Origin of the sequence: Cohnella endophytica (assembly GCF_003628305.1) — a bacterium.
Lineage (GTDB): Bacteria > Bacillota > Bacilli > Paenibacillales > Paenibacillaceae > Cohnella > Cohnella endophytica.
This window is the reverse complement of sequence record NZ_RBZM01000001.1, coordinates 401757-452895: the sequence shown is the minus strand read 5'-3', so window position 1 is coordinate 452895 and position 51139 is coordinate 401757. Positions and strand designations below refer to the sequence as shown.

Genomic DNA, 51139 nt, shown 5'->3' with positions numbered 1-51139 from the left:
CGCGATCGCTCGCCGACGCTTGTCCTACGCCTAAACCTTCGGGATGGCCCGCTAGCGTCTGGGTCGCATCCACCAACAAATGTTCCAGATCCGTCGCGTCCCCGGCCTGGATAATCACGGCTTCGAATGTCGCCGTCGCCGCTTCCAGATCAGCGACGGCATCATCCAACTGAGCCTGAGTTTGGTTCAGCGCATCGTCGGCGATTGCCTGCGCGGCGCTGATCGCTGCCTGCAAAGCGCCGCGATCGCCCGCCGACGCTTGTCCTACGCCTAAACCTTCGGGATGGCCCGCTAGCGTCTGGGTCGCATCCACCAACAAATGTTCCAGATCCGTCGCGTCCCCGGCCTGGATAATCACGGCTTCGAATGTCGCCGTCGCCGCTTCCAGATCGGCGACGGCATCATCTAACTGAGCCTGAGTTTGGTTCAGCGCATCGTCGGCGATTGCCTGCGCGGCGTTGATCGCTGCCTGCAAAGCGCTGCGATCGCTCGCCGACGCTTGTCCTACGCCTGAACCTTCGGGATGGGCCGTCAATGCCATCCCAGCGTTCGTTAACCGCGTATTGAGCATCGATGAATCGCCAGCCGGCACGATGGCTTGCTGGAATGCCGTTATCGCAGCATTCAATGCGCTTATTGCCGCATCCAACTGACTTTGCGTGTAATCGCCCGCATTATCCCGAATAAGCTGAGCCGTATCGATGGCCGTTCTCAGCGTAACGCGATCGCCGGCTGACGTCTGCCCGACTCCCGAGCCTTGCGGATGGTCCGCCATCGCCTGCTGCGCAACCGTGATCGTCGCGCCGAGCGCCATCGGATTGCCGGGTCCGATGACCGCGGCATTGAAGGCTTGAATCGCTGAACTTAACGAGCTGACGGCAGCATCCAACTGACTTTGCGTGTAATCGCCCGCATTATCCCAAATAGGCTGTGCCGTATCGATGGCCGTTCTCAGCGTAACGCGATCGCCGGCTGACGTCTGCCCGACTCCCGAGCCTTGCGGATGGTCCGCCATCGCCTGCTGCGCAACCGTGATCGTCGCGCCGAGCGCCATCGGATTGCCGGGTCCGATGACCGCGGCATTGAAGGCTTGAATCGCTGAACTTAACGAGCTGACGGCAGCATCCAACTGACTTTGCGAGTATTGCCCAGCGTTCTGTAGAATCTGCAACGCCGCGTTGATCGCCGTCTGCAACGCGATGCGCGTTTCCGAAGACGTTTGCCCCACGTTCGCGCCTTCCGGATAAGCCGCCATCGCCTGCTGCGCATTCGCTAGGGCATTGCCGAGCGCCGTCGGATCTCCGGCCGGTATAATCGCAGCCGTGAACGTATCCATCGCCGCATTTAACTGGGCGACGGCGACGTCCAATTCATCCTGCCGGTAATTGGCGGCCTGATTGAAGATCTGCCGCGCCGCGTCGATCGCAGTCTGTAGCGCGCTTCGAGCGCCCTCCGATGCTTGTCCCGCGTTCGTTCCTACGGAATGACCTGTAAGTGCCTGCACCGCTTCGGTCAGCGCCGTCCCCAACGCCGCAGGATTGCCCGCCCGGATAATCTGTCCCTCGAATACCGAGATCGCCGCGGTCACCGGGATTGCGGCGGCCGCCAAGTCGGAGGCGACGGTCGCGTTCCCGATACCGTCGATATAGGCCATGGCGGCGTCATACGCCGCGGTCAAATCGCTATAAGCATTAGCCGGCAATTGTCCTATGCCGGTACCAGGAAAATGATTGTTCAAATATGCCTTAGCGGTCGCGACCGCTTGAAACAACGTCGTTCCGTCAACGAACGTGTGACCGTTATTCGCTGCATAAGTGGCTGCGGGAGAATTCGAGATTCCGAATAGTTTGAGATTCCCCGGATTGCCCGCAAAGACGCCTGTCCCAAAAGATGTCGCAGCGCCTAACACCGTTACGCTGGTCAAGCTGTTATTATAGAATGAGCTGCTGTCGACTTTCGTTACACCGGCCGGTATGACCAATTTCGTAATGTGATTGGTGTCGAAAGCCCCTCCATTAATCGTCTTCAAATTTTCCGATAATTTAATCGATGTTAAACTATTCATGTAAAAAGAATAGTTTCCGATCGACGTCACGCTATCCGGGAATACGACGTTCGTGAGCGGATTGTTCTCGAAGGCGCTGGAGCCGATCGTTAACAAGCTGTCCGGAAGGTCTATGGAAGTGAGGCTATTATAACGGAAGGCATACGTTTGGATCTGATTCACGGTATTCGGAATTGCGACGCCCGTGAGTTTGGATTTGCCCGTCACATAAGTATCGAACGCCGATCTGCCGAGCGAAGTTACTGCCTCCCCCCCTAACGTGGCTGGAATGACCACGTTCACATCCGTGCCGGAGTAACCTGTAACGGTGGCGCCATTGCCGCTAACGGTAAAAACAAATTCATTTTCTGCCGCGTGCGCACTATGAATCTGCGATAATGAAGTCCCGAACGCTAATAGGGCAATCAATAGGCATATAACTGATTTTTTCATGTTTTTCTCCTTTATGATGAAACTTGTCGAATGGACGGGTACCACATTTCATTATAGAGACGGCCAATAAATAAATAATGAAAGAATCAGCCGAATTCACGCAGTATCAAGCTTTGCGAGGTTTTAAATTTTTTTTTTTGTGAAGCCGGTATTCGGATTATGTCGGTTTATCTCTAAGGGGATAGTGGAGAGTCTCGCATGTTCTCCGTTAGGATTTCTGTAGAGCAATCACTTCCCCCTCTTTTTTGCTTAATAGCGAACTTACGAACTTCACCTCCGGAAAGCGGCTATGCTCCGTATTGTCGATATAGAGGAATTGACCCTCTCTGTCACGCAGTCGATAAAGCCCTCAATCCAAGACTATTCCAACCGCAATTCGTGGATCGAAAGAAGCGTCATAGGCCGTCGCTCCGCCGATGGAATGTCCGAAAACCCCGACGTGACCTAGATCAATCCTCCCTTTTAGATGACTTGGGATCTGCCCTGATTGGATGAGCTCGAATTGGTCCAGCGTAAACGCCACATCGTCGGTTAAAACTTTTCCCAACTTGTCGCGGTTTCCTCTTTCTGTCCGGTAATCATGGAAGGGGGAGAACAAATCGTTGGTTGAGCTGGTCTTGATTTGCCCGTCCGGAAACTCGGTTGCAAATGTATTGTAGGTGTGATCGATCACTGCCACGATATATCCACGACTCGCGAGATTTTGGGCTTGCGACGTGTGGAGGAACCTGGAGGAGCCGAAGCCGGGATTCGTAAGAATCAGCGGTTATGAAGTCTGTGCCGAAGAGACTTCGGCTCCCGAATAAACATGACTGGATACGTACTTCAGGTGTTGAAGAGTAAACCCTGGAAGGCCATAGTTCTCGGCCATATAACTTAAAATCCGGGTGTCGGGGATAAAGGGAGCGTACTTGCCGCTACCAGCTTGAGCCGGATACCATACCTGAACCATCAATTTCCTCTTACCATCTCTGGATTTGTCGGTTTTTTTAAAAAAGTTATCGTGAACAGTTTATAAAGGCAAATCCTTCGCTTTAAATACGCGAATAGCAAGGAAGTAAAGGACGATCCCTATTACCGCAAGCGCAACGTACTGGGGAACGCTCGTAACGGCTGTTAACCCTGCGGAAAATAAGGGTACGTATCTGATGTTCGGTGTCCGGATATTTGCTCCTACACAAGTAATCCCGATGATCTCACGTAGCATCATCGGGATTTTTCATCCGTACTAAACAGTATGGCTTAATCCGGCTCTCTTCTCACATTGCCTGATTTTTCGCCAATCCCCGGTTCTTCTGTTCGATCGCGGCTTGGGCGGCAGCAATTCGGGCCATGGGAATCCGGTAAGGAGAACAGCTGACGTAATTCAGTCCGATTCGATGGCAGAAGAAAATCGAGTCTTTATCCCCTCCATGTTCTCCGCATAACCCCGTTTTCAATGCCGGCTTAACGCTACGGCCGCTCGTCACTGCCATGCCGATTAGTTGACCGACTCCATCAGCGTCCAGAACCTGAAATGGGTTGTCAGCAAGCAATTTTCGATCCAGATAGTGTCCCAAAAACTTCCCTTCCGCGTCATCACGGCTGTAGCCGAACGTCATTTGAGTCAGATCGTTGGAGCCGAAGGAAAAGAAATCCGCATATCCCGCTATTTCACGGGCTGTCAATGCAGCGCGGGGAACTTCGATCATGGTTCCTACACGATACCGGATTCCGTTTTTGTATGCCGGACCGAGTACCTTCTCTGCAGTGGAGACCACCAACTCCCGCATAACCTTCAACTCGTTGGCATGGCCTACGAGGGGAATCATGATTTCGGGAATAACCTCGAATCCTTGAGCCGTGCTGACCGCTGCGGCATGGAATATAGCCTCGACCTGCATTTCGTAGATTTCCGGAAATACGATACCCAGTCGGCATCCTCGATGGCCGAGCATAGGATTCGATTCATGCAGGGAATTCACCTTGCGGATGAGTTGCGCTAGACGGGCTTTGCCTTCTTCCGTTTCCGCGGTAAACAGTTGCTGCTGCAATTCTTTGAGGTTTGGAAGAAATTCATGCAAAGGTGGATCCAGCAATCGGATCGTAACGGGAAAACCGGTCATGTTCTGAAAAATCCCTTCGAAATCCGACTGTTGCATCGGAAGAAGTCGGTTCAGCGCTGCCTCGCGCTGTTCAGGCGTATCGGACAAGATCAATTCCTGCATCACGACCAAACGCTCAGGGGCGAAAAACATATGCTCCGTACGACATAATCCGATGCCCTGCGCACCGAACTCTCGAGCAATTTGAGCATCTTCCGGATTATCCGCATTGGCATATACCTGCATTGTCTTGATTTCGTCCGCCCAACTCAGCATTTGCATGAGATCGTCCGTAACCGTGGCTTCCTTCAACGGGACAACGCCTTTCATGATCCTTCCGCTGGCTCCGTCCAGCGTCAACCAGTCGCCTTCGGATATGGTTTGGTCGCCGATAAGCATGAATTTGTTACCCAAATCAAAGACGATATCTTCACAGCCGCAAACGCACGGTTTTCCCATTCCTCTTGCAACAACGGCCGCGTGGCTCGTCATACCTCCCCGGCCTGTCAAGACCCCGTTGGAAGCGATCACGCCGTGTATATCCTCCGGGGTCGTTTCCGGGCGAGCCAATAGGACCTGCTTTCCGACTTTTTCCCACTCAGAAGCCGTATCGGCATCGAATACGACCTGGCCGACAGCTGCCCCCGGGGAAGCTGGCAATCCCGTCGTCAGCACGATCGGAATCGAGCTTTCGTCAATCCCTCTATGAAGAAGTTGATCGAGATGGGAGACTTCGACTCTTTGCAGGGCCTCCTCTTTATTCAGCGTGCCTTCTCGAACCAGATCAACCGCGATTTTCACCGCCGCAAGCGCATTTCGCTTTCCGTTCCTTGTTTGGAGGACATAGAGTTTCCCATGCTCCACCGTAAACTCGATATCCTGCATGTCTTTATAATGGTTCTCCAACTGGCGGCATATCAGATCTAACTCACGATACAACTCAGGCGCTTCGCCTTTGAGTTCCTGGATGTTTTTCGGTGTTCTCACGCCCGCTACGACATCTTCGCCTTGGGCATTCATCAAGTATTCACCATACAGGACGTTTTCTCCGGTCGAAGGATCCCGCGTGAAGACGACCCCCGTTCCGCAATCCGTTCCTTTATTTCCGAACACCATGCACTGCACGTTTACCGCCGTCCCTTGATCATCGGAAATGCGATGGATGTTCCGATAAAATTGCGCTCTTGGATTGTGCCAGGATTTAAATACGGCTTCGACAGCCATATTCAACTGTTCATCCACGTTTTGCGGGAAGTCGTGTCCCGTCTCCTTCAGTGTAAGCCGTTTATAATCGGTAACCAGTTGTTTCCAGCCTTCACTCGTAATCTCTTGATCTTGGGTCACGCCGAGGCTCTTTTTCAATTGCTTGATCGACCGTTCGAAATAAACGGATTCGATTCCCAAAACTACGTTCCCGAACATTTGGATCAACCTTCTGTAGCAATCGAAAGCAAAACGTTCATCTCCCGTGGAGTCCGCCAACCCCCTTACCGTTTGATCGTTGAGTCCTAGGTTTAATATGGTATCCATCATACCCGGCATTGAAGTGACGGATCCAGAACGAACCGATACGAGTAAAGGATTCGAAGGATCCCCGAAAAACTGGCCTTTAGCGGCCTCCAACTGCCTCATTGCGCTCTTGATCTGTGGCGCTAATTCATCCGGAAGACTGTTTCCGTTTTGAAAAAAAACCTTGCAAGCTTCCGTCGTAATAGTGAATCCGGGAGGCACTTGCAAACCTACGCTAGTCATTTCTGCCAGATTTGCTCCTTTCCCTCCCAACAAGGCTTTCATTTGGGCATTTCCCTTGTGGAAGGCGTACACCATATTCTTCGTCATTCGATTGTCTCCTCTTTGGATGTTTGATTAGTGTGTCATAATTATATATATGAGTCATTATTATTGGAAATGGTAGTTTTATTATGTTTCATTAAAATCATTTATGACATACTAATTAGTCACAAATTCGTCAATATTACTTTTTAAGAACCCCTCTGACATGGAAGCGGATTATGTGCGGTTTCGGTCCTAATCTGACTGAAGATGAGTTAATTATCGTTACGATCTGGTTGGCAGGAATGAAAAAAGCTGCTTCGACGGTCTCGAGAGAGGCCATTCGAAGCAGCTTTGTTATTGATCCGCCATCTTATTTTCATGAAGTTGCTGACAATAATTAGAGTTCCTTTTCCATCCATTCCATGATGTCACCGCCTTACAGAGCGTTCAACTCGATTTCGAATCCCAAATCTTCAATGATTTGATGATCGGCAGACACTTCTTGACCAGCCGTCGTTAAATAATCGCCAACGAACAATGAGTTTGCAGCGTATAAAGACAAGGGTTGCAGTGTTCGGAGATTTACTTCACGGCCGCCGGCTACGCGGATTTCTTTAGATGGACAAACCAATCGGAATAAGGCTAGCACCTTTAAGGCTTTCATCGAAGAGGTGCGGCCTGCATGCTCTAGAGGAGTCCCCGGTATCGCGTTTAAGAAATTGATCGGGATCGAATCTGCGTCGAGTTCGCGGAGCGCAAAAGCCATTTCAACAATTTCTTGATGGGTCTCGCCCATGCCGATAATAACACCGGAGCAAGGAGACATTCCGTGCATCTTTACCTTCTCTACGGTTTCAACACGCTGATCATATGTATGGGTCGTAGTGATGGAAGGGTAGTTGGCCTTACTCGTATTCAGGTTGTGGTTGTAACGATGAACACCGGCCTCGGCAAGTCGTTCGGCTTGATCTTCCTTGAGAATGCCTAGGCATGCGCAAATTTTCAGCGGCATAGTCTCCCTAATTTCTTTAACGGCGTCAACCACTTGATTAAGCTCTTTTTCCGTAGGTCCTTTCCCAGCTGCTACGATGCAATAGGTCCCGGCTTTGCGAGCCATCGCTTCACGTGCGCCAGCAACAAGCGTTTCTTTATCGAGCATCGTATATTTACTGACCGGCGCCGTCGAAACGATCGATTGCGAACAATAGCCGCAGTCCTCAGGGCAAAGGCCGCTTTTAGCGTTAATGATCATGTTCAGCTTCACTTTTTTGCCGTAGAAATGTCTTCTCACCGTAAATGCAGCATTCATGATCAGAAGCACTTCATCATTGTCGGCTTCGAGTACCGAGAGCCCCTCCTCTAAAGTTAGACGTTGACCGCTCAAGGCTTTCGCGGCAAAAAATTGCCATTTCGTATTTGCCATATTGGTTTCCATCTAAATCATCCTCCCATGCTTTGAACTACTACCATCCGCGCTTTAATTGTTAACCTAAATTATTTTCAGAGGTTAACAATTAGCAATACTAGCAGATCAATACTTCGAAGTAAAGAGAATACAAGAGTAGGTCTACCCATTGATTTCATCTAAAAAAAGTACGTCCGTATGAGCGTTGCGAGGTTACGCATTGGGACAATCATCCAAACTTGTCCAATGCGCGCGACATATACTGTCGTATTACGATCAGGAGGTGTTGATATGCTTCAATTAAATGGAATTGTGGGCGGGAATAATCCGATTAAGTTATTACCCGGAAAAAGCGTTGATGTGCAAACCATTGTAATAGACGTGCCTAACGGAAAAAAACTCGTGTTAAAAAGCTTGAATTTCCTGTTATCCAACGATGCATTCATCTTCAAGGTGGAGGCACTGCCCTCAACCGGAACGTTCACTGTCCGCGGTGGTGCTGGCGATTTGCAACCGAACAAAGTGCTTTTCAACAACCGGACCGGTGACGGAGTTCGGATCTTTCTAAACATTGCCGTCACAAACAGCGCGCGAAATACCCGTACGCTGAACCGCACTTCCTGTTGGCTGCTGAAGCTAGCGCGTGTCTGAAGACGTTCGAATTCGGCGAGGATTATAAATTCAAACAAAGCTGCCGAGAGAACTCGGCAGCTTTGTTGTCATTTTCAATTCCCTAGTTATTTCTTGTTTACAACATTCGGGATTTCCCTTCCCTCGAGGAAGTCGACAATGCGATTAGAAGTCAAATTCCGCATCCGCGCTTCCGATTGCTCGGAATACCAAGCAATATGGTTCGTCACGATTGCTTTGGGATGGTGCAGCAGCGGATGATCGTTTGCCGGAGGCTCCTGTGTCAGAACATCCAATCCCGCAAAAGAAATGTCTCCACTGTTCAGTGCGTCCAGCAAATCGCCCTCATGAATAAGCGGTCCGCGCGAGACGTTGATCAACACGGGCTTCTTCTTCATTTTTTCAATCCGTCGTTTATCGATTAGGTGCTTGGTTTCTTCCGTATAAGGGCAGTGAAGCGTAATCAGATCGGATTGCGCCAGCAATTCGTCCAAAGACACCAGCTCGACGCCTTCGGGCGCGCTGTCCGGATGTAAATAAGGATCGCTAACGATAATCCGACACCCGAATCCTCTCATTCGGGAGATCACCTGCGCCCCGATACGTCCCATCCCGATTAATCCCAAGGTTAACTCCGATAAGGCGAAGATTGGCTTAAGTTCAGGCATTTGGGTCCATTGGCCCCCGCGTACGAGCGCTGAAGAAGGGAAAAGCTTGCGATGCGCCGCAAGCATCAAGCTGACGGCATGGACGGCCACTTCCTCCAAGCAATAGTCCGGCACGTTCATCACCGTAATTCCGCGTTCGCTCGCAGCTTGAACCGGAATACTATCCAAGCCGATGCCTTCTCGGGCAATCAGCTTTAGACTGGGCATTCTCTCTAATAGCGCTTCCGTAACTTGCTGCAGTTGCACGACTAGAACCTCGGCATCCTTTATCGCAGTCGGTAAATCCTCTGTCGCAATGCCGTCATAGACATCCACTTGATAGCCGGCTTTACGCAGAATCGTTTCTTCTATCGAGTAATCGAGCGTCGAAAAATTAACTAAGGCGATCTTCTTCATCATGTCGTCCATGCTCCTTCTTACAAAATCTGACCCGCTCGGATGAAATTAAACTTGGTAGAACATTCTGCTCTTCCAGTTGCCGATGCGATCCAGCGAAAGGATGATTTCACCATCGCCTTGACGATAGGCGCTATCCGGCAATAAGCTGCTGCTTCCATCGGCCAGTAGCTCGTAGACGGCTCCCTTGTCCGCCGCAACCCGCAGCTTTACCTCAATCGCGCTTGCATCGTCGAACGATCCGTTCAATAGCATGACGAACCAGCCGCTGCCATCCTCCGCTTCTTTAAGGAAAGGCACCACCTTGCAGCTGCGGTCGATAACAACGGGAAGACGTCCATAACTCAGCCAATCGCAGATTTGCATCCATTGCGTTCTTTTAACCCCGGAGTGAATATTTTGCCATGGCATGTAGCCTTGAACGGCAACCCGGCCGCCTAGCGTATTCTCATATACCGATGAGACTGGCCCTAAATCCTTTCTGGTGAAACTGATCAGGCGACTAAGCACTCTTACATCGTCGTGAAGCGGCTTTAAGGTGTAACACATGCCTTTCGACATCGAATTGCGCGCATCTCTTTCCTCTCCCTGATGACCATCGTTGAGAGGATCATCCGTTAAACGCTCCAGAACGCCATTGTCATAGATTCGATCAACCGCTACCCCGCAATAGGCGCCTAAGCCGCGATCTGTTAAAATCTCCAACGCGCGGCCGTCCAGTAAGACCCCGCGACTTAGCATTGCTTTCAGCTCTTCAGTCGAGTAAGCCTCCGGCATATTCCCCGAGAGGATGACTCCGCATGCGGTATCCTGAGACATCGCAAGCGGAATGCCAATCTCGCTAAGCACATAAGACTTAGGGGTGTTGTCTACCGCTATGCTGTCAAACCAGTTGCCGTTCTCTACGTTCCGCTTGGCTTCATATTCAGCAGACAATGCGGGATAAAGCCCTGCAGCTCTATACTTGCCGGCAATGCGCTCCATTTCGGCCCATAACGGTCTGCTCGCTTGAATGCCGCGCATCAGCTCTTGATATTCCTCAAGCGATCCCTTCTCCCCCTTAAGCGCATCGAATGCAACGCCATTCGAACCGGCCATAATCGCGGCTGTGCATTCCAAGAGCGTGATATGAACGGATTTGGACAGGGTTTGGAATGGGAAATTTTCCAGCTCGTACTGGATATCCCGGACGGAGTCAGGGTAGAGTCCGATTTGGCGATTAATCTCATGAATTTTGCGAACAAAGCCGAACGGTTTGCTGTCTTCGAAAAAACCGCCGCCCGGTCGGGCCTTCACGGCTTTCAAAGCGTGAAACCATTTCGAGTAATCGACGCCGGAATACGTAGAGATGCTGAGACTTACCGTCATCAGGCCTAGCTCGATGGATGCATCTACGCTGTGAACGGCTTCCGCGATGTGCGCAAGCAAACGTTCGATCGTCTCGATGTTCTGACTGACCCACCGCTCCCTATGGATTCCGCCTTCGCTCGAATTCAGCTCGTTCACCAGTTGCTCTCTCGTGAAGTCGGATGCGTATTTATGATTATAAATTCGTAAGCATTCCGGACAGAAGCAAGCATAGTCCACGCCTAAAGCAAACATCCGAACGTCGTCATCTACCCAGATAAAATCCGGTTTCGTCTGAGCGGCAAGGATATATTTTCTGGCAATATAAGTACGAAACTCAGCGGAGTTCGGACAGAAGCTGCTCGTAGAGACCGTCCCATCGGGACCAACGGCTCCTTGATAAGGCAACGCCGGCAACCAGTCCCAAGCCTCGGGAAAATGGCCAAGCGTGGAAAGCATATTCACGCCGACATTTCGGAAGCCGGCCTCTCGCAATCGCTCGATCCGATTCTCGATGATGTCGCACCTGGCGCTAAATTCATCCAACGGATAATAACCGAAATGCCAATATTCCGAAAAAATCGCGAGCTCGTCGATACTGTCCTTATACTCCGTCAGAAATGTCAGAAGCTGCTGAAATTGCTCCTCGTCCTCATATCGATTCACGATAATCCGAAAAGAAAGCTTTAATCCGTCGTGTTTATCCATTGCTTGTATCCCCCTCTGTTGTCGATAGTTACAGCCCGACCATCGCAAATGCCCGAATCGGCGCTCCGTCTCTTCCTCTGATCTTCAAAGGAGCGGCGGCGAAAAAAAACGCATCCGCACCGATATCGCCTAGATTCGCTAAGCCTTCGACGACGACGATTTCCGCTCCTAGTAAAATTTTATGAACGGGATCGTAATCCGTTGGGTTCGGCGTAGGAACGTCCATCCCGATCAGTCCGATTTTTCGCTCGGCAAGCCATCTGGCCAATTCAATCGTCATGTAAGGAAAATCGCTGAAATAATGCCGCCCCGGAAGCTGCTTAAACCAATCCGTGCGATAGATCACCTTCGAGCCCTCTACGATCCGGTCCGCATAGGGTTCGAAGTCTTTAATCTCGATCGGTTCCTTCGGCTGCTTGTAAGTCAAATCCACGAGGATCGCTTGGCCGATGCATTGCTGCAAATCCAATTGATCCACCGTCTTGCCCTCATCCAGAAAATGAAACGGCGCATCCAAATGCGTGCCTTGATGGGTGGCCATGGAAAGCTGAGTCATGTTATATCCGATGCTTTCGATCGTATTGTGCACGATTACGGCGCATTTCGGATCCCACGCAAAGTTAGGCGCGTCATGATAGATCTCAAGCGACAGATCGACGATTCTTACGGTCATACGAATTCCTCCTCCTTGTGGACTTATGGTTTCAGAAAGATTTTACAAACACTGCTTTTCCCTTCGGCCAGCTCTTGGAAGGCAGCGGGTCCATCCGCCAAGCCGCGCGATTCCGACCAGCCCTGAATATCGATTGCCCCCTGCTGCAAAAGCGCGATGGCCTGTCGGAAATCCTCGTGTGAATAGGTATAAGAGCCGATGAAGGAAATCTCTTGTCTGACTAAATGGTTTATGGGCAACGCAGATTTATCGTGACCTAACCCCACCATGACGATCGTACTGCCCGGGTCCGCCAAACGCATCGCTTGCTCTCTCGTTGCCTGTACGCCAACGCAATCGATTATCGTCGTGATCCCTTGCGGAAACAGTTCTTCGCTTCGATCTTCCAACTGTCCAGGGGATCGTCCGATGGCCCCTAATCTCTCCGCGTGTTCCAGCCTTGCCGACTGAAGATCGACAACGACGATTCTACCCGCCCCCATCTGCTTGGCGGCTAACAAACATAACAGGCCAATGGGTCCGGCTCCGTAGATGAGCAGATCGTTCAGCGGTTGAAGTCCGAGCTTAACGGCATGGATCGCCACGGCTAACGGCTCTGCAAGCGAAGCTAGCGAAGCATCCATTTCCTGCGGAACTCGAAACGCGTTCTCGCAAGGTACGGCAACATATTCGGCAAATGCTCCAGGCCGGTGAATCCCGATAATTTGGCGATTGCGGCAAATATTGATTTTCCCCGACAGGCAGTTCGCACAGGTACGGCATGCAATCAGCGGGTTGACTATGACTTTGTCTTCCAGCGACAGGCCGTGAACCTGATCCCCCATCGCCGCGACCCGCCCACAAAACTCATGCCCCATCACAAGCGGCGGGATGCGAATGCTGCTGTGGCCTAGGTAACCTTCTAATTCGCTGCCGCAAATACCGACGCTTTCCACTCGAACGAGCACTTCATTCGGCTGAAGGCTCGGATTTTCCGTGTGTTCGTAGGTTAGCTTCTCAGGCCCTTGATAAATCAACGCTTGCATATTCCTCAGCTCCTATTTCGCCAGATAGCCGCCATCAACCATGAAATCCTCTCCGGTGATGAACGAGGCATCGTCCGATGCCACAAAGGCAACGACACCCGACACTTCTTCGGGGGTACCTTGTCGCCCCAGAATATGAAGCTTCGAGATCCGCGCATTCTCTTCTTCCGGATCGATCCCTAGCTGGATGCAGCTGTTATCGAAAGCATCGGTCCTTATATAGCCCGGGCATACGCTATTGACGCGAATATGAAAATCGCTTAAATCGATTGCCCAGCATTTCGTTAAACCGCGAATCGCGAATTTGGTCGCATTGTAAGTCGCAAAGCCGGTTTGTCCGACGAAACCGCTTACAGAGGATAGATTTATAATGGCGCCTGCGCCGGCCTTCTTCATCAGAGGCACGCAATACTGGGTAACCAGCGAATTGCCTACGATATTCACATCCAAGATTTCCTTCCATTCTTGCGCCGTTGCTTCGATCCCTCTAAAGATAAATTGGGCGGCGTTGTTGACCAGAATATCTACGATGCCCGATTCTTCGGCGACTTGAAGGAAGGCTTTTTCGATATGATCCTCTTTGCTGATGTCCACTTTCACGAAGTATACGGGGTTTCCAGTCGCGAGACGAATGGTCTTGGTTGTCTCTGTGCCTTCCTGCTGCTTAAGGTCGAAAATCCATACTTTGCAGCCTTCTTCGCTTAATCGATGGGCAATGGCTTTTCCCAACCCCTGTGCTCCGCCCGTCACAACAGCAACTTTTCCATTTAGTCCTCGCACGGCTCTTCACCATCCCTAAGCTTTTAATAATTAGAGTATAGGGGGGAAGTCTGGATATGTCTATAAATCCAATCGTTAATTTATATACCCAATCAGTAAAAAAAAACGCAGATTCTATTTATAATCTGCGTTTAGCTTAATTCGATCAATCTGGGTTCTACGCGTCTTAGCATCGTGTCCGTGTCCCGCTCGATCGCATCGATCATCAATTGCGCGGCAATGATGCCGATCTCCGACGGAGACTGATCCACATAAGCTGCAGGCATGACGCATTCGGGAGCGAAGCTCGGTTCATCGCAGTTGACGATCGTCATCTCGCGCCGGCCGAGCTGCCAGCATGCTCTCCCGACGAATTGAGCAATCTGGGCATCGGCGGCTGCAATGGCTTCCAGCTCCGGATGATCTTGAATGAAATTCAAGATTTCCTCCGGCACGTTCTGCTGTCCTAATTGATTCGATTCCCGCAAAACGTCCGGAGAAATGCTCAAATTCAGATGTACGGGTAACAGCGGAACCCCGAATTCCAGCAAAGCCGACTGGAAACCGAACAGTCTCTCCCTCAAGCCCACTGTATACTGAGACGGATAACTCACGTAACCAATATGCTGCTTTTTGCGGCCGACAAGAAACTGTCCCATCAGATAGCCCACTTTTTCCGTATCGCAATGCACGCCGTTTACTTTAATGTCGCGCAAATACTTTTCTAAAAATACCAACGGGAATTTTTCCAAGATAAGCCTTAACATCTCGTCTTGAAAATATTCGCCTCGGCTAGCGACGACGAACAAACCGTCGATGGGGATATCCAATAAGGCCTTAATGGCTGAAGTCTCTAAGTTTCCGGGACCCTCGATACGTTTAAAGATAAGATGATATCCTTTTCTGCTAAGCTCGAATTCAATGCCGGAAATTAGGCTGAATTGGTACTTGAACTCCATCCACGGCATAATCATTCCGATCTTTTTGGACGATTGGATGAGCATCCTATTCGCGACAGTCGGAGCGGAGAGATGGATTTTTTTGTCCGTTACGAATGTCCCTCTCCCTCGATGCCGATACAGATAACCGTCCGCGACCATACCGTTTATGGCATTCTTGGCTGTGATGCGACTTACGTTGAATTGATCCGCAAGTAATCTTTCCGCTGGCAGCTGATCATGAGGCTTCCAGATTCCGGACTGAATTTGATTCAAGATATATTGCTGAATTTGATGGTACAAAGGAATCTTCTGCTTCATATCGAATTCTCTCTCCCTGCAAAAAGCGACAACAACCGCGCTGGATATAAAGAGTATATTCTATATGAGTTCTACGCACAACAAGACTTTCATTACGTGAGAGGAATCAGCTTGCCTTCGCCCGGTTCCAACCGAATCGTCAATCGTCTGTTGTCATTAAAGACGATTACCGAATCGGCCGGTTGCGTATAATCGCGGTTGACCACGAATAACGCATGCGGCTGGTTGCCGCTGGAGAAACAACCTGCGATGGCCGGATCTCCTTCTAAGGCAGTAACGGGACCGAAGGATTGCAACGTATGTTCAACGCCCGCCAGCGCCTCCCCGGATACGAGAAGCCCTTCGGATTGCAGAGATTGCAAGATCGGACCTACGGAAGCGACTTCGCGATTTACGTTTTGAACGTTCCAGTAGGTTAAGGTTTTGGAGCCGTCCTTCCCGATCAACGCCTTCTCGAAGGTTTCGCCGTTCGCGGGTTCCGGCGTCCAATAGGTAAAGTATTGGATTCCTTTCGCGCCGAAAGCCAGACTCATATTGACCTGCCAACGAATTTCCGCTTCGTTTGGCTCTCTATGCGTCCCATTGTACGAAAGCGCTTGAATAAACAGCCAGAACGGCACTTGGTGCAAACGGCAAGCTTCGCTGATCGTCCACAAATTCGCGAAATAAGTCGCCTTAATCGAACCGTTCATCCTTAACGGATAATAGTCGTACGATAACACCTTCGGTTTGAACGTCAACAAGAACCGCTCCACATGGTCCGCATACGTTTCCGTTCCCAGCTGCTGGGCGGAAGCATAATCAGGTAACAAATTCACGTAAGCCAGTCCGTCGGGAGCGTGCGATTCGTAGCTTCGGGCAAGCGTGGCCAAACGGTCGAATTGATCGGCACCCGGCTCGTCGAAGAACAAATGGCCCAAATAGGCGGGATGAGAGGAAAAAAGGGAAACTAGCGGCTCCATGGCCGACAGTTCGGTCACGTCTAAATTTTTCACGCGCGGATCGCTGACCAAATATTTCAACCCGTTCGCTTGCGCGCAGTCTAGAGCTTTAATTACGGCCTCCTCGCCGTGTTCGATTTCCCTGAATCCGATCACGAATGTAAAACCGGCGTCGCGAATTTCTTTGTACCTTTCGACGGAAACCTCATGCGCCGGAGGCGGCACCCAAAGTCCGATCGGAAACGGTTGCAGACTAGCAGAAATTGAATCTTTCATTTCTTCAATCCTCCAGTTGTTTACATGTAGTGGATCTGAGATCGATACTGTTCCAGCAACGCTTGATTGTAAGCATCCCCATTATCCAAATTGCCGGAAACGAACACCGGAGGCGTCACGCCCCGTTCGATCAGCAATCGCAGCGTCTCCGAGACGACCCCGTGCAGGATGGTAATTCCGGTAACCGTGGATATGGCGGCCGTCTTAACAGGCAGTCCTTCCATCTCCAATACCGCATCCCCGTCCGGGCACAGGAGGTCCAGATTGAAATCCGCGACTTCGAATAGACGAAGCCCGCTGGGATGTCGGCTGGTTACAGCTTGGGAATAGGTCAAAGAAGTCAGCGCGACGACGGAAATCCCTCTCTCCTTCGCCCATAAGGCCATCTCTATGGGAACGGCGTTGCGTCCGGACACCGAGGCAATGATCAATACGTCGCCTTCCCTGATCGGACTGTCGGACAGCACCGCCTCGGCAATGCCCGGTATTCGTTCATATCGACTCGTTTGCGTTACCGGACGGACTTCCAACGTCATTCCCGGAAGGAAAATCGGATTCATGAGCAGAAAACCGCCGGCCCGGTAGTATGCTTCCTGGGCGAATATGCTGGAATGGCTACAGCCCGTTATAAAAATAGATCGCCCGCTCTCCGTTTTATCCGCGAGCAGTCTGGCGACAGAGGTCATCGCCTCGTGCTGCTCGCTCTGAATCCGCCGCACCGTATCGATAACGCTTTGGCAATATTGCGAGATCGGATCCATCTCAATAACCCGTCTCTTCGTAGCGCCGCATTTGAATATCGTTAAACTCATAGCTTCCCGGGTTATTAATGGATTTCAGTACCGTCGGCGTCTTACCCCGCTGCGACAAAATTTGAACGGTTTTGGCTTCGACCGCCCACATGATCGCCGCCGACGAGATCCCCGAAGCGGGACAGATCGCTGCATCCATGTCCGGCACCTGAATCATGGCATCCAGAGGCGGAGCGCAATTGTCGATCACCAGATCGGCCGTTTCGAACAACCTTTTACCGCTGGAATGGTCGCTCTTCAAAAGAGTAGAATAGGACACGCTCGTAAGGGCGATGACAGTGACTCCGAATTGTCTGGCTTCCAGCGCAAGGTCGACAGGCAATACCGTTTTGCCGGAAACGCTTCCGATAACGAGGACATCGCCGGGTTGCAGGTTGCTCGATCTCAGCGCATATTTCATCAAGCCTTCCAGGCTACGGTCCTTCTCCCCGTCTTCGGGACGTTTGCGAACCAGATTTTGAATTTCGAACTTCATGGATAGCCGTTTGAAGCTATACAATCCGCCCGCTCTATCAATCAATTCGCTGTCGAGCATGTGACCCGTGTCGAAGATATGGATGCATTTTCCGTCCTCGATCGCCGATGCGATGATTTCAGCGGCTTGGTCAATGGATGAACTTTGCGTTTGCTCTACCCGCTCAAGCAGTTCATGAATCTTTTGAAAATATACCTGTCTCAAGTCGGCTTGTTGTGGAATGATAATCATTCGCCTCCCATTTAGATGAAATCAGAAATCGGAACACATGATATCTTTCGTTTACTTTCATTTATATTATATTTACTTGTTTTTGTTGGGTCAATACTTATGTAATCTTATGAAATTGTTGTGAAAGAAAAGGTTTTGATATAAAATCGATATAAAATCGCCATTATTTCGGAATGTGTAAGGAGAGACCATCAATGTACGCTTCGCAAAGAAGAAACGAGATCTATAAGCTGGCTCAGGAACGCCAATTCATTTCGGTTGCCGAATTGAGCGCGATTTATAAAGTATCCGAAGTGACCATCCGGTCCGACCTCAAACTGTTGGAACGGCAAGGGAAACTGCAAAAAAATTACGGAGGAGCGGCGATCAATAAAGACGTCTTACAGCCGCTCTCGCATAACGTGCATTTATTAAGCGATGCCAAAGCCTCGATCGCACATAAAGCGGCCGATCTAATCGAAGAAGGAGACAGCCTCTTCCTCGACGCCAGTTCGACGACCATATTGCTGGCGGATTACATTGCCAAGATGAACAACATAACGGTCATCACGAATTCGATCCCGATATTCGACAAACTGAAAGAATACCATAACGGAACGCTCATCAGCATTTCCGGCACTTTGAATCCGTATTCCCAGTCATTCGTCGGCCCTTTTGCCGAGGAAATGATTTCTAAGATTAGAGTGAGCAAAGCCTTTATTGCGCCTAAAGGCATTTTGCCGGAAGGGCTGCGGGACAACATCGTGCAAGAGGCGGCCATTCGCAAAAAAATGATCGAATCCGCCGAGAAAGTTATCGTGCTGGCGGATCATAGTAAATTCAATAACGAGGATTTCGTCTTCAGCATAAGCAACTTCGACAAAGTCCACCGCCTGGTTACCGATCAAACGCCTAAGGAACCCTTCTTTAACCTTTTTCTACAAAAAGGAATTGAGGTCTGGATTGCCGATCAAAAAACGGCGGGGGATGACAGGTGAAATATTTCGTATCTTTGGATGGCGGCGGAACGAAACTAAATTGTCTGATCGCAGACGAACGAGGGAAACTGGTTGGACGATCCATCGCGGGATCGACGAACTCTATGTTCGATACGGTCGAAGAAATTCATGCTTCCATTCGCAAAGCTGTTTTTGAGGCACTGGAAAATGGAGGTACGGCGGTTTCCGACGTCGCGTTGATCTATACCGCAATGCCGGTTATTGCAATAGAGACCAGGCGCGCCCTAGTCTCTATTTTCGGTGAACAAACCAAAATCGAAGTCTCGGATGAGTTTACATTATCGCTATTCGGAGCGATCCAGGAACGTTACGGAGGCCTCGTGTTATCGGGCACCGGTTCGTTCGCCGCCCTGCGCAGTCACGACGATTATACGCACGTTGGTGGCTGGGGTGCTCTCATGGGTGACGAAGGATCGGGTACGCACATCGGTCAACAAGCGTTAAAGGCTTGCGCGCTTATGGCGGATGGCCGCGGCCCGTCCACCCTGTTGTTGGACAAAATTCTCCGCTTCTGGAATCTGGACCAATTGCTTGACGCGGCCAAGAAACTCTATTCCGCAAAGTCGAACCTTCAGCGCACGCTCGTCGCCTCTCTTTGCCCCATTGTCGGACAATGCGCGGATTCGGGAGACGAGATCGCAATTCGCATTATGGAAGAAGCCGCAAGACAGCTAGCCGATCAGATGCTCTTCGTGTTAGAGCGGACGAACTTTCACGATCTTCCGCTTACGGTTTCAGGAGGCGTATGGAAAGCAAGTCCGCTGCTGTTCCAGCTATTTTGTCGCCATGTGAAGGAACGATTCCCGAACATCGCCATTCTCCCTCCGAAATATGAACCTGTTATCGGCGGAATCTTGCTCGGACTCGAGGCGTTTGGCGTCGATGTAAATGACATTGAGCATTCTGGGTACAGCGATTATTCATTCCCGCATTTCATTGTTTAAGGACATTAAACTTCGCTCCAAACCGATGGATCATGATGGAAGGAAGGCCATTGTTCCGGCCCCTGGTATGCGGAATATCCGCCATCGACGTAAAGAACCGTTCCCGTAATATACTCCGCTTTGGAAGAGCACAGAAATAGAACGGCGTCTGCAATATTTTCCGGCGTCCCCAGACGCGCCTGTGGCGTTCTACGCACCATATCGTCTTCTTTCAAAATGCCCGCGACGAACGCCTGATTTAACCCTTCGGTTCGAATATAGCCGGGAGCAACGGCGTTGACCCGGACCCCGTCGAGCGCCCATTCGCAGGCGAGCGTCTGGGTAAAGCTGTCCACGGCCGCTTTGGAGGAAGCATACGGCATACGCCGGCTCACCCCTCCCGTGCCAAGAATCGAGGAGATGTTGACGACCGAACCTCCCCCTCGCTTTAACATCAATTTACCGGCTGCTCTCGCGCACAGAAACATCGACTTAACGTTCGTATCATAGATAAAGTCCCACTCTTCTTCGGTAAAACTAACAGTCGGTTTACGGATCGTCGTTCCTACATTGTTGACCAGCACATCAAGCTTGCCATATTCCCGATGGATTACCGCAAATAAGCGTTCCACATCCGCGCCGGACGATACATCCGTCCGAATGCTCTTTGCCTTGCCCCCCATCGATTCTATCTCGCGCGCGACTTTCTCCGCAGCGCCTTCATCTATATCCGTGATCACGACGGAAGCGCCTTCCTTAGCGAACGCGATCGCGATTGCCCTCCCGATTCCGTTGCCGGATCCGGTTACAAGAACGATTCGATCTGCAACCTCCACACTAATCATCCTCTCGATGCGATTGGCTTGCGAATACTTTCATGATCTTAGGAAAAACCGCGTACTGGAGCCTCCGTCGACGGTTAACACCTGCCCGGTAACGAAATTTGCGTCCGAGGAGGCGAAGAACGCGACGACCTTGGCCACATCAACCGGGTATCCGATCCGACCGAGCGGAATCTGTTCGCCGATGGCTGCCGGATCATGCCCCGGGTCCTCGTGGAACTTCTCTACATCCGTGGCTCCAGGCGCAATCGCATTCACTTGAATGTTGAACTTGGCCAGATCAAGCGCCAGCTGCCGGGTCATGGCATTGATCCCGCCCTTGGACGCCGCATAAGCCGAATACTTCGGCATCGTCGTATTCCCGTGAACGGAGCTGATGAAAATGATTTTGCCCTCGCCCTTTTTGACCATGTCTCTCGCGCAAGCTTGGGCGCAAAAAAAGCCGCCCTTCAAGTTCGTGTCCAGCACCTGATCCCAACGTTCCTCGGTCACTTCGAAAAAATCGTACGTCGGATCGATGGCCGAGTTGTTCACCAGAATATCGACTCCGCCCCATTGCTCGCGGATTGTTTCCATCATCTCGCCGATCTGTTTGACGTCGGAGAGGTCCGCCCGAATGAGCAACGCTCTTCTGCCCATTGCTCGGACGGTCTCCGCCGTTTCAATCGCCTGTTGTTCGCTGCTGCGATAATGGATAACGACGTCGGCGCCTTCTTGGGCTAATTCCAGCGCGATTCCGCGTCCGATTCCTTTTCCCGCACCCGTGACGAGTGCGATTTTTCCTTGTAGTTTCATAGGCGTGCGCCTCTCTCTAAAATAAAATTATTCATGAATCGTCACGTAGGACTTGCCCCACTCCCGGATTCGCAGATCATATACAGGGTTTGCGCCTTCCTCCGGGTGTTTGGGCCAAACCGTAAAAATGACCAATTCTTCCGTGTCGCTCTTATTGGCTATGGCGTGATTCGATCCTCCCGGAATAAACACGACGTCGCCCGGCGACAGATCGTATTCCTGACCATCCAAGCGCACCATCCCTTCGCCTTTCATAATGAGATACAATTCGTCATAGTCGGTCGGGTGATTATGATCGGTATGTTTGGCTCCGGGCGCCATGATTCCCATGTTGATCTGGACGTTCTGGGTTTCGGAATTCGTTCGGTCGATGAGCATTTTGGAAGTGTAAGTTTCGTCGAAGAAAAACGTTTTAACTTCAGATGCGCGGATCACGTTACCTTTACGCATAAAGAAAACACTCCTTATTTAGGTTTGGAATTTGTTGACGATCGAAGGGACGGGCCTGCCTTCCAGGAAATCCATGATGCGCATCGCAAGAAGATCCCTTAGCCGGTTCTCGGATTGCTCGGAATACCAGGCTGCATGTCCGGTGACGATCGCCTTAGGGTGATGAAGCAAAGGGTGCTCCCGTTCCGGAGGCTCCGTTTCCATAACGTCCAGCGCGGCGAAAGACACGGTGCCTTCGTCCAGGGCGGCGAGCAGATCGCGTTCGTCGATGATCGGCCCCCGTGAAACATTGACGATGGCCGGTTGCTTCCGCATCCGGGCGAACGTCTCCGAGCGGAACATGCGCCGGGTTTGTTCCGTCAACGGACAATGGATCGTAATGATGTCGGACAACGCAAGCAACCGATCGAATTCGGTCATTTCCGCATTCCGAGGTAGCTCCGCATCGACCAGATAGGGATCGTGAATAAGTATTTTGCAGCCGAAGGGGGCCATCATTCCGATCACTTTCAAGCCGATCCGCCCAGTTCCGACAACGCCGAGCGTTATCTCTTTGATCGCGCGAATCGGCTTCAACTGTTGCACCTTGCCCCAACTGCCTTGTCTGGGCAAAGACGATGCGATCGGCAATTTGCGGTTGGCCGCAAAAATGAAGCTGACCGCGTGCTCCGCGACTTCGTCGATGCAATAATCCGGAACGTTAATGACCGGTATTCGACGTCTGGATGCAGCTTCGAGGTCAATATTGTCGACTCCGACGCCATATCGTCCGATCACTTTCAAGATCGGCAGCCGGTCCAATAATTCATCCGACACCCTTTCCAGATTCACGAGCAGTCCTTCGACATCCGTAAGCGAAGCCGCAATATCCAGAGGGTCGGCGCATTCATAATAGACGGCTTGATAACCGGCCGGCTCGAAGAGCTCCTGTTCCCTGCGGTCGCCGAAAATTCCCGCGCCCAATATCGCGAGCTTTCTCATTTCCCTCTCTCCTTCCCCGCAAAGTGCTTCTAAGATCCTCCTTGCAAATACAATATACAATATTATAGTTTTGTATACAATATTAAATTGACGTCCACCGATAAGAAATGTTGAATTCAAGCGTGCAAACGAAGTACAATCATCTTTAAGATGAAAGATTCCGATCAGGAGAGGGTTAATGAGATGAACAAAATAGATGATCCGCTTGCGCGTTCGCTTCAGGCGAAGGAAATCCTTAAGCGATTAAGAACCGATATTATTCTCGGCGAATACAAATCCGGTTCCCGTTTAATCGAATCGAAAGTCGCAGACCAGCTCGGTTGCAGTCGAGCGCCGATCCGAACTGCATTCCAATTGCTTTCGCAAGAAGGGCTGGTGCTGAATCTATCCAACGGCGGCACCGAGGTGATCGGCTTCACGTCCAAACAGGCTCATGATTTATTCGAACTTCGCCTTCTGCTCGAACAAAAAGCGCTCGAACAAATTTTGGCGAATCGTTCCTTTCACTTCCGCCCCCTTTTCGAATCCATGGAACAATTGGAACAACGTCTGTCCATCCCCGGGAACGCGCCTTCGAGCGCGGAGACATCCGTTCTGGACATCCAGTTCCACCGCAGTCTGGTGATGATGTCGGAGAACAGCCCCCTTCTGGTGGCTTGGAATACAATGGCGAACGTGTTCCAAGCGATATTGGAAATCACGAACATGACCAGTCCGACCTACCAACAATTTTACGAAAGTCATCGCCGGTTGGCAGATCTGGTCATTCAGAGGAATCCCGATTCAATATCCGAGCTGAGGCACCATATCGCAAATGCGAATGAGATCATTATCGCTCGGCTTGAAAAGAACATGAAAACCTAACTGCGCCGCGTTTCCCCTGCTAGCGTGTTACAGGAAGCGGCTTCTTTTGCGGTATGTCCCAGGTTGCATGCCCGTATGCTTTTTGAACCATTTACAAAAATGATGCACGCTGCCGAACTGCATTCGCTCGGCGATCGCGGTGGAACTAAGCTCCGTCTCCTCGAGAAATTGTTGGGCTTTGACCAATCTCGTCTGGTTATGATAATCGCGCGGAGAAAGCCCGATGATCTGCTTAAACAAACGGGAAACATAATCGTGGCTAACAGTCAGCCCGTCCGTCAACCAATCGGCGTGATAGCTCTCCATCGTTTTGTTCTCCAAAATTTCTTTCACGCGGAGGATTCGTTTGTCCAGCGGCATCGCCTGGGCAGGCTTATCGATGACCCACCTTGCGACTTTGGCCAATAATTCGGTGATCAGTCCTCTTAACACCATAGCGCCCATCGTCCGGTTACCCCGATACTCCTCGACCAAGCGCTCGAAGTAGGGCAGCGGCCAAGCGCCCGTCTCCATCCTTGGGGGGAATTGGACGGGGACAACGGGGTCTATTTTTTCGAAGCTATCCCAATCCACGTTGCGAATCATACTCAGAACATCGTCTAAACCGGAATGTTCCGTATAACCGAAGTGCAATCCATATAGCACCAGCGGATCGTCTTTGCTCGAGCAGAACCAGTGCGGCTGCCCGGGACCGTAGGTGAACAAACATCCGGAATTCACGCGGAAGGATTGGCCGCCGATTCGCGCGTTTCCTCTACCGCTCCTCACGTAGATCCATTGGTAATCCCCGATAATGCGCGGCCCGAAGGATTCGCCGGGACTACTAACCCACCGGTTCGCGAAATGAACGACCGGCTGCGCGTTTGCGATTGCCTTGATGAACGCTTCCAACTCGAGCCCCTCCCTCTATTCCATTCCGGTAAATGACAAACCTGTGCGCTGCCATCTAAATGATTTTGGCGATCCGGATGTTATGATGACAACAAATACGAGAGGAGGAAACACATGCAATGAATGTCGCAATGGACAACGATCGGAAACCCGTCTCCGGCAACTTCACGGACTCCAGCCCGCTTCTAAGCCAACCTGATCAATTGCGCGCCAGAGCAAACGAAGATGGCGTTCTGTTCTTCAAAGGACTGCTCCCGCGAACTCGCGTGCTTGAAGTTCGCCGTGGCATCTTGAGCATTCTGGACAGCTTCGGCGTGATGAATCCGCAATACCCGCTCATGGAAGGAATGGCCGATATCGAAGCCGTCAATCGGTATTCCTCGGAAGAGCTGCAATGGAACGGCGTAGGCGTCACCTTGGAGATGTATCGCCGGATTCAAAAGCTGGAATCGTTTCATGCCCTGGCTCATTCTCCGGAAACTCTGGCGATGTTCACCGCCCTATTCAACGAAACGCCGTTTCCGCATCCGCGGAATATCGGCCGGATCATGCTTCCTCATCGTGACGCGAGAATCACGCCCTCGCATCAGGATTTCCTTCATATCCAAGGCTCGGCCAGCACCTGGACATGCTGGATGCCGCTTGGCGACGTTTCGAGAAAACTGGGCGGCTTGGCCGTGCTCAAAGGAAGCCATCAGGCCGGGCTGCTCGGCGTAACGAGCAACCCGGGAGCCGGCGGGTTGGAATCGATCTTATGCGGACTCGATTACGAATGGCAGACGACCGATTACGAGGCCGGAGACGTGCTTTTCTTTCATTGCCACACCGTTCACAAATCGATGCCTAACCAAATCCCTGGTCAGATTCGGCTTTCCTGCGATTATCGATATCAACCGGCAAGCGATGTCATTGAACCTTCTTCTTTGAAGCCCCATGGCCCGTATGAATGGGATGAACTCTATGAGGACTGGGGCAATGTTGATCTGAAGTATTATTGGGGGAATCAGGAATTTCAAATGACGGAATTCGACCATTCCATCCGTTGGCAAAAAGAAAAAATATGCTGATTGTCCAAAAGCTGCGACCCGAAACTTCGGGTCGCAGCTTTTGCTTGCTTTTACATCAGAATCGATTTCAGTATCGGCGTTAGCCGGTCTGCGATCCGCATAAAACCAAGATCGGTCGGATGGACGCCGTCAACCGTGCATTCGTTCCAGAGATCCCCGGTCAACACGGCCCCGTCGTAGAATTCGATGAAACGATCGCCCCGGCTACGAAGCTCCTCGACCAACTCTCTTTGATAGTCCCGTCTGGCGATTCTGTCTTGTCGAGATGAAGTCAGAACGTGTTCGTAACCGTAAGGAATCCGCGAGAGGACAAGGATCGGTACTTCGGCATGCCGGCTTCGCAAAATGCGTAAAAACTCGGGCATCGTGCGAATCAGATTATCAATATTCGGGTTGTTGGCGTCATAGTCAATCACAATGCAGCCCGGATCGTCGATCTCGCTCATGAACGTCGCGATTTCCGGATCGCCCTGACCGTTGCCCGAGAAACCCAGATTGATAAATTCTCTATCGAATCTACGGCTTAGAATGTTCGTGTACGACATCCCCGGCCGCGACGCGCAGCCTCCCTGCGTAATCGAAGTTCCGTATAGAACGACTTTGCGATCCGACGCATACGTCGGAAACTCGAGCAAATCGGCTCCCGGATTCACCCCGATCCGTACTTCGTGCACGCCCTGAAACAACGGAAAATTCAGCGTGACGTAGCGCATCGTCGCTTCCTGATCATGGAAGAACACATACTCGTAATGATCGGCATCGTGCGGGAATCTCGTCGTCCCGAAATACTGCTGCTCCCCGGGTGCTCCCAAATAACAGTCGAATCCGTTCACGGCCGTCGCGGGGATATGTTCCGCGGTGTTAGGAGCAAACAGCTTAACCCGAATGGCGAGCTTCGTCGCGTTCGTCCGAAAACGAATCTGACCTCCGGACGTGTGGTTCGCCAGCTCGTCCAATATTTCGCGAATGGCGCCGGGAGCGACGACCGGCAGGCGGCGATACTTGCGCTCCTTCGCCCACCAAGCGAATCCGGCGATCTGAAAAGGAGGCTCATCGGGTGACAGCCACTTCAGTTCTTCTATTTCATTAACGGGTTGTTGTTCCAACTAAGCCATCCCCTTTTCTTCTGACAACCACGCGATCAATTTTACTTCCAGTTGCGGATTCGAAAGGTACAGCTTATCGCCGCTGAAGGTCCCATTCCATTCCGTATCTTGACCTTCGCCATCCAGCATTTGAACCTTTCGGATTTCGTAGCCGCCCTTCAAGATGATTGTAACATCTACAGCTTCGATCCCCTTCGGTAGTTGAATCTCAACGTGCACTGTATGGAGCGAGCTTCTTGTCACTAAAAAAGAAAGCTCTCCTAGGTAGGTCCCTACCCGGTTCACTTCGATCCGCTTCCCAATCTCAAGCCATTCGGCCGGCGCACAAGGCAGCAGCTTAAGCGTACGATCCTCTAAAAGGTAAAGTGAATTCATAATCATTTCCATGACGCGGCCGTTTCCGCTTCCATTAGGCTGCCAGGGCGAAAGCCACTGCAGCTGCGGACAATAGCGTTCGTGGACGTTAAAGGTGTCCAGCGTAGTCGAAAACGCCATGGTCGAATAAAAATAGCGCAACGCCTTCTCCCGTTCTCCGCGCAAGCACCACACCCGATGCCAGATCCGCTCCGCTTGGTTTACGTAGAATAAATCGACCGCCGAACCCGCATATTGCTCCTGAAGCTTCCCGAGCTGTTCATCTTCCATTTCAGGCAATTTCACCGCGAACAAGTCGCCCATGGAATGATAGTTACGCAAATAATACTCGATTTCCGGGATGATCGAATCTTCGGCTCTCAGGAGCCCCGTGTCCAGAAGACAAGCTGGTCCATCGATCGCATAAACGCCTTTCTTTACCCCTGGTTTGGTATACACTTCATTGGAAATCCAGCGGATATGCTCGTCGGGGGGATGCGAATAGGTGGCCCGTCGAACCGCCGCTTCCAAACACTCCCGATAATCCTGCGCTTCCGCCGCGTATTTCGCACCGTCCGGATGACCCCAATCCTTCAATGCGAGAGCCATCATATGCAAGCCTTGCCACGTATGAGCGTCCGAGAAGAAGAAATGACCTTTATCCGGCCAATCGTGAACTCGTCCTTTCGGCAACAGGCCGTAGTGCGCCGCTTTCGTGCCGTCATCATGGACCATTTTGGTCGCGCCGCGTTCTCTTTCGATCCATTCGCATGCTTGAAGAATCGCCGGCAGATGCTCACCGAACCACATTTTATCCTTCGTCGTCAAATAATAATCCGCTAGCAGCCCTAACACGGATCCCGTCTCGCACATCCAGAAAATATGCGCGCGAAACGATCCCTTAGGAGATAGAATATCCCCGTCAGGACCCTTGCTGCCGACCTGCGTGCTTAAAAAATATTGCAATGTTTTTTTGACCACATCCCCATAACCAAGACGGTTCAGCATTTTCAAATAAGCGGATACTTCCCAGGAATACACAACCGTATATTCGTTAAAACCGCCTTGTCCGGGTAATGCGGATCCATCCGCTCTTTCTGCGATCAGCTGCAAAGAGTTGGTTTGGGCCGTATCGAAAATAGCCTGAATAATCGATTCCGGCACTTGAATGCTTGCTTTCCCCGTAAGCGCCTGGTTCCAGATAAGCCTGCATTGATCGATTGCCGTTGCTTCATCTAAATAGGATTCATTCCAAATGGAAGCAAGCTCGTTCGTTCTTCCGGTAAACGTATCGAAAATTTCGATATGGATTTTCTTGGTCTCTCCCGGAGCAAGCTCCATATTAAATTTAAGAATATTGGCGAATTCGCCGGCTCGTGCCGCATATTCCGCTCTCGTACTAGGCGCCGCGTCGTACCGGAGGATGACAACGCCCCGCTGATCGAGAAGGAGCCCGTTTAAGGAATCGATTGCCCGATGCTCGAGCTCCATCCCGTTCAGCCAAGGCGCAACGACTTGGTCATAAGGGACGTAATCCTCATTGATATCTACATAGAAGTTTTCATGTTTATCTTCGACGCTCGCGAAATACCAATCCGCCGATCTGGAGAGACTCGGATGCGAATTGGTTATCGATAGATAGAGATGCACCCGCGAGCCGCCATCCGGCTCTTTCACGGTCAAGCTCGTCAATCGATGGTTAAAGCCGGATTGCGCCAACGACGAGAATAAGATCGGCTCCTTAGGCGACAAGTACGCTTGCTCCACCTTGCGAAAATCGAAAAATTGCGGATTCCCTCCCGCCTGCGTGCTGAGAAAAAAGCCGTGCCCTCTTCGAAGTTGTCCATTCCGTCCCAGAGCATCCTTGAGTATCAACGTTAGATCCGGTCTGACTTCTACCAACGAGTCTACCAAAGGCGGATGAATATAAACTCTTTTGGAACGGGTTCTGGGATACCGTCCTGAAACTTGCGACCAATTGGGTTCATTATGATGGGTAAATGTCATGAAAGTTCCCTCCTCATCCTTTGATAGCGCCGGCAGTAAATCCGGCATCGAAATAAATGTAGCCATAATCGCTATAAGGATAGCTCATAGATTGCCTGCAAACAGATGACTCCGTGATCCATCAGATCGGCGATCGGAGCGAATTCATCCGACTGGTGCGCCCGGCCTCCGACACCCGCTCCGAAAGCAACGCCGCGATTGCGCAACTTCTTTGCGTACGTACCGCCGCTAATCGAGAGCAGCCGTGCGGGTTCTCCCGTCACCGCCTCGTAGGCTCTGCCAAGCTTGGCTATCAAAGGATCGCCGGGATCGACAAGGACAGAGGGGAGATGCTTTATCACTTCGACTCCGACCTGATATAGCCCAGCCTTCTTACTAATGTCACTCAGAACGTCTTCTCCCCGAGCTACCACCGGGTATCGGATGTTGATTACGGCTTCCAACGTCTTATCATTGATCGCGATTTGCGCTAGGTTCACTGTTAATTGCCCGTGAACGGGGTGTTGGCACGCGACACCGAGCGACTCCCCCGTCGTCTCGAATCCTATCGCTTCGTTAAGGAATCGGAGGAGACTTTCGCTCTCCGGAAATTCCCCGAGCAAATCCGCCAGAAAAGCAATCATGCGTGAAATCGCATTTACGCCTTCGTTAGGCGTGGCTCCATGGGCGCTAAATCCTAAGGCTTTCAATTCGAGAATCGGACCCTCCAGCGATCCGACCGAGATGTAGGGATGCGATTCCAGCTTTTGACCGATTAGGGAAGCTTGACGCTCGATGGGCTCGCCCGGCTTAAGTCGGACTATACATTGCTCCGGCACGACATTCGGTGCAGAGCCGCCTTCGAACGATACGATATCGAATGCCCTAGAAGGCTCACCGCCAAAATGTTCACCTCTTGCGCTTGTCAATCGCAAATCGTAGCTCCCTTTCTCCGCATTCACGATCGGGTAACCCGCATCCGGAGTAAATGCATAATCGGGAATCCGTTCCCGTTCGAAGTAATAATCGAGATCGGTCATTCCGGTTTCTTCGTTTGTGCCGAAGATAACCCGTAGCTTACGATCCGGTTGAATGCCGAGATCCTTCAGCGCCTTAAGTGCGTATAACGCAACGACCGCGGGTCCTTTGTTGTCGCTAGCGCCTCGGCCGTAGATGATGCCGTCTCTGACATCAGCGGCGAACGGCGGCGAGCTCCAGCCCTCTCCTTCCGGGACCGTGTCCAAGTGAACAACGATAGCCGCTAGCTCATCGCCGTCCCCATACTCGACATGTCCGGCATATCCGTCCACGTTCCTCACCTTAAACCCCATCGAGCTTCCTAAATCCAACATATAGCGGAGAGCTTCGTCCACTCCTCTACCGAACGGTTGTCCGGGAGCCGGATCGGAACTCACGGACCGAATTCGGATCAATCGTCGAAGTTGCTCAACGATTTCTTCCTCGTATTGTCTTATGGCTTCCCCGATCATCATGCACCTCTCCCCTCTGGCTATCCTTCGACGGATTCGGTAATGGTTGCTTGCGCATACCGGATCAAATTGAGAAGCAACCGGTCGGCTGCCGGATTGCGATCTATTTGCTCAAGAATGTTCATTGCATTTAAGAAAAAACGGCCCTCTTCGGTCTTATAGTGAGCAATTAACAGACTTGATCCATAACCGCGAGGGATCCGATAATGTCCGGTGTTGAACCCGGCGCAGATGGTTTCATAGGGCGTATCTTGCCCGAGGAACACTTCATGCGAAATAACCTGACCATAATAGTCCATGTCGAGAATGCCAGGCCCTTGAAGGCCTTCGAATACGGCATGCCGATTCGCGACGCATTCCTTATGATAGATCGATTCCTTGATGCTTTTGCACGCGCCTTTGTTCGTCAGAGGCAACCAATCGATTGCCGTTTCATTGTCAATAAAAATCATCGGGCTTACAAAAAGGACGGTCGCTCCATTCCTCATGCGTTTCTTAAGCAGCTTCCATTTCTCTTCATTCGAGGAGTCGGCCGGATTTCCGACAACGATGATTTCTTTCTTCAACCCTTTTCCCGCTTGAAGCGGTACGCAATTCAACCCGCGTTCGACTAGCCATTCCTCTACAGGCTGATCAATTCCCCAAACCGTTACTTGTCCCTTGCAGGAAGGATAAGCATTCGAATCGGCGATATGGAATTTCAACGCGCCCCCTGAAGGAGCGCCGCCTCGTTCTAAATTAGCCGCAAACGTATAGCTTCCTTGCGGACCTTGGATTCGGAATGTCTCTTTGATCACGGGGACCGCAAAGGGCATGCTCTCCGGAATCGTAAACGAAACTGCTTTCTCCCAAACCGTGCCCGTCGGTCCGTATACTTTGAAACGAGCGGGATATTCCCCCGGCGCTAAGACATCCTCCGTAGCCAGAACGGCTTCTATCGTAATCTCTCGGCCGCAATAACCATGCATGGAGTCCACGAACAAGCACCATCGGAGAGGGGCAAACCCGTCGCTTACCGCATCGAACATCGTCGGCTTCCATTCGCGCCACAAGGTCCACATGCCTTCGCCGCACATGCCGTGATCGAGCATGCCCGTTAAATTGTATCCGCATAGGCGGGGATTAGAGCGAATCAAATCAAATCCGAACGTACGTTGGCGAGCGTTCAGCCGTTGGCTGTCGCGCAGCATGTCTTCCGGAAACGGATACGAGTCTTCCAGACCGAGCCGTTTCCAATCCGCATACAAGGCCTCGCTTTGTTCTTGCACCCAAGAAGCATCCTCCAAGTCGCTCCGAGCTCCCGCTTGCTCGAAGTGCCTCCACTCATTTATGACATGGAATAGGCTGCCGATTCCGTATTCCGATAAAAAAATCGGTTTGGTGCCATTCCCCATAGTGCGAAGAAAGTTTTTCGTTTCGGTGGAATGAGGCGTTGGCGGATAAAAATGAAATTCGCCGCAGCCATCGGCGGAAGGACGATCGAACTTAAGCGTCGGCGCGTCGGGAGCTTCGATCCCCCAACAATACTCCCATGCTTCGCCGCCGGGATTGCTGGCCGAGCCGATGCTAAACCGAAAATCAAAGCGACCGCTGTTGAGAAGCACTAATCGGGATGCATCGTAACGACGCAGAATAGGTAGAAAGGCAACGGCCCTCTCGAAGACGGGACCGTCGTATGTTTCATTCAATAAACTCCATGCAGCGATGCACGGGTGATTACGGTCGCGTTTGATCATTTCGATGTTGCTGTGGTCATAACGTTTCCCGACTTCCTCGGAATAAGGAAGATTCGGATATTTAGGATCGCTCGTAAAATTCAAACACCAGTTTGCCATCGTCTCTTGAAAGACCAACAAGCCGATCTCATCGCAAAGATCGAGCTGTTCTGGCGAAGCGACGCCTGCAATAAACCGAACCGCATTAAATCCGGCTGCTTTCAAATACAGCATATCCTTCCGGACATGATCGGAGGCTGACGGCACATTCATCGTAACGGGCGTCGCATTGGCCGTGTGCGTGCTTTTTAAGAAGATTCGTTTGCCGTTTAAATAAAAGAAACCGTCCATGATCCGAAAATCTTTGAACCCGAAACGCACGGATTGCCTATGCGGCCGTTGACCGGCCGTATGGATTTCGATCGTCGCTTGATAAAGATAAGGATCTTCCAGTCGCCATAATCGCGGATTCGGGATCGTCAAGGTCCATTCATGAACGGACTCGCCTTTGACCACATTCACGATATCGCGCTCGGCTTGGATCACGTCTCCGGATCCATTCGTTCGCGTGACAGAATAATGCAAAACGCCTTCGGTTACTGCGCCCAGGCAATTGCGTACCGCAGCCGTGATCCTTACAATGCCCGAATTCATTTCAGGTTGAACGAAAACGTCCGTCAAATAAACGGCAGGTACTTTCCTCAAATCCACGTGCTCTTTAATCCCGCCATGATTGAAGTCCCCGCCGGCAGATGGGACCTCGTTTTTGTTCCGATGCGGAACCTGGCCCAGAACGATGCCGTCAATCGGCTCATTGGTCGGATTCAGTACGCGAACAGCTAGTAAGTTCTCGCCTTCGGCAACCAATAAATCCGTAATATCGAACTCGAAGGGGGTTTCCCCGCCTTCGAATGAACCGGCATGTTGACCGTTGATCCAAACGTCGGCCAGGTAATCCACCGCGCCGAAACGGACAATCGAACGATCTCCGGGGAAATGAGCGCAACCGTCATGGAAAGAACGCCAATACCATGCCACTCCATGGTATCCGGGAAAGATTTGTTGAATGACTCCGGGCACGGGAGCAGGCTGAGCCTCGGAACGGATGCTTTCAAACCATCGTTCCTCGATCCCTTTATTCTCGCGGTCAACGAGCAGCTTCCAAGTTCCGTTTAACGATAGGATGTACCCATTTTGGCTGGTTGCGGTCATTGTCATGCGTGATTCCTCCTATTTCCCAGCCCCATTGGATTTGAACCGAGTCCGGAAACGGTATTCGCCGGACCCTATCTGGAAGACTCGTCTTGGTCCGACGATCCCTAAATCGATAATGGACTCGCCTACCCGATTATTCGCCACGTAGAGTACAGGCTCTCCGCTCTCATACACTTGCTCTCCGTCGATGTACGGAATAAAGATGTCAGCTTTCGTATTCGGCGGAATCGTCACCTGAAGCTCGGCGAAACCGTCGACGATCGACCATCGATTCCGGATCGTACCGTAACTGCTTTCATATTGGCAATCCACGAGCGTGAGGCTGTCGTTTAGGAATGGACGAATTTGAATATGTTTGTACCCGGGGGTTTCGGATGACTTATCAATCCCTCCCATGTAACGAAACATCCATTCCCCCACGGCGCCAAGCGCGTAATGGTTAAAAGAGTTCATGCCCGGATTCTGGAACCCTTTCTCCTCGGTCCAGCCGTCCCATCTTTCCCAGATCGTCGTCGCTCCGTTTCGAATGGAGTACAGCCATGAAGGATACGTTTCTTGAAGCAGCAGTCGATAAGATGCTTCCTCATAGCCTGCTTCGCATAGAACAGGCAACAAATATTTGATGCCATGGATCCCCGTCGTAATATGCCAGCCGCGTTGCTCGATATCCGCGACCAGATGGGCGGCTGCTTTCCGTCTTGTTTCCTCGGGAAGCAATTCCATGAACAACGCCAACGCATAACCTGTCTGAGTCTCTCCCGCGATTCGTCCGTCCTCGGCTACGAAGGCTTCGATGAATCGGGAACGAATTTGTTCGAATAATGCGGCGTACGAGGCAGCTTGCTCCGTTTTCCCGACCGCCTCCGACATTGCCGCCATTAGCTTAGCGCAATAGGCGAAGTAAGCGGTTGCGAACAAATCCATCGGCGTACTCGCGTTAAGGGATAACCAATCCCCATAATACTGGGTATCCGTGCGCAACAGGCTCGGATTCATCTTGACCAGGAATGCGAGCCAGGCGGCCATCGCATCATAATTGTCCTCGATGATCCTTCGATCTTCATAGACGCTGTACATCGTCCATGGAATGATAACGCCCGCATCGGCCCAGCCCGCGGAAGCGACGAACGTACTCCAATCCGAGAATCCTTTGAGAAATGGCGCCGTATCCGTAAAAGCGCCCGTTTTCCGTTGCGCGTCCACGATATCGGTCATATACTTCGCGAAAAAGCCCGCAACGTCCATGTTATACGATGCGGTACGGGAGAAGACTTGAGCATCCCCGGTCCACCCCATCCGCTCGTCCCGCTGGGGACAGTCCGTTGGGACGCTAATAAAGTTCGCGCGTTGCGTCCAAAGGATGTTGCTGAACAATTGATTAACGCCTGAATCGGAAGTGATGAGCTTGCCTGTCGATTTCATCGAATTGTGGATGACGCGACCCGTGATTTGCGTCACTTTCACGTCGGCGGAAGCGGTGATCTCCACATATCTGAATCCGTGAAACGTAAACTTAGGTTCGTATATTTCTATTCCCTCGCCTTTGAGGGTATAGGTGTCCGTTTGTTTAGCCGTTCGCAGGTTATCCGTGTAGATCGAACCGTCTGGGTTCAACACTTCCGCATATCGCAATGTAACCTTAGATCCCCGATCGCCTGTCACCTTGATTCGAACCCAACCGACCATATTCTGACCGATATCGATGAGCAGCGATCCGGGCACGACTTTTTGCTCCGTTATCGGCTCCTTTTCTTCCACGACTCGGATTGGCGGGCTGATCTGGGCATTGATCCATCCTTTGAAATCGCCATACACATGCGGGCTGCGCCAAGCCGAATCATCAAAGCCCGCTTCGTTCCACCCATCGTGCTCCAATCTGGCGTCGTAGCTCTCGCCCATTAGAAAATCCGAGAACGCAATCGGTCCCTTGCTCTCTTTCCACGAGGAATCCGAGACGATTGTTTCCTCCGTCCCGTCTTCGTAACGGACGTACAGCTGCAACATAAAACGAAGCGCCTCGCCATAGAGGTTTTTCCCGTACCAAGCGATGTGACCGCTGTACCATCCCTCTCCGAGAATACTCCCGACGGCATTCGAGCCCACGTGAAGCAAAGAGGTGACATCATAAGTCCTGTAATGCACTCTTGTATGATAATCGGTCCATTCCGGAGCAAAATAGTCCTCCCCGACGCGGCTGCCGTTGAGACTGACCTCGATCGCGCCGAAGGCAGTCGCATAGATCGTCGCTCTTTGAATCGGTTTTCCGATCGTAAAGGATTTACGGAAGAAGCTGACTTCCCGGTTACCTTCTACGGGTTTAAAAACCTCGCCGATCCAATTCGCCTTCCACTCGCTCTGGCTCAGAAGCCCCATGGACCATTCGCTAACTTCGCTCCAAGCGGATAGATTGCCTCTCGTATCCCATACGCGGACTTTCCAATAATATCGCTCGTTAGACAAAAGCGGAGTCCCGTTATAGGGAACGAACACGGATTGATCCGAATTCACTTTCCCCGAATCCCATACGAATCCGGATTCATCAAGGAGCTGCTGTCTATCCGAGGAGACGAGAATGCGATAAGCGGATTGGAGAAAACCTCTTGTCTTGGTTTCGATCATCCAACTCAATCTAGGGTGCGACGAATCGATGCCAAGCGGGTTGTATAAGTATTCCGTTTTGAGATTCGTCGGGATGATGCTATTCATGAAACCGCCTCCAATGGGAACGATCAGCAGATTAACTCCTAAAGCGCGACTTCCGTATGGTATGCCGTCACGGCACCCTCGCCGTCAACAATCGCAAAGGACAATGGTTGCAGCAAAATGGGATACTGGCGACCTGCCCAGTGGAGAATTCCCTGATTCACCGTTTCCAACAAATTAAACAAAATACACTTGCCGCTGTCTTTGAGCCATACCAAGCCGATATGGTTCCCCTCGACGAACCGCGGGAAATTCCACGAGCCCTGGGCCACTAGCCGCTGCAGCGAAGAAATTTGTTCGACGGAAGGTTTTGCTGTCGCTTGCTGATCCCAGAAAGTAATATTGTTTGTCGTTAGCTGCAGCTGTTGGAGGATATCTTTATTTTTCGTAGCTGCCGCTTGGTCAAACACGACTTGCTTATAGCGAGGCAACTGCTCCTGCCATTGTGCCCCAAATTGATAGTCACCGAAAAATAACAGCAATTCCCCGCCCTCGCCGCTCTGGTCCGAGCGAACGGCTTTAACCGGCATACCCGCCAACAGAGGAAGACTCGTCGGGACGAAGGCTTCCGCATAAGCGCCATGCGTGCCGTACGCAAGATGCACCGGATATTCTCTTGGCACGTTCGCGGTCTCTCTGTCCAACTCTCGCATTACCGGAAGCGCAACTGCTATTGCATGCCAATAGCTTTCCTCCAGCACCCAAGTACCGCTCATGAACAGCACATTCTCAAGACCGGCCGTAATGGCCAGCATCGCTTTATAGACCAGGTTATGCTCCTTTAAAGAGCGCGGCGGAAAAATCGTCGATTCGCTGTACGCGAATTTCTTATCGATAAAGCTCAGGTGGTAGATTATACCGAGCAACTCTTCCGCTTTCGCATGGGGATTCGTGAATCTTGCATCATTAAATTGATACTCTCCCACCCGGAACAACGTGTCCGGTATTTGCTCGCGAATGGAAGGAATATCGATCCCGTGCCGTTCATCGCCGAAATGCATCACCATAATCCCGGGTTGAACGCCCTCGATGTCCGTAGCCTTCACCACGTCCGTCACTTTAACGCATTGGAACGCGACCCAATCCTTCATGACTTCCGCGTTCAGCTTCTGCGAGACTTGGACCAGTAACGATTCCCTTGTTTCCTGACGGCCATAGATCGCATTAAATTCCGTCACGCAAGCTTCGCAATAACAGCCTTCAATAAACTCGTTAAAGTTGCCGGCCCGCAGATCATCGTCCAGGAACACCTCTTTGAAGCCCGCGTCACGCAGTTGCTTTGCCACCTTGCCGTTGTCCTCGATCAGACAAGCATCGATCGCCCCGCAATAATAGACGGTTTCTCCCCTGCTATCGACCCGATAATGCCAATGCTTGGGGATTTCCAGATCCAGATCGGGATCGTCCGGATTCAGCGCATTACCCGGGTGCCCGATCGGGATCGTTACCGCACCGACCTCCAGCCCGTGCGATTCCGCGAACGCCTTGGCTTGCTTAAGCTCTTCGATATCGACCATATTGCCGGAGAAGAAGCCGGCGATCCAAATTTTCTCGATTCCGGCTTTTTTCATATTCGCAACCAAGGTATCCCGCGAGTTGACATCCAGTAATGGCTCATGTGCCATGCTATATTGCAGTTTCATCTCATTCACTCCTAATAGATCGATTATGGAAGCAATTTAAAATTCGGCATATAGCCGTGGAGCCGGAACGCTCGATAGCCTTCGGCATAGATGAACCCGGCTTGAAGCCCTCTAAATTTGTCCGTGATTTCCAGAATATCGAGCAACCCGTGCGTCTGATAGACATCCATCCAGTTAAACTGGCTGGTATGCTTGGTTAAAGCTTCCTTTTTCAATTCGTATACATCGGTGATGTCGACATAGACTTCCGGCAAAAAGCCGATTCCCACAGGCGTCCCGTAGTAGAATAGCGAAGGATTTTTGGCAATGGGCGGTTCATCCGCCGGGATCAGCTTGCCTGGAATCGATAGCATAACTTCGCTGACGATTTTCCCGGTAACGGCGTGGTCCGTACTGGGATCCTCGGGATAGTTGGCCAGAATGACGTCCGGATTCGCCCATCGAATGGCGTTGATGACGGCTCGCCGCGTTTCGGGAGTGTCCTGTAAGCCCTGATCGTCGAATCTGAGAAACTTGACTTGGGCGCCCATGATCTTGGCCGCTTCTAGTTGCTCGTTTTCCCTCGCCAGAGCGATTTCCTCTCTGCTTGCATACTCATTCGAACCGATATTACCGCTCGTTGTCAGCGCGATAAAGATGTTGTGGCCCTGCTGTTTGTATTTCAATAAAGTTCCGGCACAGAATACTTCAATGTCGTCCGGATGTGCGCCTATCGCCAATATGTTCACAAGGATCATCTCGCTTTTGTAGGATTAGTTTTAACAGAAATTCGAAGGCATCATTTCCCATACTTGAATCGCATCGAATGAAGCCGCGCCGCCTTCGGTGAAGAGGTAGACGCCCGTACTGTCCGATCTCTCCGGATAAACCCGTCTTGTTATAGCTTGACGCTCATTGGCGAAAATCTCGATAACGGATTTATCGATATAGATCGTTAATTCGAGTTGTTCGGATTGTTTCAATTGAAAAGGCGCGGCTTCTCTAACCTTCCAGCCGTTGACGCCGCTGCGCGTCGAATCGAAGACAAGTTCTTTCGTTTCGGCATCGTAATAGAGCAGGGTGACTTCCTCTTCGTCCGGCGAAGCGCGCACCTTCAAACCCGACTTCCGAGCGGTCCCGGGCGCGATCGTCAGCTTAATCTCGGAAGATTCGCCGTTTATTCCATCCAGCTCCAGCTTCTCTCCTCCGGATAGCTCTATTGCCGGAAAGCTCTTGGCGTTATACCTCAACAAAGCAAGCTCATCTACCGGCGCCATACGTAACGTATTGTCCTCTCCCAGCCATAAGCTTCTTGGCAAGCTATACACGCCGGACCACCCGAAGCTTGATTCGTCTTCCAGATTATCGACGATCCATGCCCACATGATCTGCCGGCCTTTATCGTCCATCAATGCTTCCGGAGCGCAGAATGCGGTGTCTGCCCAGGTCATGCGTCCGTGAGTTTCCGGCAGCAATCGATCGTCGCGATATTCGCCGATGTAATATTGGCAGCCCTTATTATGCGAAATGAAAAGCTGTAAGTATTTGCCGCTCGGCGCCCCTCCTTGTCTGGACGGAGGAAGCGGGAAGAAGCTTGCGCACATATCGTCTTCGGATTCTAGCGTCCATTTGTTCGAACGATCCCTTACATAGAAGCGGTCAACGTATTCCCACTTCTTCAAATCCGTAGATCGGAATAAATCCGTCCAGTCTCCCCTTGCCTCAAGCGGGGAATCTTCCTTTCTTCCGTACTTGCCCAGCACGCATAAATTCCCGGTTTGCATATAATACACGCCGTCTTTTTTCCAAATATTGCTTGGGTCGCAGCTCCCCGCATACACGGTTTCACCATTGCCGCCGATGACTTCAGTAATTCCGTTTACCGTGCTTTGGATCGCCAGCGTCTCGAATTTTTCCCAATGGTCGTAGTGTCTGTCCGAGCTTCTGGCAATCCCCACTCCTCCGCCCGCCATCGTCTCCAGACTTGTCGCCAAACTCGAATAAGAGAGGTATACGGTATTGTCGTCATCGACAAAGGCTCCGCCGCTGAAAGCACCGTTATCCCCCTGGCTTGGGAATAACGCATCCGGATGAGCGCGCCAGTGAACCAGATTATGGCTCGAAATATGGCCCCAATTGAAACCGTCGGTCGTGCTTGTGCAGTTTTTATAGAGATACATCAGATGATATCTGCCATTCGCAAAAAAAGCGCCGTTCGGATCGCCCGGCAATCCGAAGCCTTCGGGCATGGCAAAGTGATACCCAGGACGGTAGCGGTCTCCAAGCAGTAGCATTCTAAATTGATTGAGCGTCCGAATGGACTCTTCGATCGTTTTATTGTCCATCGTTTCCTCCCGATGTACCGAGTATTTTCAAGATCGCGTTACTGAGCACGCGATCGAACACCCCCCAATTCCGATCGATAATCCCGTAAGGATGGTTCACCATGTTCCCTTTCAGCTCCGTTAGAAAATACTTTCCGTACAAATGGAGATTGCTGAAATAGGCGTAAGCTCCGATGAAAGCCATTTGATATTCGGAGGCTAGGCCGCGATACAGCTCATGATATTTTTGAAAGCTGCTTGAAGAGCCGTTTCTTGAAAAAAGCGGATTCGCTCCGTTATTCGTAAGAACGATACACGGGATTCCGGCATTTTGTATGCTCTGCAGAATGAAGCGGGCCGCTTGTTCGGTCTCCTCCGGATTGCCGTAGCAGACATCGTTAATGAAATACTCCATCACGATCAAGTCCGGTTGCACAGGCAATACCTCGCGATGGAAACGATGCATGCCATGGCGCATCTCTTCTCCGCCATAAGCTAAGACCGAAGTTGAGATTGCGGTTTGCGGATAAGCTTGCCTCAGCTCTCTTACGACTTGGCCAGGCCATAATCCGGAGTTCGCGTTGCTTGCTCCAAAAAAAGCAATGCGTACTGGAGTGCCGGAAGCGATCTTCTCCCTGAAACCGTCCAGATGGCTGCGTTGTTCCAATGGAATAATGTCAAGCGGATCGATTCCGTTCAGCGCCGGCCTTCTATCGAAAATCATTTCGGGATAGGCTGTAACCGTATACTCTCCGGACAAGTCAAGATTGGCATCCGACCCCCATTGTGAAAAATCAAGCTCCAGCCCCCAGCTTACCGGATATCGGTAGGCGGATTGCAGCAGCAACGGCAGCTTCCGATCGTGCGGCAGCCGTTTGGGTTCCGTCCATCGCAAAGTATCCATCGTAATGATATCGTTCGTGCCATAATCCTCTCCCGTTGCCCCGATTCGGACTTGGTATTGTCCTTGGGAATCACCTTCTTCGGCCGTAACCTCGACTACGTAGGTGCGTTCCACCATGTCCTCATATCGTCCCGCGAGAACCGGCAGTGTCTTCGTCGAACGGGAAGACGTTGAACTATTCGCAGCGATCAGACACCCTCCGCCATAGATACAGGATTGTCCCCAGCCCGTGAAAACATGGGCCAGCACAAACCCCGTTTTGACCGCCGGCGGCTCGGGCAGCAGCAGCTCGCGAGATTCCGGCGCCTCGCTATCGCCTTCAACGACTTGTATCGTTCCGTTCTCGAGCAGAACGATGGCATCATATCGGCATAACCAAACGGTATAATCAATGGAAAGCTCTTGACCGACGCCGATCTCCCCTTGCGGATGGCGCCTAATAGAACCCCAATAGCTGTCTTGCGTATAATCTACTTCCGGAACATAACGCTTCTCTCGATCCTTCGAATACACCTGAAGCGAACCGGGAACCATGCGTTGATAAGGCATTCCGGCCGTGCCGCGAAGATTCTCTCCATTCCAGCCGCTCGGGGAAGCCGTGCCTTCGCCTACTATGCGATAGAGTTGGTTGTTATACTGCCTTTGTCCGGCCTCGCGAATACAAATCGAAGAGGCTGCGTCAAGCTCGATGACCTGATCGCCGGCATGTATGCGCCCAGGCTCGATGATTAGATTCATGGAAGCCGGCTTCGTGGGTACGATCGCAAGGCCCGAATAACTTACTTTCATGAGTTGATCCTCCCGTTAATCCGTTTCCGTCAGCAAAATCATTTGCGAAGTTAATGCCGTATCCAGCTCGATCGTGAGTCCTTCTCTTGATAACACGTAACCGCCGACAACGAACTCGCTTCCTTCGGGCTCGATTCGCACGCGATAGTTCGCGCCTTTATCGAGGCCTTTGAATTTCATCGTATAGCGATCTTCATCCGCGTTGACTAGACGGAATACGGTCGCCACGGCTTTTTTCCGGTCTTCGGAAACGTACTCCAGCGCGGCCCAGCCTGAACCGTCGGCTCCGGGAATGACCGGCGTATGATGATAAACCTTTGCCGCCCGGTGGAAGGTGCGGATGAAATCCTTGTAGATGCCGATATATTTTTTGGCGCAAGCCATGATGGCGGGATTCGCTGAAGCGAGCGAAGGCGTAACTCCGCACAGCATCGGATGTCCCATCATAATCACGTGCATTTGGGTGTCCAAATTCCCGTCCATACCTGGTGAGTACGACCTGTTGATATATTCAGGCGGAAGTGCCATGCTCATGCCATTCAAGATTCTCACCGTCCGCGGCATCTTGAACCAATCGGAAACCCAGGTCGTCGTAAATCGGCTAACGATGCCTAAGTCCGTCCTTCCGCCTCCGCTGGCGCAGTTCTCTAGCTGAAGGTTGGGAAACCGCTTGCCGACCCGTTCGAAAATCTCGTAAATGGCCTCCATATGACGCCAATGCGTATTCTCGTTCCGGCCTTCCTTAAGGTTAAAGCCCCCCTCGTTGGAGCTTGAATTGTAATCCAAACGGAACATATCCAATTGATATTTTTCCACTAGCCGAATAATCTCGGACTCTACGAATTGCTTTACCTCGGGTTTCGAGAGGTCGAGCACTCTCGGGAACGTACTCCCGTACTTCGTCAGAAACCAATCGGGATGGGCCTCGGCAAGATTGGATTTCGATCCGGCGGTTTCGATTTCAACCCATAACCCGCATTTCAAACCTTTCGAACGCGCGTGCTCGTAGACGGGAAACAGATCATTAGGAAGGATATCCGCGGCGAACCAATCGCCCGTCGTATTGCCCCAATCCGTTCCCGCTTCCCCGTTCTTACCGTACCATCCGGCATCGATCATGAAGAGCTCCGCGCCTAGCTCGGCTGCGATGTCTACCTCGTGCTTCAGTCCCTCTTCGCTCATCTCCGGCTGCTTATAACCAGGTACCATGTAACCGGCTTGGTTATAAATAACGGGCTGCAACCCGTCTCCGACCTGCCGCAGGACGGATTGCCGCAAGTAGGCATGCAGGTTCTGAATCGCCGTATCGAGATCGACATGGCTCATCCCGATATGCATGTCCGGAGCGACGATCGTTTCTCCCGGCGCGATCAATCTAGCGGGAGAAGGCGTCATCGGCTGGATCTCGAAGTTTAAGTTGATCTTGTTCGGAAGGCGGCTATCGTTGAAATAATCGGCGAAGACGGCCGACTTCCAGTTCGCCGACCAACCCATCTGACAGACGAAATAGCCGCCGTTTATATTGTTGCGCAGGACAAAGAAAGGGCTGCTATGCCCGCTCATGCCAAATGTCGATTGAAAGAAAATGCCTGTGTTCACCGGAATATCCTGCCATGCGAAGTTTCCCTCGTTCCCCCAATACAAATCCTTGAATCGTCCGACGGAATAAGGCGCTACCGTGTCGTCTCGCAGATTATCGGCTATGTTATCGGTAATATTCCAAATGCATCCCTTGAAAGGGACCATATTCGTAAGGCCGATCGTCGCCTCGTCCGATAGATTGGTGATTTCCATCGTTCTCTTGAAGAAGCCGAATCCGGAGCAGATGGTGATGACCTTTAACTGAACCGGGCTCCGCTCATGCTTTAACGTCAACGTTCCGGTCGTGTTCCCAAGCTCATCCCGACGGGTAACAAAGTCGCTGAACTCCCACCCGTAATTCATGGATTGTCCGTCGATCGTCAGGTCGAAGGACGGTTTATCTTTTAAGTCCGTATGTTCGTAGATCGATGTGCCATTATCTTGAAACCCGGCGAACAACAACCTTCCTTCCGCCAACTTCTCCGTATAGATGGACAATTCCGATTGGTACTGAAATCTCATGTTGTTAAGATCGGGGATAATCGAAGATTGAACGGTCACATGATTCCCTCCAGTTTGCAATCTAAGTAAAAAGGGACCACCGAAGGCAGTCCCTTTTTACTGCATCAATCCTTCGTTGCTCTCAATTATTCTCCCAAATTATTCGCTTTAACAAATTCTTTGGCATCGTCGATGAGCTTGTGGAACTCGGCATACGCTTTGTCTACGCCCATCGCGGTGAAATCGTCGATCGCTTTTTTCTTCGCTGCATCGAAGGCTGCGTCGTCTTTGGCCATAATGAATTTCGCGATGTTCGCCAAGAAGTATTGATCTGCTTTAACCATAATTTGTTGGCTTGGCTCGGACAATTGCTTCACGAACGCAGGGAACGCGAAGTATTTCGAGTCCGTAACGGCTTTACCTTCCTTGACCAGCTTGTCGTATACTTGACCCGGGTACAGATCCGCTCCGTATTGCTGAGCCAATTCCTTCTGGGCCTTCGTAATGGTAGCCGGGTTGATGACAAGCTTCAGATCGAGCGGGAATCCGTCTTCCGCCGTCCATGCCTCATGAAGATTCGAAATTTTGTTCAGCACTGGAGCAGGAAGAGTACCTACGCTTATCCCATAATCGTTGTAACCAGGATCGGAAGGGTTCGCCATCTTGCCGATTAATTGCGGTTTGCCGTCTACGACATCCCAATCTACGCCTTTAACGCCGGTGAACACCAATCGGCCGCCTTCGTCTCCGCTAAGGTAGTTGAACAGCTCCATCGTACGTTCCGGATATTTGTTCGCCTTCGTAATGGCGCGAGCCGGGCCTAACAGATTTCCGCCTGGAGCATCTTTCGTATACAACGCCATGTATCCAGGGAACGGTCCGGGCAGTTGTTGCAATTCTGCATTATCGTTGCCGGTATTCGCGATCAAATCATTACCGCCTGTCCAGAAGCTCGCTGCCGAGTTAAATACTTGACCGTTGTTGAGCTTGGCGATATACTGGTCGATCTTCTGCGTGAAGCCTTCCGGATCGAATATGCCCATGCGATAGGCTTTGTTGAAGAATTTGATTCCGTTCCAGAATACGCCGTCGCCGGCAATATAGTTGTCTACCACTTCTCCTGTCGTTGCGCTGATCGACGTATTCGCCGTCCAGTTGTTATACCCCATGGAGAATGGATAAGAGATAATGTACGGGAACGGATCCGCGGCCCATGCCGAGAAAGCATATGTTTTCTTACCGTCTTTCGTTTTCGGAAACTTGTCTTGCAGTTCTTTGTTCATTTTCAAGAAATCGTCTTCATTGCTCATAACCGGAGCGCCGATCGCTTTGAATAAATCCCATCTCGTATAGAAACCGGCAAGTGCGGTTAACAACGGAGTCGGCGTAGGGCTCGCTTTATTCACCCGAACCGGCAGGAAATACACTTTCCCCGTATTGTTGCTTGCAGACGCTTTCATAATTTCCAGCGCTTGCGGCGTATTTTTCGTAATGTTCGGGCCATACTTCGTAATCAAGTCATCCAATGGAATAACCTGACCGCCTTGGATCAAGGAGTCGACCAGCGCGCCAACGGATCCGCCCGTCGTAATGACGTCAGGCAAGTCGCCGCCGGCAATCAATGTTTTCTCCTTTACATCATCGCCCGTAATCAGGTCCAGCGTGATTCCGAATTTTTCTTTAATGACTTTAGCTATGGAAGAATTCCATTCCCCGTTCAAATTGGCATTCGAACCGCCAACGAACACTTTCAGAGTAATCGGATCTCTAGGGAGCTCGGGATAACCGGAAGCATCCGTCGAAGCGCTAGCCGTCTCTGTCGAAGCCGGGGCTTCGGTTGAAGCGGATTCCGAAGCGGGCGCGGAGGATGCAGCATCTTTATTATTGTTATTGCCGGAACACGCGGTAAGCATAAGAAGCGTCATCATCAGAACCATCGCGAGCAGACTCGTTCTCTTCTTCATTACTGACATCGAATACCCTCCCTATTATCGGTTCATTGTTCTATCTATTGATAAATGGTTCTCTAGAAAAACCATTATATCCGGGTTAGCCTTTTACTGCGCCAAGCATAATGCCCTTAATAAAGTTCTTCTGCAGGAACGGATAGACAAGGAGGATCGGCAGCACCGAGATGACGGTAATGCTCATCTTAATCGATTCCGGCGATAGCTGGAGCTGTCTGCCCGCATTCCCGCTCCTCATCATGTCCGCAAGACCTTGAGACAAGCTCTGCGCCTCATTCAAATAGCTGTATAAGATGACTTGAATCGTCTGCAGGTTTGCTTTCTCGACCAATAAGTAATTATCGATCCACATGTTCCAGCAGCCTACCGAGGCATACACGGCAACGGTAGCGACGATCGGTTTGGACAGCGGGAAAATAATACGATTAAAGACGGTCATGAATCCGGCGCCGTCTATTTGAGCCGATTCTTCCAGCGAGGAAGGCAATTGTTCGATATACGTCTTGATCAGGATAATATAGAAGGCGTTAATGATTCCCGGCAGGACGTAGAGCAAGAAGGAATTGCGCAGTCCATACGTCTTCATTGTGATATACCAAGGAATCAAACCCGAGTTCAAATACATGGACGCAACGACGATGCGATACATCAAACTGCGGAAAGGCATGACTCGTTTGGTGAAGAGATAGGAAAGCATCGCCGAGAAGTAGACGCATAATATGGTGAAAATGACCGTTTTTTCCACCGAAATGAGAAAGGCATGCGGGATCGTATTCAGACTGAATATTTTGATATAAGCGTCGATATTGAAATTACCCGGCCAGAGATAAATGCCTCTTTGCGCCAATCTCGGTTCGCTGATCGAATAAATAAAGACGTAATAGAACGGATAGATACAAACGAAGGAGAATACGGCCATGAACGCATAGTTGAGTATGTCGAACGTTCGTTCGGCGAACGAGCGCTGTTGTTTGCTTATCATAGGATCGACTCCCCTTTCGTTTTTTTGGAGAGATAGTTGACGGCGAATAACAATCCGATGCCGAGCAGAGATTTAACCATCCCTAGAACGGTCGCGTACGAATAGTCGCTGACAGCCCAGCCGACCTTGTAGATATAGTAATCGAGCACGTCCAGCTTATCCGCCACGAGCGGGTTATAGAAAACGAAAAACTGATCAAGTCCGTTGTTGAGCAAATTACTGATCTGCAACAGCAGAAGGACAAAGAACGTCGGGCCTAATCCCGGAATCGTAATGTGGCGCATTAACCCGAATTTGTCCGCTCCGTCTATACGAGCTGCCTCGTATTGCTCGCTATCGATTCCCGCGATCGCGGCCATATAGATGATCATCGTCCATCCGATCGTCTTCCATATAAACAGCCCCGCCTGGAAAAACCAAGCCGCGCCATTGTTGCCTAAAATTCCGATGACAGGTACGTCGATATGCAAGTTTCTTAAGATCGTATAATACAGGCCTTCGTTCGAGAAGACAGCGAAAGTGAGGGCAAACACGACGATCCAGCTGATGAAATTCGGTAGCGTCGTTACGGTCTGGATAAATCTCTTAAATTTGTTATGCTTCACTTCATTGATCATAACGGCTGCGATCATTGGCAATGGCGTTACGAGGATCAAGAGAAAACTCATAGCCAACGTATTCTTCAGTACCCGGAAAATCTCGCTTCGTTCTTGATACATTTTGACAAAGTTATCGAAGCCTACGAACTTCAACTGCGAGAAACTGAGCGCCGGATTGTAGTTATAGAAGGAATAAATCCAACCGAACAGCGGGACGAAATAAAAAGCAATAACGTAAATCATAAAAGGCATCGCGATCAAGAAATAGGTCCATCCGATTTTGTTCTTCAGGGATAACAACGATTGATTCCTCCTTGCCTGACGATAGTTGTAAGGTATGAACTTATTATAGAAGCGGGAGCCTCGCGGAAAAATGGACTTTCTAGTGAAATACACAACAATCCGAAAGACCGAAAAAGGTTTATTCCCATCCCTCAAGATAAGTTGTACTTTCTTTACTTTTTTTGCACTTTCGGAATCGTAAATATCAATTCGGTCCCCACTTGCTGCTCGCTGTGAATGTTGATGCCATAATGGTAGCCGAAGTGAAGCTGGATTCTGCGGTTCGTATTGTACAATCCGATCCCCTTCTTCTCCTGGGATTGTTCGCCATTGCCGTTAATAAGAGATTCCCGTTCCTCCTGCAGCTTCGCTTCGGACATACCTTCACCGTTATCGGAGATACTCCAGACGATTTCATTTTGATCTTCCGTAGCCGTAATCGTTATCGTTCCGCCATTTCGGTTTTTCAAACCATGCATAATCGCATTTTCGACCAACGGCTGCAGCAGGAAACGCAGAAACGGGTATTCCATGACTGCTGCGGAAATCTGATAATCGAGTTTAACCCCGCCTGCCATCCGATAATTCATAATTTTGATATAATTTTCGATATATTCGATTTCTTCCCGGATCGTACAGAGCATGCCTTTCTTGAACATCGGCTGTAAGTAGTCCCCTAATGTCGTAATGCTTTCCACGATATTGTCCGCCTTGACCATAATCCCCATCCATTTGATCGTATTTAACGTGTTATATAAGAAATGGGGCGTAATCTGCGATTGTAAAGCCCCGATCTCGATCGTCCGTTTCTCTTCCTGAATCGTTTCCTTTTGTTCGATCAAGTCTTGAATGTTCTTGGACATTTTATTAAATTGAGCAATAAGAATCCCTAGCTCATTCTTTAAATCCAGATCCAACGTTAGGCCCAGATTGCCTTGCCCCATTCTTCTTACAACGGTCGTTAAACTGTTGAGCGGCTTCGTTATTCTGCGAATCCAGTACCTCGAAAGAATGGCCGCCGATGCCAGACTGAAAATAAACATCGTAACGACAATGAGCCTCAAGGTCAAAATATCTCTGGTGAAAATGCTTACAGGAATCTCGTTAACAAGCGTCCAACCCAACCCGTTGATCCGGTACGACATGATCTGTTTGCCATCCCGTTCTTCGCTGGCAAACTTATTGCCTACGACCGCGGGATGATCGATTAGTTCAGGAACTGCTCCAGCTTGACCGATTTTCGCTTCGTCCCCGTGGGAGACGATATGACCCGTGTCGTCGACCAGATACATTTCGTTATTCTGGATATCGTTGGCATGATTATAGATATCGTTTAAATAATTCATATCCAAATTGAGAACAAGCGTAGCCGAGTGGTTATTCGAGTAAAAGCTCCGCGCGGCGGTAATATAGTGAATCGGCTTCGCAACCGTCCCGGATATCGTTGTCTCATCCGCGATATTGAAATCTTGATCGGTATATCCCCCGAACCAGACAAGAGTTTGCGCTGCCGACTTCACCTTTCCATAGATTTGAGCTTGATAGAATTCATTCACTTTACTCGTTGAATCGAACAAAATATCGTTTCTTCGCGCGGTCGTTCGAATCATAAACCCGTTATCGCCAAAATAACTGATCGAGTCGATATATTTATTAGCCGACAGAGTTTCCGCGAAATATTGGAACGCCGCCACAACCTGCAAGACGCTGTTCGTCTCGGTCATGCTTTTGAAATTGATCAAATTTTGCAATTCGGCCTTCAAAAAGAGCTGTCTGGAAACCTGATCCACCTCGTTCACAAACAACGACAGATTATATTCGTTTTGATTAAACTGCCGCTGATTCGTATCTTTCGAATTGTTCTTCAATACATTCAGGATGCCGAAATAAGCAATTAGCGAGCTAATCGTAAAGATCAGCAGGAAGATGACGAGGAACGAGATAACCAATTGATTCGCCAAGGAAGATCTATTCGATTTATTAAAGATTCTCATCATCCGCTTCGTCCTCCCTTTCCTCTCTTTCCTCTCTTTCCTCTCTTTCCTCTCTTTCCTCTCTTTCCTCTCTGCCGTCCACGAACCATTGCTTCCTGAATTCATGCGGCCTCATGCCGGTCACCTTTTTGAATATTCGGCTAAAATAACTGTCGTCCATATAACCGGTCTTCTCGGCGATTTCATAGGATTTCAGATGCGTATTCATCAACAGGTTTTTAGCCATATCGATCCTGTAATGATTTAAATATTCAACAAAGCTAGTCTGCAAATGCTTCTTGAACAACCGGCTTAAGTAACTCGGGTTCATCTGTACTTGATCGGCTAATTGCTGCAGCGAAATATCTTGATCGTAATGGTTCTGAATATATTTCATCGCTTCTGCGATTTCTTTGCTGATCGCCCTTCTGTTCTGATGATGATTTTTCACTTCAAGCCAATATTGCGTAAAAATATCGATGTCTTCATCCAAGGTCGTGCCTTGATGAATGCGGCCGGCATAGTCAAGCGCCATGCTGGAGATGTCGTCGGCGTAATTATTGAGGTTAACGGTCGGCCAGTGAATCCAACGGATCAGCATCACTTGGATGTCCTGCTTGGAGATGCTCTCCAACAGACTGAGCGCCTGGATGCCGATTTCGATTTCTTTGAAGTACTTGCCGTTAAACGGCTCCAATTCGCGAATCATCTTGTCGAGCTTCTTGCCTACGTTTTTCGAAACGCGGTCCGTCTTTGCAATGTCCGATTGAATATATTTTTCGTTTCCGAGAACGAATCCGAGATCCAGCGCGCGTAGGGAGTCCACGTACATTTGCTTAAGCGCGGAATATCCGTTGTTGATCGGGCTGATGCCGAAGGTGACGGATGCGTTCAGGTAAGTTTTAACGACACCGCTGATATGCGACAGGATGTCCTGCAGTTGTTGATAAATCGTCGACTCGCTGACGATATCCTGAAAGCTGAAAACTAAAATGTATTTCTCGTCCCGTTCGTAGATGACTTCTCCCCGGTTGTAACCGGCCAGCAGCTCGCTCATCATGTTCAGGATGCTGAATCGGATTAAATTCCCGTGACTGTCTTTGAACTTGCTTTCCATCTGCTTGAAATTGTCGATCGCCATCACGCAGAGAATCAGCCTCTCCGGGTGGAGACGGAAGCACAGTTTTTTCGTTATTGCGGCGAATTCCGCATCCGAGTAGCGCCCGTAAGACAAATAATCCTTCATTGCATTTTCCTTGAGGTTGATGGCGTT

The 51139-nt window shown here is 50.7% G+C and carries 37 protein-coding genes and 1 pseudogene (1 of these 38 running past the window's edge); 5 read left to right on the top strand and 33 right to left on the bottom strand.

All coding sequences use genetic code 11. The features are described from left to right. From D7Z26_RS02120 to bioB, 4 genes and pseudogenes are all read right to left on the bottom strand, one after another. Positions 1–2497 (bottom strand): leucine-rich repeat domain-containing protein (locus D7Z26_RS02120; protein ID WP_120974299.1); only part of this gene is annotated, 2497 nt, incomplete at its 3' end. A 262-nt stretch (positions 2498–2759) separates the two neighbouring features. Continuing rightward, positions 2760–3476 (bottom strand): annotated as a pseudogene (locus tag D7Z26_RS02115) (alpha/beta hydrolase family protein); the annotation flags it as partial. A 280-nt stretch (positions 3477–3756) separates the two neighbouring features. After that, positions 3757–6420, bottom strand: a complete 2664-nt coding sequence (ppdK, locus tag D7Z26_RS02105) for a pyruvate, phosphate dikinase (RefSeq protein ID WP_120974295.1) — start codon at positions 6418–6420, stop codon at positions 3757–3759. A gap of 373 nt (positions 6421–6793) precedes the next feature. Next, a complete protein-coding gene (gene bioB, locus D7Z26_RS02100; RefSeq protein ID WP_199731638.1) occupies positions 6794–7792 on the bottom strand; it encodes a biotin synthase BioB in 999 nt (332 codons plus the stop codon). A gap of 261 nt (positions 7793–8053) precedes the next feature. Between bioB and D7Z26_RS02095 the strand changes: the two genes are divergently transcribed. Next, entirely contained in the window at positions 8054–8413 is a 360-nt protein-coding gene (locus D7Z26_RS02095; RefSeq protein WP_120974293.1) for a hypothetical protein, read from the top strand. Between the two features lie 86 nt (positions 8414–8499). Here D7Z26_RS02095 and D7Z26_RS02090 read toward each other — a convergent pair whose 3' ends face one another. From D7Z26_RS02090 to D7Z26_RS02050, 9 genes are all read right to left on the bottom strand, one after another. Further along, positions 8500–9459 carry a C-terminal binding protein gene (locus D7Z26_RS02090; RefSeq protein WP_158602156.1) on the bottom strand — a complete coding sequence of 320 codons (960 nt, stop codon included), beginning with the start codon at positions 9457–9459 and terminating at the stop codon, positions 8500–8502. Positions 9460–9504: 45 nt separating this feature from the next. After that, positions 9505–11511 (bottom strand): hypothetical protein, encoded by a 2007-nt coding sequence (locus D7Z26_RS02085; protein WP_120974289.1) that lies wholly within the window; start codon positions 11509–11511, stop codon positions 9505–9507. Positions 11512–11539: 28 nt separating this feature from the next. Continuing rightward, positions 11540–12184: a cyclase family protein gene (locus tag D7Z26_RS02080; RefSeq protein WP_120974287.1), complete on the bottom strand. Its 645-nt coding sequence runs from the start codon at positions 12182–12184 to the stop codon at positions 11540–11542. Positions 12185–12207: 23 nt separating this feature from the next. After that, a complete protein-coding gene (locus tag D7Z26_RS02075; RefSeq protein WP_120974285.1) occupies positions 12208–13209 on the bottom strand; it encodes a zinc-dependent alcohol dehydrogenase in 1002 nt (333 codons plus the stop codon). A 12-nt stretch (positions 13210–13221) separates the two neighbouring features. Then, positions 13222–13989, bottom strand: coding sequence for an SDR family NAD(P)-dependent oxidoreductase (locus tag D7Z26_RS02070; RefSeq protein WP_120974283.1), 768 nt, complete (start codon positions 13987–13989; stop codon positions 13222–13224). A 131-nt stretch (positions 13990–14120) separates the two neighbouring features. Next, positions 14121–15227 (bottom strand): GntR family transcriptional regulator, encoded by a 1107-nt coding sequence (locus D7Z26_RS02065; RefSeq protein ID WP_120974281.1) that lies wholly within the window; start codon positions 15225–15227, stop codon positions 14121–14123. 92 nt (positions 15228–15319) lie between these two features. Next, positions 15320–16444, bottom strand: a complete 1125-nt coding sequence (locus tag D7Z26_RS02060) for a beta-galactosidase (RefSeq protein WP_120974279.1) — start codon at positions 16442–16444, stop codon at positions 15320–15322. A gap of 20 nt (positions 16445–16464) precedes the next feature. Further along, positions 16465–17205, bottom strand: coding sequence for a sugar isomerase domain-containing protein (locus D7Z26_RS02055; protein WP_158602154.1), 741 nt, complete (start codon positions 17203–17205; stop codon positions 16465–16467). A 1-nt stretch (position 17206) separates the two neighbouring features. After that, entirely contained in the window at positions 17207–17962 is a 756-nt protein-coding gene (locus tag D7Z26_RS02050) for a sugar isomerase domain-containing protein (protein WP_120974276.1), read from the bottom strand. Positions 17963–18156: 194 nt separating this feature from the next. On the opposite strand from D7Z26_RS02050, the gene D7Z26_RS02045 reads away from it, so the two are divergent. Together D7Z26_RS02045 and D7Z26_RS02040 are read left to right on the top strand one after the other, a co-directional pair. Then, positions 18157–18939, top strand: coding sequence for a DeoR/GlpR family DNA-binding transcription regulator (locus D7Z26_RS02045; protein ID WP_158602153.1), 783 nt, complete (start codon positions 18157–18159; stop codon positions 18937–18939). Further along, complete coding sequence (locus D7Z26_RS02040) at positions 18936–19904, top strand: N-acetylglucosamine kinase (protein ID WP_120974272.1); 969 nt, start codon at positions 18936–18938, stop codon at positions 19902–19904. Before D7Z26_RS02045 ends, D7Z26_RS02040 begins: the two co-directional genes overlap by 4 nt. A 5-nt stretch (positions 19905–19909) precedes the next feature. Here the strand turns inward: D7Z26_RS02040 and D7Z26_RS02035 are convergent, their stop codons facing one another. From D7Z26_RS02035 to D7Z26_RS02020, 4 genes are read right to left on the bottom strand one after another with little or no spacing between them, the layout of a single operon-like run. Then, positions 19910–20719, bottom strand: a complete 810-nt coding sequence (locus tag D7Z26_RS02035) for an SDR family NAD(P)-dependent oxidoreductase (RefSeq protein ID WP_158602152.1) — start codon at positions 20717–20719, stop codon at positions 19910–19912. Positions 20720–20758: 39 nt separating this feature from the next. Continuing rightward, a complete protein-coding gene (locus D7Z26_RS02030) occupies positions 20759–21520 on the bottom strand; it encodes an SDR family NAD(P)-dependent oxidoreductase (protein WP_120974268.1) in 762 nt (253 codons plus the stop codon). A 27-nt stretch (positions 21521–21547) separates the two neighbouring features. Further along, a complete protein-coding gene (locus tag D7Z26_RS02025; protein ID WP_120974266.1) occupies positions 21548–21970 on the bottom strand; it encodes a dimethylsulfonioproprionate lyase family protein in 423 nt (140 codons plus the stop codon). A gap of 18 nt (positions 21971–21988) precedes the next feature. After that, positions 21989–22951: a C-terminal binding protein gene (locus D7Z26_RS02020; RefSeq protein ID WP_120974264.1), complete on the bottom strand. Its 963-nt coding sequence runs from the start codon at positions 22949–22951 to the stop codon at positions 21989–21991. A 183-nt stretch (positions 22952–23134) separates the two neighbouring features. Here D7Z26_RS02020 and D7Z26_RS02015 point away from each other — a divergent pair, with 183 nt between their 5' ends. Then, entirely contained in the window at positions 23135–23815 is a 681-nt protein-coding gene (locus D7Z26_RS02015; RefSeq protein WP_158602151.1) for a GntR family transcriptional regulator, read from the top strand. A gap of 27 nt (positions 23816–23842) precedes the next feature. Here the strand turns inward: D7Z26_RS02015 and D7Z26_RS02010 are convergent, their stop codons facing one another. Next, entirely contained in the window at positions 23843–24706 is an 864-nt protein-coding gene (locus D7Z26_RS02010; RefSeq protein WP_120974260.1) for an AraC family transcriptional regulator, read from the bottom strand. 119 nt (positions 24707–24825) lie between these two features. Between D7Z26_RS02010 and D7Z26_RS02005 the strand changes: the two genes are divergently transcribed. Further along, the gene (locus D7Z26_RS02005; protein WP_120974258.1) at positions 24826–25773 is read left to right on the top strand and encodes a phytanoyl-CoA dioxygenase family protein; all 948 of its coding nucleotides are present in this window, start codon (positions 24826–24828) and stop codon (positions 25771–25773) included. A gap of 50 nt (positions 25774–25823) precedes the next feature. On the opposite strand, the gene D7Z26_RS02000 is transcribed toward D7Z26_RS02005, so the two are convergent. The 15 genes from D7Z26_RS02000 to D7Z26_RS01930 all read right to left on the bottom strand — a co-directional run. After that, positions 25824–26879: an SGNH/GDSL hydrolase family protein gene (locus D7Z26_RS02000; protein ID WP_120974256.1), complete on the bottom strand. Its 1056-nt coding sequence runs from the start codon at positions 26877–26879 to the stop codon at positions 25824–25826. Further along, complete coding sequence (locus tag D7Z26_RS01995) at positions 26880–29240, bottom strand: hypothetical protein (RefSeq protein ID WP_120974254.1); 2361 nt, start codon at positions 29238–29240, stop codon at positions 26880–26882. Positions 29241–29311: 71 nt separating this feature from the next. Then, positions 29312–30712, bottom strand: coding sequence for a Sapep family Mn(2+)-dependent dipeptidase (locus tag D7Z26_RS01990; protein WP_120974252.1), 1401 nt, complete (start codon positions 30710–30712; stop codon positions 29312–29314). A 17-nt stretch (positions 30713–30729) separates the two neighbouring features. Next, on the bottom strand, positions 30730–33642 hold the full coding sequence (locus D7Z26_RS01985; RefSeq protein WP_120974250.1) for a glycoside hydrolase family 2 protein: 2913 nt from the start codon (positions 33640–33642) through the stop codon (positions 30730–30732). Between the two features lie 12 nt (positions 33643–33654). Beyond that, positions 33655–36345, bottom strand: coding sequence for an alpha-L-rhamnosidase (locus D7Z26_RS01980; RefSeq protein ID WP_120974248.1), 2691 nt, complete (start codon positions 36343–36345; stop codon positions 33655–33657). Positions 36346–36383: 38 nt separating this feature from the next. Continuing rightward, positions 36384–37985 carry a hypothetical protein gene (locus tag D7Z26_RS01975; protein ID WP_120974246.1) on the bottom strand — a complete coding sequence of 534 codons (1602 nt, stop codon included), beginning with the start codon at positions 37983–37985 and terminating at the stop codon, positions 36384–36386. A 23-nt stretch (positions 37986–38008) separates the two neighbouring features. Then, a complete protein-coding gene (locus D7Z26_RS01970; protein ID WP_158602150.1) occupies positions 38009–38713 on the bottom strand; it encodes a PIG-L deacetylase family protein in 705 nt (234 codons plus the stop codon). A 30-nt stretch (positions 38714–38743) separates the two neighbouring features. After that, positions 38744–40309, bottom strand: a complete 1566-nt coding sequence (locus tag D7Z26_RS01965; RefSeq protein WP_120974242.1) for a glycoside hydrolase family 32 protein — start codon at positions 40307–40309, stop codon at positions 38744–38746. Beyond that, positions 40299–41981 (bottom strand): SGNH/GDSL hydrolase family protein, encoded by a 1683-nt coding sequence (locus D7Z26_RS01960; protein ID WP_120974240.1) that lies wholly within the window; start codon positions 41979–41981, stop codon positions 40299–40301. Before D7Z26_RS01960 ends, D7Z26_RS01965 begins: the two co-directional genes overlap by 11 nt. A 15-nt stretch (positions 41982–41996) precedes the next feature. Beyond that, on the bottom strand, positions 41997–44123 hold the full coding sequence (locus D7Z26_RS01955; protein WP_120974238.1) for an alpha-galactosidase: 2127 nt from the start codon (positions 44121–44123) through the stop codon (positions 41997–41999). Between the two features lie 86 nt (positions 44124–44209). After that, positions 44210–46036 carry a type 2 periplasmic-binding domain-containing protein gene (locus tag D7Z26_RS01950; RefSeq protein ID WP_120974236.1) on the bottom strand — a complete coding sequence of 609 codons (1827 nt, stop codon included), beginning with the start codon at positions 46034–46036 and terminating at the stop codon, positions 44210–44212. Between the two features lie 76 nt (positions 46037–46112). Then, positions 46113–47012, bottom strand: coding sequence for a carbohydrate ABC transporter permease (locus tag D7Z26_RS01945; protein WP_120974234.1), 900 nt, complete (start codon positions 47010–47012; stop codon positions 46113–46115). Further along, complete coding sequence (locus D7Z26_RS01940; protein WP_120974232.1) at positions 47009–47911, bottom strand: ABC transporter permease subunit; 903 nt, start codon at positions 47909–47911, stop codon at positions 47009–47011. The genes D7Z26_RS01945 and D7Z26_RS01940 overlap by 4 nt, the downstream gene beginning before the upstream one ends. Before the next feature lie 155 nt (positions 47912–48066). Next, positions 48067–49890 (bottom strand): cache domain-containing sensor histidine kinase, encoded by a 1824-nt coding sequence (locus D7Z26_RS01935; RefSeq protein WP_158602149.1) that lies wholly within the window; start codon positions 49888–49890, stop codon positions 48067–48069. Then, on the bottom strand, positions 49874–51139 hold the 3' portion of the coding sequence (locus D7Z26_RS01930) for a response regulator transcription factor (RefSeq protein WP_120974228.1). 420 nt of this gene lie beyond the right edge of the window; 1266 of the gene's 1686 nt are visible here — the last part of the coding sequence; its start codon lies off the right edge, out of view; it ends in the stop codon at positions 49874–49876. The genes D7Z26_RS01935 and D7Z26_RS01930 overlap by 17 nt, the downstream gene beginning before the upstream one ends.

What these genes read in the sequence shown, in the direction of transcription:
- ppdK (WP_120974295.1), bottom strand. Translation starts at nt 6,420, where the DNA reads ATGACGAAGAATATGGTGTACGCCTTCCACAAGGGAAATGCCCAAATG.
- bioB (WP_199731638.1), bottom strand. Translation starts at nt 7,792, where the DNA reads ATGGAAACCAATATGGCAAATACGAAATGGCAATTTTTTGCCGCGAAA.
- D7Z26_RS02095 (WP_120974293.1), top strand. Translation starts at nt 8,054, where the DNA reads ATGCTTCAATTAAATGGAATTGTGGGCGGGAATAATCCGATTAAGTTA.
- D7Z26_RS02090 (WP_158602156.1), bottom strand. Translation starts at nt 9,459, where the DNA reads ATGATGAAGAAGATCGCCTTAGTTAATTTTTCGACGCTCGATTACTCG.
- D7Z26_RS02085 (WP_120974289.1), bottom strand. Translation starts at nt 11,511, where the DNA reads ATGGATAAACACGACGGATTAAAGCTTTCTTTTCGGATTATCGTGAAT.
- D7Z26_RS02080 (WP_120974287.1), bottom strand. Translation starts at nt 12,184, where the DNA reads ATGACCGTAAGAATCGTCGATCTGTCGCTTGAGATCTATCATGACGCG.
- D7Z26_RS02075 (WP_120974285.1), bottom strand. Translation starts at nt 13,209, where the DNA reads ATGCAAGCGTTGATTTATCAAGGGCCTGAGAAGCTAACCTACGAACAC.
- D7Z26_RS02065 (WP_120974281.1), bottom strand. Translation starts at nt 15,227, where the DNA reads ATGAAGCAGAAGATTCCTTTGTACCATCAAATTCAGCAATATATCTTG.
- D7Z26_RS02060 (WP_120974279.1), bottom strand. Translation starts at nt 16,444, where the DNA reads ATGAAAGATTCAATTTCTGCTAGTCTGCAACCGTTTCCGATCGGACTT.
- D7Z26_RS02055 (WP_158602154.1), bottom strand. Translation starts at nt 17,205, where the DNA reads ATGGATCCGATCTCGCAATATTGCCAAAGCGTTATCGATACGGTGCGG.
- D7Z26_RS02050 (WP_120974276.1), bottom strand. Translation starts at nt 17,962, where the DNA reads ATGATTATCATTCCACAACAAGCCGACTTGAGACAGGTATATTTTCAA.
- D7Z26_RS02045 (WP_158602153.1), top strand. Translation starts at nt 18,157, where the DNA reads ATGTACGCTTCGCAAAGAAGAAACGAGATCTATAAGCTGGCTCAGGAA.
- D7Z26_RS02030 (WP_120974268.1), bottom strand. Translation starts at nt 21,520, where the DNA reads ATGAAACTACAAGGAAAAATCGCACTCGTCACGGGTGCGGGAAAAGGA.
- D7Z26_RS02025 (WP_120974266.1), bottom strand. Translation starts at nt 21,970, where the DNA reads ATGCGTAAAGGTAACGTGATCCGCGCATCTGAAGTTAAAACGTTTTTC.
- D7Z26_RS02020 (WP_120974264.1), bottom strand. Translation starts at nt 22,951, where the DNA reads ATGAGAAAGCTCGCGATATTGGGCGCGGGAATTTTCGGCGACCGCAGG.
- D7Z26_RS02015 (WP_158602151.1), top strand. Translation starts at nt 23,135, where the DNA reads ATGAACAAAATAGATGATCCGCTTGCGCGTTCGCTTCAGGCGAAGGAA.
- D7Z26_RS02005 (WP_120974258.1), top strand. Translation starts at nt 24,826, where the DNA reads ATGAATGTCGCAATGGACAACGATCGGAAACCCGTCTCCGGCAACTTC.
- D7Z26_RS01995 (WP_120974254.1), bottom strand. Translation starts at nt 29,240, where the DNA reads ATGACATTTACCCATCATAATGAACCCAATTGGTCGCAAGTTTCAGGA.
- D7Z26_RS01990 (WP_120974252.1), bottom strand. Translation starts at nt 30,712, where the DNA reads ATGATGATCGGGGAAGCCATAAGACAATACGAGGAAGAAATCGTTGAG.
- D7Z26_RS01985 (WP_120974250.1), bottom strand. Translation starts at nt 33,642, where the DNA reads ATGACAATGACCGCAACCAGCCAAAATGGGTACATCCTATCGTTAAAC.
- D7Z26_RS01980 (WP_120974248.1), bottom strand. Translation starts at nt 36,345, where the DNA reads ATGAATAGCATCATCCCGACGAATCTCAAAACGGAATACTTATACAAC.
- D7Z26_RS01975 (WP_120974246.1), bottom strand. Translation starts at nt 37,985, where the DNA reads ATGAAACTGCAATATAGCATGGCACATGAGCCATTACTGGATGTCAAC.
- D7Z26_RS01965 (WP_120974242.1), bottom strand. Translation starts at nt 40,309, where the DNA reads ATGGACAATAAAACGATCGAAGAGTCCATTCGGACGCTCAATCAATTT.
- D7Z26_RS01960 (WP_120974240.1), bottom strand. Translation starts at nt 41,981, where the DNA reads ATGAAAGTAAGTTATTCGGGCCTTGCGATCGTACCCACGAAGCCGGCT.
- D7Z26_RS01950 (WP_120974236.1), bottom strand. Translation starts at nt 46,036, where the DNA reads ATGTCAGTAATGAAGAAGAGAACGAGTCTGCTCGCGATGGTTCTGATG.
- D7Z26_RS01945 (WP_120974234.1), bottom strand. Translation starts at nt 47,012, where the DNA reads ATGATAAGCAAACAACAGCGCTCGTTCGCCGAACGAACGTTCGACATA.
- D7Z26_RS01935 (WP_158602149.1), bottom strand. Translation starts at nt 49,890, where the DNA reads ATGATGAGAATCTTTAATAAATCGAATAGATCTTCCTTGGCGAATCAA.